This is a genomic window from Pseudotabrizicola algicola, from assembly GCF_010915705.1.
Taxonomy (GTDB): domain Bacteria; phylum Pseudomonadota; class Alphaproteobacteria; order Rhodobacterales; family Rhodobacteraceae; genus Pseudotabrizicola; species Pseudotabrizicola algicola.
In genome coordinates this window covers 556,577-613,052 of sequence record NZ_JAAIKE010000003.1, presented here as the reverse complement: position 1 = coordinate 613,052, position 56,476 = coordinate 556,577, and the positions used below count along the sequence as shown (strand labels likewise).

Sequence of the window (56,476 nt, the reverse complement as noted above, 5' to 3'; positions counted from 1 at the left end):
GCGGAAAAGCCGCGCGAGTTCGAAGAAACCGTGCGGGTGTTCCTGAGCGCCTGACCCTGTCGGGCAACCGGTGCCGTCAGGCGAGTTGCCGCGCCACGAGCCAGCTGACCGGGATGGCGGCGACAAAACCGGTCGCCGCGCCGATCACGATGGGTTGCACGGTATCATGGCCCGTGGTCAGGGCCACGATGACGCCGACCCCCATCAGCGAGGTGGAGATGATCGAAAAGAGAACTGCCATCAGCCGGGACATCGCTCGCTCCTGTCATGTGGTTCAACCAGAGCCTAGCCGCCCGCGCGGCTTTGCGAGTTGACACGGATCAAGCCAAAGTTGCTTTTGCAGGCAGATTGTTCGGAACCGCGGCAAGGGCGGCGGGTTGTCTGGCGGGTGCCGCCCCGCGCACCTGACACTTGCCGACCGGATGCTTGAGCGGCGGGGGCAGGCGTGGTCTGATCCTCGCATCCCAAGGACTTTGCTGCCATGAAGCTGTTTCGGTGCCAATGTTGCGGCCAAACCCTGTATTTTGAAAACACGGTCTGCCTGAACTGTGGCAGCACGCTGGGATATCTGCCCGAAGCGGACAGGATGCTGGCCGTGGCCCCCGATGGACCGGTGTGGCGCGCCCTGCCGGATGCCGGAGCGCAGACGCAAGATGCGGACCCCGGCCCCTTGCGGTTTTGCCGCAACTGGGAGCGCAGCGCCTGCAACTGGATGCTGCCCTGCCCCGAGGGGGATGCGGCGGGCGAAGCGGGCTATTGTCTGGCCTGCCAGCACAACCGGACGGTTCCCGATCTGTCGACGCCCGAGCATGTGGCGCTGTGGATCAAGATCGAGGCGGCCAAGCGGCGGCTGGTCTATTCGCTGCTGCGCCTGAACCTGCCGCGCCCCCTGCCCGAGAGCGGCCACCCGCAGCCTTTGTCTTTCGCCTTTCTGGCCGATGATCCGGGCAGCGCCGAGCCAGTGATGACCGGCCATGCGGACGGGGTGATCACCATTGCCCTGATCGAGGCGGATGATGCCGCACGCGAGGAGCGGCGCAGCCAGATGGGCGAGGCCTATCGCACCCTGCTCGGCCATTTCCGCCACGAGGTCGGCCATTATTACTGGGATATTCTGGTGCGCGACGACCCCGCCGCGCTGGAGGCCTGCCGCGCGCTGTTCGGTGACGAGCGGGCCGATTACGCCGCAGCCTTGCAGCGGCATTACGAGACGGGGGCGCCGGATGGCTGGGAAAACCGCTTTGTCTCGGCCTATGCCACCATGCACCCTTGGGAAGACTGGGCCGAGACTTGGGCGCATTACCTGCATATGGTCGATACGCTGGAAACGGCGGCGGCGCTTGGCTTGCGGGTGGACGCCGGAGCCGATCTGACGGCGCAGGTGCACATTGACCCCTATCAAAGCCGCGATGCCGCCACCCTGATCGACACCTGGGTGCCGCTGACGCTCGCGTTGAACAGCCTGAACCGCTCGATGGGGCAGCAAGACCTCTATCCGTTCTCGCTGCCGCCTGACGTGCAGGCCAAACTGCGGTTCGTGCATGATATCGTGCATCAGACGTCGCGCGGACGGGAACCAAGCGCGCGCCAGCCCGTTTGACCGGGCGGCATGGTGCCGACAGGAGTGTTGGTCCCATGCGTGAACCCATTTGTGTGCTGGCCAATGACGGCGCAGGACGAAAGGCGGCGCGGCAGATCAGGGACCTGACCGCGCCCTTGCGCGATGCGGGCCTGCGCCATGAGGTGCGGCTGATCCGGCATGGGGCCCTGATCGCTGCCGAGGCGCAGAAGGCGCGGGCCGAAGGCTTTGCCACGGTGATTGCGGCGGGGGGCGATGGAACGCTCTGCGCGGTCGCCACGGAACTGGCCGGATCGGGGATCGCGATCGGGATTTTACCCTTGGGCACCTTCAACTTTTTCGCCCGCAGTCTGGGGCTGGACACCGACCCCGAGGCGGCGATGGCGCAGCTTTTGACAGGGCGCGAGCGGCAGGTTGCGGCGGGCGAGGTGAATGGCAAGCTGTTTCTCAACAATGCCAGTCTGGGGCTTTATCCGGCCTTGCTGGAGCGGCGCGAGGCGGCCTATGCCAAATGGGGGCGCTCGCGCCTGACGGCCTATTGGTCGGGGCTGCGGGTGCTGGCGACCTATAACCGCCCCAGCCGGATGACTCTGGTGGTGGACGGGGTCGAAGAGGTGCGCCATTCGCCGATGGTGTTCATCGCCCAGAATGCCTATCAACTGGAAGAATACGGGATGCAGGAGGGGGTGGATCTGATCCGCTCGGGCAAGCTGGCGGTGTATATTGCCCCGCCGTTGCGGCGCTGGCAACTACTGGGATTTGCCTTGCGGATGGCGGCGCGGATGGCGCGGCCCTACCGCGATTTCGCGCTGCTGGGCGCGAGCCGCGTGGAGATCGAGACGCGGGCGCGCCGCCGCACGATTGCCCGCGACGGCGAGCGCGAGAAGATGGCCTCTCCATTCTGCTTTCGCTATCTGCCCGATGCGCTGACCGTCATCGTGCCAGAGGCGGGATAGCATGACACGGCTGCTGCACCTGTCGGACCTGCATTTCGGCACCGAGCGCGCGGGGCTGGTGGCGCCGCTGATCGCGCTGGCGCAGCGGTTGCGGCCCGATGTGGTGGTGATCTCGGGCGATCTGACGCAAAGGGCGCGGCCGCGCGAATGGGCGGCGGCGGCCGATCTGGTCGCGGCGTTGCCGGGGGCGGTGCTGTGCGTGCCGGGCAACCATGATGTGCCTCTGTATAACCCGCTGGCGCGGCTGCTGTGGCCGTGGCGCGGCTTTCGCGCGGCGGTGGGGCCTGCACTGGAGCCGGTGGTGGAGGCGGGCGACATGCTGGTGGCGGGGGTGAACACCGCCGACCCTTTCGCATGGCAGCGCGGGGTGCTGCGGCCCCGCGCGCTGGCGCAGGTGGCGCAGGTGTTTCGCGGGGCGCGGGCGGGGCAGTTGCGGGTGGTTGCGCTGCACCATCCGCTGACGACGCCCGCCGCCACCGGCAAGACCCCGATGCGCGGGGCCGGAGCGGGGGCCGAAGCCTTGGCGCGGGCGGGGGCGGATGTGGTGCTGAGCGGGCACCTGCACCTGTGGGCCGCCGCACCCTTCGCGCTGCGCAAGGGGGCGCGGTCGATGCTTTGCGTGCAGGCGGGCACCACGCTGTCGTCACGCCTGAGGGGCGAGGACAATGACCTGAACGTGGTCGACTTCGATCAGGGGCTTGTCACGGTGACGCGCTGGCGCACACAGGGCGAGGCCTTGGCCTTTGCGCAGGGCAGTGTGACGCGCTACCGGCAGGCAGACGACGCCGCGGGCTGGCAGGGGATGGATTAGCGCGCGGGGTCAGCCTGCCCTGCCCTTCGCATGGCTTTGGACGAAGGCCACGATCTCTGCCGCCGGTCTTGCCCCTGCCAGCCGCGCAATCTCGCGCCCCCGGTGATAGAGGATCAGCGCGGGGATGCCCCGGATGCCCGCGCGCTGCGAGACGGCGGGGTGGTCTTCGGTGTTGATCTTGGCAAGGCGGGCCTGCGGCGTCAGGGCCTTGGCGGCCTTGGCGAATTCGGGGGCCATCATCCGGCAGGGGCCGCACCACGGCGCCCAGTAGTCGACCAGAAGCGGCAGGTCGTCGGTGCGGGTGGCCTTGTCATGCGCGGCGGCATCCAGCTCGGCCACCTTGTCCGACACCAGAACCTCGCCGCAACTGCCGCATTTGGGGCGGTCGCCTGCGCGGGTGGCGGGGATGCGGTTGATCTGGCCGCAGGTGGTGCAGGTCAGCTTCAGGCTGGCTTGGGTGGTGGTGGTCATCGGGGGCCTCATATTCAATGCGGTGAATATATTTGGACGCAGGGGCGGATCTGCAAGGGGCTAGAGCAGGTCTTCTTCCTCGCCGGTCACGTCGATCCCCATCGCCTCCAGCCCGGCCTCGAGGTTCTCGGCCAGATGCGGCATGCCGATCAGGTAATCGGCGGTGGGGGTGGTGGCCTGGGTATGGGCGGTGACGAGGGCTTCGGCGAAATCCTCGGGCTCGAACGCGCCGCGCCCGACCCATGCAAGGGCGGTCAGATGCGCCTTTTCATCGACATTCAGGCCGTCGATGAACGCGTGCAACTCGGCCGCGGCAATCGGGCCTTCGCGGTGCTGGAAGATGATCTGGACGACTTTGGACGGGCTGATTTCCAGCATGGCTTCCCCCTTTTTCTGGGCCCCATGCTGCGCCCTCGGGCGGGCGGGCGCAAGGTCAAGCCGGCAGGGTCAGCCAGAAAGCGAAGCCATAGGCCGCCGCCCCCGACAGCGTCGCCGCCACCACCGAGCGCCGCCAGAAGAACACCGCCAGCACCGCAAGGGTGCCCGCGATCAGCGGCAAGGCGTTCTGCCCGCCGGACCGCAGCACCGGCAGGACAGAGGCGACAAACAGGGTCGCAATCGCAGCGGGGCCGGTGGCAGCGAGAAAGCGCGCACGCAGCGACTGCGGCGGCAGGTCGTGCAGCGAGAGCTTGGTGGGGCCGAAGCGGAAGCCATAGGTAAAGGCCCCGACCACGAGTGCCATCAGGAGCAGATCGAGGCTCATGCGCGCACCCGGCCGACCAGCCCCGTCAGCGCCCCTGCCAGCATCCCCAGAAGGATGCCTGCGGTCGAGGACCACCAGAGCGACGCCGCGACACAGACCGCGGCGGCCACCGCGATCGGGGGCAGTTGCGCGCGGGTGAGGATGGACAGGAGAAGCGACAGGAACAGCGCGGGCAGCATGAAGCCGAGCCCCGCATCCAGCGCGGGCCAGTCCTGAAGCGCGCCGCCCCCCGCCAAGGCCCCCAGTGCGGTGCCCAGCACCCATGACCCATAGGCCCCGAAACCAAGGCCCAGCATGAAGGGTTCGGAAAACCGCCTGCCGCGCGCGATGGCCCCCAGGGATGCGCCGAAAACCTCGTCGGTCAGGGCAAAGGCCCAGGCCCAGGCGCGGCGGGTGCTGGCCGCCTGCCCCGCCGCCTTGAGCAGCGCAGGGCCGTAGAGCAGATGGCGCAGGTTCATCGCGACGAGCGTGAAGGCCGACAGGATCAGCGGCGCGCCCGAGGTGATCAGCGCCAGCGCCAGAAACTGCGCCGCCCCTGCGAAGATCACCACAGACAGCATCACAGCCTCGGCCTCGGTCAGGCCCGCGCGGGTGGCGGCGATGCCGAAGGAAAAGGCAATCGGCAGATAGCCCATCGCAATCGGCAAGGCCGAGATCAGACCAGAGCGGAAGGTGGCGGGGGGCTGCGTCATGCCGTTTGGCTAGGACCTTGCCCCGCGCCTGTCAATTCGCGGCGCGGGGCAAGGTTGTGATTATTTACGGGCGTGCCCTTGGCCCCCGATCATTCCGCCGCTTCGGCGTAGCTTTCCACCGGCGGGCAGGTGCAGATCAGGTTGCGGTCGCCATAGACGTTGTCGACGCGGCCCACGGGTGGCCAGTATTTGTCGACCCGGAAGGCACCGGGGGGGAAGCAGCCTGCCTCGCGCGAGTATTTGCGGTCCCACTCGGCGACAAGGTCGTTGACCGTGTGGGGCGCGTGGCGCAGGGGGCTGTCTTCGGCGCTGATTTCGCCCGCCTCGACCGCGCGGATTTCCTCGCGGATCGCCAGAAGCGCGGTGATGAAGCGGTCGATCTCGGCCTTGGTTTCGCTTTCCGTGGGTTCCACCATCAGCGTGCCGGACACCGGCCAGGACATGGTCGGCGCATGGAAGCCGTTGTCGATCAGACGCTTGGCGATGTCATCCACCGTCACCCCCGCTTCGGCGAAGGGGCGGGTATCGAGGATGCATTCATGCGCGACGCGGCCCTTGTTGCCCATGAACAGGATCGGGTAGCTGCCCGCCAGCCGCGCCGCGATGTAATTGGCATTCAGGATGGCGACGCGGGTGGCCTGCGTCAGCCCCTCGCCGCCCATCATCAGGCAATAGGCCCATGAGATCAGCAGGATGGAGGCAGAGCCGTAAGGGGCCGCACTGACCGCCCCGCCTTCGGTTTCGCGCGGATCGCCGGGCAGATAGGGCGCCAGATGCGCGCCCACCCCGATCGGCCCCATGCCCGGGCCGCCGCCGCCATGCGGGATGGCAAAGGTCTTGTGCAGGTTGAGGTGGCTGACATCGCCGCCGATCTTGCCCGGTTTCACCAGCCCGACCAGCGCGTTCATGTTGGCGCCGTCGATATAGACCTGCCCGCCGTGGTCATGGGTGATCTGGCAGACCTCGCGCACGGTTTCCTCAAACACGCCATGCGTGCTGGGATAGGTGATCATGCAGGCGGCCAGACGGTCGCCCGCCGCGGCGGCCTTGGCGCGGAAATCTTCCACGTCGATGTCGCCATTCGGTGCGGTTTTGACCACCACCACCTGCATGCCGACCATCTGGGCGCTGGCGGGGTTGGTGCCATGCGCCGATGTGGGGATCAGGCAGATGGTGCGCTGGGTGTCGCCCCGCGCCTTGTGATAGGCCTGAATGGTCAGAAGCCCCGCATATTCGCCCTGCGCGCCCGAGTTGGGCTGCATCGACATCGCGTCATAGCCGGTGATCTCGCAGAGTTTCGCGGCCAGATCGTCGATGGCCTCCTTATACCCCAGCGCCTGATCAGCGGGGGCAAAGGGGTGCAGGCTGCCGAATTCGGGCCATGTGATCGGCATCATCTCGGCCGCCGCGTTCAGCTTCATCGTGCAGGAGCCGAGCGGGATCATGGCGCGGTCGAGTGCCAGATCGCGGTCGGACAGGCGACGCATATAGCGCATCATTTCCGATTCCGCCCGGTTCATGTGGAAAACGGGGTGCGTGAGGTAGTCGGAGGTGCGCACCATCGTTTCGGGGAAGCCCAGTTGTGCGCGGTGGGGCGGCACGCCTTCGATGCCGAAGGCACGCAGGATGCGGGTCAGCACCTGTTCATCCGTGGTTTCATCCAGAGAGATGCCCACGCGGTCGTTGCCGATCTTGCGGAAGTTCAGCCCTTCCTGCCGCGCGGCGGCGAGGATGCCGGCCTGCCCCACGCCCACCTCGACCGTGATGGTATCGAAGAAGGCCGCGGGAGAGACCTTGGCCCCGGCGGCTTTCAGCGCGCGGGCAAGGCGGTTGGTCCCGAAATGCACCCGCTCGGCAATGGCGCGCAGGCCCTGTGGGCCGTGGAACACCGCATACATCGACGCCATCACCGCCAGCAGCGCCTGCGCGGTGCAGACGTTGGAGGTGGCTTTCTCGCGGCGGATGTGCTGCTCGCGCGTTTGCAGCGACAGGCGATAGGCCTTGTTGCCGCGGGAATCGATGGACACGCCCACGATGCGCCCCGGCATTGCGCGCTTCAGGTCATCGCGGCAGGACATGAAGGCGGCATGGGGGCCACCGTAGCCCATCGGAACGCCAAAGCGCTGCGCCGAGCCGATGGCGATATCGGCCCCCATCGCACCGGGTTCCTTGAGCATGCACAGGGCCAGAAGGTCTGTTGCCACGATGGCAAGGGCCTTGGCGTCGTGCAGTGCGGCGATCTGGTCGGTGAAGTCGCGCACATGGCCATAGCTGCCCGGATACTGGAAGATCGCGCCGAAGACCTTGGTGGCGTCAAGGTTTTCGATCTTGTCCTCGATGATCTCGATCCCCAGAGGCTCGGCGCGGGTGCGGATGACGGCGATTGTCTGCGGATGGCAGAAGCGGTCGACGAAGAAGGCTCTGGCCTTGGATTTGGCGCTGCGCTCGGCCATCGTCATGGCTTCCGCCGCAGCCGTCGCCTCGTCCAGCAGGGAGGCATTGGCGACGGGAAGGCCGGTCAGGTCGGCGACCATCGTCTGGTAGTTCAGCAGCGCCTCGAGCCGGCCTTGGGCGATTTCGGGCTGATAGGGGGTGTAGGCGGTATACCACGCGGGGTTTTCGAGAATGTTGCGCTGGATCGCGGGCGGGGTGACGGTGCCGTAATACCCCTGCCCGATGAGGCTGGTCATCACCTTGTTCTTGCTGCCGACCTCGCGCATCTTGGCCAGCAGTTCATGCTCGGCCAAGGGCGCCCATGACAGGGGCGTGTTCTGGCGGATCGACTTCGGCACGGTTTCGTCGATCAGCGCGTCGAGCGACGGCACGCCCACGGCCTTGAGCATCGCCTCCATCTCGGCGGGCGAGGGGCCGATGTGGCGGCGATTGGCAAAATCGTAGGGATTATAGGCGACAGGGGTATAGGTCATGGCATGCCTGCGAATATCAGCGTGCGGGCGGGCGCGGGATAGCGCCCACCGTCTGTCCTCAAATCGGGAAGCGGATCAGCCGATGAAGTCGGCGTATTCGTCTTCGTCCATGTAGTCGTCCAGCGCGGCCAGATCGTCGATCTTCATCTTGAAGAACCACGCATCGCCCATCGGGTCCTCGTTCACAAGCGCGGGCTTGTCGACCAGCTTGGTGTTCACCTCGACAATCTCGCCATCCAGCGGGGCCAGAATATCCGATGCGGCCTTGACGCTTTCGATCACGCAGACCTCGTCGCCCTCGGCCACCATCGTTTCGGTCTCGGGCAGTTCCACAAACACCACATCGCCGAGTTGCGTGGCCGCATGTTCGGTGATGCCGACGACGACCAGATCGCCCTCGACGCGCAACCATTCGTGTTCCTTGGTGTATTTCATCGCTTTGCCTCAGCGTTTGTAGGTGGTGGGTTGGAAAGGTAGGGGCGTGACGGTGACGGGCAGGCGTTTGCCGCGCACCTCGCCTTCAAGCGCGGTGCCGGGGGCGGCGTGGCTGGCCGCGACATAGCCCATCGCGACGGGGGCCTGCACCGAGGGGCCGAAGCCGCCCGAGGTGACCTCTCCGAGCGGGGTGCCATCGGGGGCAAAGAGGGGCGTGCCTTCGCGCATGGGGGCGCGGGTTTGCGGCAAGAGGCCCACGCGCAGCCGTTCCGGCCCCTCGGCCAGTTCGTGCAGTATCCGCTCGGCCCCCGGAAAGCCGCCCGCGCGCACCCCGCCCGCACGGCGCGATTTCTGGATCGCCCATGTCAGACCGGCCTCGACCGGGGTGGTTCCGGTGTCGATGTCATGGCCGTAAAGGCACAGCCCCGCCTCGAGCCGCAGGGAATCGCGCGCGCCAAGCCCGATGGGCATGACGCCGGGGCTGCCCAGAAGCGTGCGGGCAAAATCGGCGGCCCCCGCCTCGGGGACCGAGATTTCGAACCCGTCCTCGCCGGTATAGCCCGAGCGGCTGACCCACATCGGCCCGAACAGGGTGTCGAACACCCGCACATCCATGAAGCGCATTTCGGCCACGCCCGGCACCCATGCGGCCAGCGCCTCTTCGGCCCCCGGCCCTTGCAGCGCCAGCAGCGCGCGGTCGGTGATGTGCCGCACCTCGGCCACCGCCGACAGGTGCTTTTGCATATGGGCGACATCCGCCTCTTTGCAGGCGGCGTTGACCACCACGAAGAGATGGTCGCCGCGATTGGCGAACATCAGGTCATCGAGAATGCCGCCGGTTTCGTTGGTGAACAGGCCATAGCGCTGCCGCCCTTCGGCCAGCCCTGCCACGTCGACCGGCATCAGCGATTCAAAGGCTGCCACCAGTGCCGCCATGTCGCCCTTGGGCCGCAGGATCACCTGCCCCATGTGCGAGACATCGAACAGGCCGGCGGCGCGGCGGGTGTGCTGATGTTCGGCCATCACGCCCGCCGGATATTGCACCGGCATTTCATAGCCCGCGAATGGCACCATCTTGCCGCCGAGCGCGACATGCAGATCGTGCAGGGCCAGTTTCTTCAGGCCAACAGTGTTCTGGTCGGTCATTCCGCCCCCTCATCTTCCGCCGGACAGCAGATTCCGGCACCGTTCGGACAGACTGATCCCTGCCCTGCGATGCCCCCTCTGTCCTTGCCCCTGCCTTGCGGCAGCGGGGCGCCTGAGATCGTTATCCCTTCGGCGGGCCGCACCCGAACGGGGGTGGCCACTCTCCAGAGTTCCGGTGTCAAGAACGGTCCCTTGTGCCTGAGAGTTTACCGGGGCGGTTGCTCCTTCGGCACCGGTGCGGCGCGAGCGCCGATCCGGATTCTCCCGAACCTGACAAGACGGGTCTAGCCCGCCCCCGTATCCGCTGGCAAGGGGGAAAAGCGAAAGCGACCCATCGCCATGCAAAAGCGACGATATCTGCCCGCAAAACCCGCAGACGCCCTGCCCCGCGACAGAAGGATTGACAGGTGGCGCGACTTATGACACCGATGTCATGACACCGATGTCATAGCCGGAATCGGCAGGGATGGCGGGCCTGGAGGGGGAAAGATGTCGACGATCTATGATGTCGCGCGGCGTGCGGGGGTTTCGCCGAAAACCGTCAGCCGGGTACTGAACGGCGACGGCCCTGTCGGGGACAAGACCAAGGAAGCCGTCGAGAAGGCGATGCGCGAACTGGGATATGTGCGGTCCAACGCCGCGCGGATGATGCGGGCGCAGAAATCGGGAATCATCGGGCTGATCACCGGAGCGATCTCGACCAAGAACCAGCCCAGCACCCAGCAGGGCCTGCCCGATCTGTTCATCGTGCAGGGCATCCAGCGGGCGCTGGAGCCTTCGGGCATGACGGTGATGATCGCCGACACCACGGGGCGCAAGGACCGCGTGCCGCATCTGATCGATACCTTCCTGTCGCACCGCGTCGAGGGGTTGATCTATGTGGCCGAATACCATCAGGAGGTGAACCTTCCCGCCCTGCCCGACGACACGCCCCTCGTTCTGGCCAACTGTTTCGATGCGCACGGAACGGCGGCGGTGCTGCCCGATGATCGTCGCCTTCAGGCCGATCTGGTGCGCCGCCTGATCGCGGCGGGGCATCGGCGGATTGCCTTCCTGTCCCTGCGCCCCGACATGCCCGCAGGCCAGTTGCGCCCCTTGGGCTATCGGGATGCGCTGGCCGAGGCGGGGCTGCCGTTTGACCCCGATCTGCTGGACCATGTCGATTTCGACCAGCCCGGCATCGGGCCGGAACTCTTGTGGGATACGATCGACCGCATGTTGCGCCTTGCCGCGCCGCCCACGGTGCTGTGCTGCGGCAATGACCAGATGGCGATGGCGGTCTACGGCATCCTGCGTTCGATGGGCCGCAAGGTGCCGGACGAATTGGGGGTGGCGGGGTTCGACAATTACCGTGCCATTGCCGAGACGCTCTACCCGCCGCTGACGACGGTGGACCTGCCCTATAACGCGCTCGGCGCGCGGGCGGGGCAGCGACTGCTGGACCTGATTTCCGGCAAGGGACGCAGCGAGCCGAACCCTGTGCTTGTGGCGGGGCCTGTGCACTGGCGCGGGTCGGTCAACGAGGTGCAGCCGGAAAATGTCTTTACTTTCAGAAACCTGAGGGAGGAAAAGGAATGAAGGTATTCACGTTCGCGGCCTCTGCCGCCATACTGGCCTGGGCTTCGGCCGCACAGGCGCAGACCACCCTGACGATGTGGTATCACGGCGCGGGGAATGAGGTCGAAAGCAAGATCATCAACCAGATCATCGCCGATTTCAACGCAAGCCAGAGCGAATGGAAGGTCGAATTGCAGAGCTTTCCGCAGGCAGCCTACAACGACTCGGTCGTGGCGGGCGCGCTGGCGGGCAACCTGCCCGACATTCTGGACGTCGACGGCCCTGTGATGCCGAACTGGGCCTGGGCGGGTTACATGCAGCCCCTGACCATCGACGAATCGAAGATTGCCGATTTCCTGCCCGGCACCAAGGGCGTGTGGAACGGTCAGCTTTACTCCATCGGGCTGTGGGATGCGGCGGTCGCGCTGGTGACGCGCCAGTCTTATCTGGACGAGCTGGGCCTGCGCACCCCCACGCTGGAGCAGCCGTGGACGAAGGATGAGTTCATGGCGGCGCTCGATGCGGCCAAGGCCTCGGGCAAGTTCGAATATGCCTTCGATCCGGGCATGGCCTGGACGGGGGAATGGTATCCCTATGCCTTCTCGCCCTTCCTGCAATCCTTCGGCGGCGATATCGTGGACCGCTCCACCTACAAGACCGCCGAAGGCGCGCTGAACGGCGATGCCGCGATGGCGTTCGGGGAATGGTGGCAGGGTCTATTCACCAATGGCTACGCACCCGCGACGCAAGACCCGGCCGATCGTGATGGCGGCTTTGCGGCTGGCAAATACGCGTTTTCGTGGAACGGCAACTGGGCGGCGCTGAACACGCTGCAACAGTTCCCCGACACCGTGTTCCTGCCTGCGCCCGATTTCGGCAATGGCCCCAAGATCGGTGCCGCCTCGTGGCAGTTCGGGGTTTCGGCGCGGTCCCAGCACCCCGAAGGCGCAGCGGCCTTTATCGAATTCGCGTTGCAGGATCAGTATCTGGCCGACTTCTCGAACGGGATCGGCCTGATCCCGCCGACCCCGACCGCCGCGGCGATGACCGAGCATTACAAGCCGGGCGGTGCGATGGCGGGCTTCTTCGAGTTGTCGGCGCAGCAGGCGCTCGTGCGGCCTGTGACGCCGGGCTATGTGGTGCAGGCGAAGGTCTTTGAAAAGGCGCTGGCCGATATCGCCAACGGGGCCGATGTGGCCGACACGCTTGACGCCGCGGCGGACGAGATCACCGCCGATATCGAAAAGAACGGCGGCTACGGCCACTGACGACGGCTTCGGCCCCTGCGGGGGCCGGTGGTTCCTCCCGGAACCCGGGCGGGCGGGTCCTGACCCGCCCGTGCCTTCCCGAACAGCGCCCAAGGCGAGGCTTTCATGGCATCGAAGTTCACTGTCTCCAATCGGACGGGCTGGCTGATGGCAGGCCCCGCAATCCTGCTGATCGCGGGTTTCGTGATCCTGCCGTTCTTTCTGGCCATCGGATTGTCATTTTCAAACCAGCGGCTTGTCTCGCCCAACCCGACCGAGTTCGTCGGGCTGAGCAATTACCGGCAACTTCTGGATCTGGCGACGCTGCGGCTGGAGCCGTTGCGGGACGAGGCGGGGCAAGTGGTGATGGCCGATGGCGGGCCGCAATATCCAGCGGTGCGCAGTCTGACCCGCAACAACCCCGACCGCCCCGACCTTGCGGGGATGCGCGAATGGTTCAGTTTCTCGACCGGCGGCGAGAGCAGGACGGTGGTTCTGGCGCGGGACGTGGTGTTCATGAAGGCCATCGTGAACACTTTCATCTTCGTGATCGTGGTCGCCCCCGTGCAGGCCGGACTGGCGCTGTGCCTTGCGCTGCTCATCAACCAGCGCCTGCGCGGCATCAACATCTTTCGCGCCATCTATTTCATGCCGGTCGTGGTTTCGATCGTGGTCGTCTCGCTGCTGTGGCGGCTGATCTATGACGGGCAGTCGGGGCTTTTGAACAACCTTCTGGATGCGATCAGCTTTGGCATGATCCCCCCCGTCAACTGGCTGGGCAACCCCTCGACTGCGCTGGGCGCGATCATGGCGATGTCGATCTGGCAGGCGGTGGGCTTTCACATGGTGATCTGGCTGTCGGGCCTGCAGACCATCAGCCCCACGCTTTACGAGGCCGCTGCCATCGAGGGCGCGTCCAAATGGCAGGTCTTTCGCTATGTCACATGGCCGGGGCTGCGCAACACCGCCGTTCTGGTCCTGATCGTCATCACCATGCAGGCTTTCGGGCTGTTCGCGCAGATCGACGTGATGACGAATGGCGGCCCCCTGGACAGCACCCAGACCATCGTCTTTCAGGCCATCGAACGCGGCTATGGCAAGCAGGACATTTCCGGCGGCTCGGCGATTTCGGTGATCCTCTTCGTGATCGTGCTGTCGATTTCACTCACCCAACGCTGGCTTACACGGGAGAAACCCTGATGGCCGTCATTTCATCCGACAATCGCGGGCTGCGGCTGGCCGTGCGCTATGCCGTGCTGATCCTGATCGCGCTGATCTTTGTCTTTCCGCTGGTGTTCATGGTGATGTCCAGCCTGAAGCCGAGCCAGCAACTGCTGCAGGACAGCGCCAACCTGCGCGCCTTCCTGCCGGTCGGGGATATCTCGCTGAACAATTACTTCGCCGCCTTCCAGCGCGCACCGGTGGCGACCTTCGTGTTCAACTCGGTGCTGGTGACAGGGGTCACGGTGCTGTTTTCGCTGCTGGTCTGTTCCGCCGCCGGCTTCGCCTTTGTGTTCGTGAAGTGGAAGGGGCGCGAGACGCTGCTGGCCATCCTGCTGGCCACGCTGATCCTGCCCTTCGAGACCATCGCCATCCCGATGCTGCTGATGGTCGCGCATCTGCCGTGGCTGGGGGTCGACGGGCTGACATGGGGCTGGCTGAACAGCTACCGCGTGCAGATCATCCCCTTCATCGCGGACGGGCTGACGGTGTTCCTGTTCGTGCAGTATTTCAAGGACCTGCCCGGCGAGTTGATCGAGGCGGCGCGGGTGGAAGGCGCAAGCTGGGGCCAGATCTACCGCAAGATCGTGATGCCGCTCTCCGGCCCGATCCTTGCGACGGCGGCGATCCTGAAGTTCCTTGTGATGTATAACCAATATCTCTGGCCGCTCATGGTCACGCAGGAAGAAGGCTACCGCCCTGTCATGGTGGGCCTGCAATACTTCTTCCAGCTCAACGTCGCATGGGGCGAAGTGATGGCCTACCTGAGCCTGATCACCGTGCCCGTGCTTGCCTTTTACCTTTACCTGCAAAGAGCCTTCATCGCGTCGATCGCCTCGACCGGTGTCAAGGGCTAGAGGAGACAGACATGCCCTTCAAACATTCCGAACTCTGGTTCTGGGACAGCTGGTATGCCAAGGACGGCGACACATGGCACGGCTATTTCCTGCAAGCGCCGAAATCGCTGGTCGACCCTGACGCGCGCCACCTGAACGCAACGCAGCGGCATGCGGTGTCGAAAGATCTGGTGAACTGGACCGACCTTGGCACCACCTTCGAGCCGCAGCGGAACGGCGCGGCATGGGATGACAGCACCACATGGACAGGCTCGGTCGTGCAGGATGATGCGGGGCTGTGGCACCTGTTCTACACCGGCACCCAAAAATCCGAAGCCTCGCTCTATCAGCGCATCGGCCATGCGACATCGACCGACCTGCACAACTGGACGCGGGTGGGCAATGGCCTTGCGCTGGACCTGACCGGGCCGAATGCGGACTGCTATGAAAAGGACCATGCCATCGGCCACTGGCATGACCGCGCGATGCGCGACCCTTGGGTCATGCGCGACCCGGGTGGCGCGGGCTGGCTGATGTACTTCACCGCCCGCGTGCCGGGGGTGCAGGAACCGAATGCCGGTGGCGCGGTCGGCTTTGCCACCTCGCCCGACCTGATGACATGGACGCTGCAACCGCCCGTGTTCCACGGCGGCTTCGGCCAGCTCGAGGTGCCGCAGGTGTTTCAGGCGGGCAGGCACTGGTATTGCCTGTTCTGCACCTCGTCCTTCCACTGGTCCGAGCAATACCGCCGCGACAACCCCGAGCCGCCCGTGACCGGCTCGCATTACCTGATCGCCGACCATCCGCGCGGGCCGTGGCGCATTGCGCCGGGCGGCTTCCTTGATGGCGCGGAACCCTGCCGCCGCTATGCGGCCCGCATCGTCGACGGGCCGCAGGGTCTTGTGATCCTCGGCTTTTCCGATGGCGGCAAGGAGGTGTTCGGCGGCTATGTGATGGACCCCGAGCCGGTGACGGTGGGGGCAGACGGGCTGCTGCAGGTGGCACCGATGGCGCAGGCGGCGGAGTAGGTCATGGCGCGGATATCGCTCAAGGATGTCAGGAAAAGCTACGGCACCGCGCATGTCATCAAGGGTGTCGACATCGAGATCGAGGATGGCGAATTCTGCGTCTTCGTCGGCCCGTCGGGCTGCGGAAAATCCACCCTGCTGCGCATGATCGCGGGGCTGGAGGATATCACCGCGGGCAGCCTGTCCATCGGCGGGCGCGAGGTCAACGACCTGCCCCCCGCCGAGCGGGGCGTGGCGATGGTCTTCCAGTCCTACGCCATCTTCCCGCATATGACGGTGCGCGAGAATGTGGCCTTCGGGCTGACCATCGCGGGCGCGTCCAAGGCCGAAAAGGAGGCCAAGGTGGCCGAGGCCGCGCGCATCCTGCAGATGGAGCATCTGCTGGACCGCCGCCCGAGCCAGCTTTCCGGCGGGCAGCGCCAGCGCGTCGCCATCGGCCGCGCCATCGTGCGCAAGCCCAAGGTGTTCCTGTTCGACGAGCCGCTGTCGAACCTTGATGCCGCGCTGCGCATGGACATGCGGATGGAGATCGGCAAGCTGCACCAGCAGCTAGGCGCCACGATGATCTATGTCACCCATGATCAGGTCGAGGCCATGACGCTCGCCGACAAGATCGTGGTGCTCAAGGACGGGCAGGTGATGCAGATCGGCTCGCCGATGGACCTCTATCACAATCCGGCCAACCTCTTCGTCGCGGGCTTTCTCGGTGCGCCGTCGATGAACTTCCTGAAGGTGACGGTGCAGGGGGTGAATGGCCCCACGGCACTCGTGGCCAACACCGCGCTGGACAGGGTGGAGGTGCCGACCGGCGGCAGGCACTTTGCGGTCGGCGATACGGCGCTTCTGGGGCTGCGCCCGCAATACCTCGGGGTGTCAGAGGGGCCGGGCCGGTTGCACGGTCAGGTCGCGCTCACCGAGCGGCTGGGGGCCGAGACGGTGGTGGAGGTCACGCTCAAAGACGCAAGCCCGCTGATCGCCGCCCTCTCCTATGATGCGGTGCTGCCGCTCGGCGCGCCGGTCGCCCTCGATTTCGACCCGACCCGCGCGCATCTGTTCCCCGCGCCCTGACCGGACCGGCGCGGCGGGTGCCGAGGCTTATCCCCTGCGGGCCGGCAGGGGCGCCGCCGCCTGCCGGTCCACCACGCGGAAGACCAGCCACAGCGACACGATCCCGAAGATCACCCCGCCGACGCCCTGCCCGATCAGCACGCCCTCGGCCCCCCAGATGCCGGAAAACCACAGCGCGAAAGGCACCGTGCCAAGCGTATGCCGCCCCCAGTTGAGCAGGGTCGACAGGAAGGGCCGGCCAAGGTTGTTGCAGGCCGCGTTGGAAATGAACAGCAGCCCGTTGAAGAAGAAGAGCAGGCACAGCGGCCCGCAGAACAGGAACACCAGATCGCGGGTCAGCCCTTCGGCATGGAACAGATCGGCAATCGGCCCGCGCAAGACGAACAGCACCAGCGTCACAAGGCTGATCACCACGGCGGTGAAGATCACCGCATCCCAGATCGCGCGGCGCACCCGGTCCAGTCGCCCCGCCCCGGCGTTCTGCCCGACGATGGGGCCGATGGCCCCGGCCAGTGCAAAGATCACCCCCAGCGCCACCGGCGTCAGCCGCCCGGTGATCGCCATGCCCGCCACCGCCGCCTCGCCATAGGGCGCGATCAGCCGCGTGACGAAGGCCTGCCCGACCGGAGTTGCCACCTGCGTCAGCACCGCAGGCCCCGCGATGCCCGCCATCGCGCGCCCGTCAATGGCAAGTTCGGCCCCGGTCACACGGGCAAAGCCGCCGCAATGCCGCCACAGGGGCCAGATCGCCATCGCCGCCACCACAAGGCGCGACAGGTTGGCCGCCCAGGCTGCCCCGCTCAGCCCCCAGCCAAGCCCGAAGATCAGGATCGGATCGGCAATCGCCAGCGCCACCGCCCCCCAGACCGTCACCATCATCGACCGCCGCGCATCGCCGTGGCTGCGCAGCACGCCCGCGCCGGTGATGCCCAGCATCAGCAGGGGCTGGCCCAGCATCGACAGGCTCAGGTAATGCACCGTCGCCTCTGCCGTGGCCCCCCGCGCGCCCAGCAGATCGACGATCGGCCCCAGCACCGCCCAGACCGCGGCGGTGAACACGATCCCCAGCGCCAGCGCCAGCAGCAGCCCGTTGGTCGCCCGCCGCCGCGCCAGCGCCGCCTCGCGCTGCCCCAGCGCCCGCGCCACCACGGCCGAGACCGCGATCGACAGACCGATCCCGAAACTGGTGGTGAAGAACAGGACCGCCCCGGCATAGCCCACCGCCGCCGTGGCCACGGGGTCCTGCAGCCATGAAATGTAGAGAATGTTGATCAGATCGACACTGAAGATCGCCATCAGCCCGACCGAGGATGTCAGCGACATCACCACGACATGGCGCATCAGGCTGCCGGTCACAAAGCGCGGGGCCGGTCCACGCACCGCCTCTGCCGGTGCTTCTGTCGCGCTGCTCATGCTTCCGACACCCGCCGCTTTCATCTGTTCACAAATATCCTCGGGGGGTCCGGGGGGCAGACAGCCCCCCGGCGGGTTCAGCGGGCGGACCGGCGGACCATCGCCCCCCCGGCATCAGCCGATCACAGGCTGGGGCGCTTTTCCAGCAGGGGCAGCACATCGGCCATTTCCGGCCCATGCTCTTGCCCGGTCAGCGCCTTGCGCAGCGGCATGAACAGGCCCTTGCCCTTGCGGCCCGTCGCCTCTTTCACCGCCGCCGTCCACTGGCCCCAGGTCTCGCGGGTCCAGGGCTGCGGCGGCAGCAGGTCCAGCGCCTGTGCCACGAAATCGCGGTCCTCGTCGGCCACCAGCGGCGTCGCGCCGTCGCGGAACAGCGTCCACCAGCCTTCCAGATCGGCGAGCACGGTGATGTTGCCGCGCGCGACCGACCAGAAGCCTTCGGCCTTTTCCGCCGGCACGCCCAGCGCGGCGATGCGGTCCTGCACCGCGGCAAAGGGCAGGCCCTGCACATAATGGCGGGTCAGCGGGAACAGGTCTTCGGCGTCGAATTTGGTCGGGGCCGAGCCGAAGCTGCCGACATCGAAGCCCTCGATCAGCTCGTCCATCGAACCGACCAGTTCCACCGGCTTCGACGCCCCCAGCCGCGCCATCAGGCTCAGCAGCGCCAGCGGCTCCACGCCGCGCGCGCGCAGATCGCGCAAGGACAGGGTGCCGAGGCGCTTGGACAGTTCCTCGCCCTTCGCACCCGTCAGCAGCGAATGGTGGGCAAAGCTGGGCGGGGTGCCGCCCATCGCTTCCATGATCTGGATCTGCGTCGCGGTGTTGGTCACATGGTCGGCCCCGCGCACGATGAAGCTGACGCCCATGTCGATGTCATCGACCGAGGAGGCGAAGGTATAGAGCACCTGCCCGTCGGCGCGGATCAGCACCGGATCGGACACCGAGGCCGCATCGATCGACACCGGGCCGAGGATGCCATCGGTCCATTCGATGCGGTTCTGGTTGAGCAAAAAGCGCCAGTAGCCGTCGCGCCCCTCGGCCCGCAGCCTCGCCTTTTCCTCGTCGGAGAGGGTCAGCCCCGCGCGGTCATAGACCGGCGGCTTGCCCATGTTCAGCTGTTTCTTGCGCTTGAGGTCGAGTTCGACCGGCGACTCGAACACCTCGTAGAACCGGCCCTTGGCCTTGAGGTCTTCGGCGGCCTCGCGGTAGCGGTCCATCCGCAGCGACTGCTTTTCCACCCGGTCCCAGTGCAGGCCCAGCCATTCCAGATCGGCCATGATGGCATCGGCATATTCCTGCTTGGACCGTTCCTGATCGGTGTCATCCAGCCGCAAGATGAACTGGCCGCCGGACTTGCGGGCGATCATGTAGTTCATCAGCGCGGTGCGCAGATTGCCGACATGGATATAGCCGGTCGGCGACGGGGCAAAGCGGGTAATGGTGGGGCGGGTCATCGGGCATCTCCTGCAACCGCTTCTCCCTGTCACAGCGCCCGTGGATTGTCCAGTTTGCGCAAGGTGGCCCCTGCGCCGCGCGGCTTTGCACGGCGGTGTCGGCGGGGCTCTTTTTCCAGCCTGCGCCGCCCCCTATATTGCGGCAATGACCCAGACCCCGCCCGGCGCCATCGCCCCCGACCTTGCCCTGATCGAGCAGCTTGCGCAGGACGCCATCGCGGGCCTGCCTGGCCCCTATCGCGCAGCCGCCACGCAGGTGCGCCTGCGGGTCGAGGATTTTGCCCCGGACGAGATCCTGCAATCGCTCGACATCGACGATCCGTTCGAACTGACGGGGCTTTACGAAGGGATTCCGCTCACCGAGAAATCCTTCAGCGACCAGCCGGTGCAACCCGATGTCATCTGGCTGTTCCGCCGCCCCATGCTGGATGAATGGCTGGACCGGGGGGATGTGTCCTTGCAGGACATGGTGACCCATGTTCTGGTGCATGAACTGGCGCATCATTTCGGCTGGAGCGATGAGGACATCGCCCGCGTCGATCCGTGGTGGGAATAGCGGGCGACGGTTTGCGCACAGATCTTTGCGCGCGAATGCACAGCAGATGACGGGTCCGTGACTGGAGGCGGCAGGCGACGGGGCTACCCTTGCGTCATTCAACCACAGGAGGACACCGATGACGATGCCCGCACTGACCCGCCGTTCGGCGCTGTTTGCCGCCGCCGCCCTGCCCCTTGCGCCTGCACTCATGCCGCGCATGGCCCATGCCAGCGCCGAGATGATGGGTGCCGCGACCCCCGGCTTCAACCGCTTCAAGCTGGGCGGGTTCGAGGTGACGACCCTGCTCGGGGGCAGCCGCGCGATGGACAATCCGCAGGAAACCTTCGGCATGAACGCCAGCCCCGAAGAATTTGCCGCGCTGTCCGAGGCCAATTTCATCCCTGCCGACCGCAGCCAGAACTTCTTCACCCCGACCGTGGTGAACACCGGCTCCGAACTCGTGCTGTTTGACACGGGGCTGGCCGCCGAGGGCATCGTCGCCGCGCTGGCCGCTGCGGGCTACACGCCCGATCAGGTGGATGTGGTGGTGCTGACGCATATGCATGGCGACCATATCGGCGGTATCGCGGGCGATGCCGGGGTGACCTTCCCCAATGCGCGCTATGTGACGGGCGCGGTCGAGCACAATCACTGGATGACAGCCGGCAACGAAGGATTTGATACCAAGGTGGCCCCGCTGGCAGAGCAGACCACGATGCTGGACGATGGCGGCGCGGTGGTGTCCGGCATCACCGCGATGGCCGCCTTCGGCCACAGCCCCGGCCATATGGCCTATATGCTGGAAAGCGAGGGCCAGCGGCTGGCAATCACGGCGGACGCTGCCAACCATTACGTCTGGTCGCTGCAAAAGCCCGATTGGGAGGTGCGCTTTGACATGGACAAGGCCGCCGCCGCCGCAACCCGCCGCGCGCTGTTCGGCATGCTGGCCGCTGACCGCGTGCCCTTTGTCGGCTATCACATGCCCTTCCCCGGCGTCGGCTATGTCGAGGCGATGGATGACGGTTTCCGCTATGTGCCGACGAGCTATCAGATGATGCTGAACGGCTGAGCCTGCGTAGGGTGCGTGACCCTTGGTCACGCACCCTACAACGCGGCACCGGACGGATTCGGGTGCCAGAGCGGGGCGCGTGCAGTCGGGGGCGGGATCACCCGCCCCTTTTGCACATCAGCCCTTGAGCTTGGCGGCGATTTCCACCGTGCGGCGGGCCTGATGGCCGATCGAGGCCTTCGCCTTGTCGTCGAACTCTGCCCCTTGGGTATGGCTGTAGCCATAGGGGTTGCCGCCCGTCGCGAACAGCGCCTGATCGGTGTAGCCGGGGGCAACGATGACCGAGCCCCAATGCATGAAGGTGGTGTAGAGGCCCAGAATCGTCGCCTCTTGCCCGCCATGCGCGTTCTGCGCCGAGGTCATCGCGCTGACGGCCTTGTTGGCGAGCTTGCCCGTGAACCACTGGCCGCCCAGCGTGTCGATGAAGGCGCGCAGCTGGCTTGGCGCGCCGCCGAAGCGGGTGGGGGCCGAGAAGATATAGGCATCGGCCCATTCCATGTCTTCCGGGGTGGCGGCGGGAATGGCGGCGGCCTTTTCGACCTGCGCTTTCCACGCATCCTGGCCGTTCACCACCTCGGCGGGGGCGGTTTCGGCGATGCGCAGCAGCTTGACCTCGGCGCCGGCAGCGCGGGCGGCCTCGGCGGCGATTTCGGCCATCTGATGGTTGGTGCCATAGGTGGAGTAGAACAGGATCGCGACTTTGACAGACATGGAAACCCTCCGGGGTGTGAATGACATGATGGAAGCTAGAGCTGCGCATAGCTTGGGGAAATTCCAAGATAATGCGCAGGTTTCGTGCGAAAACGCACCGATGCCCCTGCGCCGCCGCAGGGTGACGCGGGCGCTTTGCCTGCGGGAGTTTGGGCGCTAACATGGGGGTCGACAGCCAGAGGACCCCGCCATGCAAGCCCCCATCCTGACCCTGACGCTGAACCCCGCGCTGGATATGGCAACCGCCGTGCCCGATATCCTGCCCGGACACAAGCTGCGCTGCACCGATCCGCATCTGGACCCCGGCGGCGGCGGGCTGAATGTCAGCCGTGCGATCAAGGCGCTGGGCGGCGATTCGCTCGCGCTGGTGGCGCTGGGCGGGCTGACCGGCGACCGTCTGGCGGGGCTGATCCGGGCGGAAGGTGTCACCTTCCTGTCCATCCTTGGCCCCGGCGAGACGCGGCAGAGCCTGACGGTGACGGAAGAGTCCTCGGGCAAGCAATTCCGCTTCATGCTGCCCGGCCCGGTCTGGGGCGCGGCAGAGCGCGCGCGGGTGTTCACGCTGTTGTCGGCCACCGCGCGGCCCGGCGGCTACAGTGTGATATCGGGCAGCCAGCCGCCGGGTGTGCCCGCCGATTTTCCCGCGCAGCTGGCGGCGAGCATGGAGGGCTCGCTCGTGGTGCTCGATACCTCGGGGGCGGCCCTGTTCGAGGCGGTGAAGACCCCGATTCCCGGCCTGCAGGTGCTGCGGATGGATGGCGAGGAAGGCGAGGAGCTTGCAGGGCGCAAGCTGGAGACAGTTGCGCAGACGGCTGATTTCGCCGCCGGACTGGTGGCGCGCGGCGTCGCGCAGCGGGTGATCGTGGCGCGGGGGGCCGAAGGCAATGTGCTGGCCGAGGCGGGCCGGCGGCTGTTTTCACCCGCGCCCAAGGTCAAGGTGAAATCGACCGTGGGCGCAGGCGACAGTTTTGTTGCGGCCTTTGTGCTGGGCCTTGCCCGCGGGCAGGACAGCGCGCAGGCGCTGGCGATGGCATCAGCCGCAGCGGCGGCGGCGGTGATGACAGATGCCACCATGCTGTGCCGCGCCGAGGATGTGATGCGCCTGATGCCCGAAGCCAGCGCGCGGGAGGTCTGACGCTAGCGGCTCTGGTCGCGGAAGCGGTTGGCTATGGGATAGCGGCGGTCCAGCCAGAACGCCTTTTGCGTCAGCCGCGTGCCGGGGGCCGACTGGAAGCGTTTGTATTCCGCGATGTAAAGCAGGTGTTCGACCTTTTTCACCGTGTCGCGGTCGAAGCCTTCGCCCACCAGTTCCGCCACCGAAGCCTCGCGCTCCACCAGCCCTTCGAGGATGGCATCGAGCACCTCATAGGGCGGCAGGCTGTCCTGATCGGTCTGGTTGGCGCGCAATTCGGCTGACGGGGGTTTGGTGATGATCCGCTCGGGGATCACCTCTCCCGCCGGGCCCTTCATCCAGGGGCGGTGATTCTCGTTGCGCCAGCGGGCGGTCAGGAACATGCGGGTTTTGTACATGTCCTTCACGGGGTTATAGCCGCCGTTCATGTCGCCGTAGATGGTGCAATAGCCCACCGCCATTTCCGACTTGTTGCCGGTGGTCAGCAGCATCTCGCCAAACTTGTTGGAAATCGCCATCAACATCACGCCGCGCAGGCGCGACTGGATGTTTTCCTCGGTGATGCCTTCCTCGGTTCCGGCAAACAGCGGCGCGAGGGTATCCAGCACCGCGCCCTGCGCCGCGCTGATCGGCACCGTATCCAGACGGCAGCCCAGCGCGCGGGCGCATTTCTCGGCATCCTCGAGCGAATGGGCCGAGGTGAATTCCGAGGGCAGCATCACGCAGCGCACATTCTGCGGCCCCAGCGCATCGGCGGCGATCGCCGCCACAATGGCCGAATCGATGCCCCCCGACAGGCCCAGAACGGCCTTCTTGAAACCGGTCTTGGCGAAGTAATCGGCCACCGACAGCACGCAGGCGCGGTAATCCGCCTCGCCGATCGGCGGGATCGGCGCGATCTCGCCCGCATCGGCGCGCCAGCCCTCGGGCGTGCGGCGAAAGGTGATCTGCGTCACATGCTCGTCAAACTGCGGCAGTTGCGCCGCCAGATGCCCGCCGGGGTTCAAGACCATGCTGGAGCCGTCAAACACCTGATCGTCCTGCCCGCCCACCATGTTCAGATACACCAGCGGCAGGCCGCTTTCGACCACGCGCGAGATCATCAGGTTCAGCCGCAGGTTGGGCTTGCCGCGGTGATAGGGGCTGCCGTTCGGCACCAGCAGTATCTCGGCCCCGGTTTCGGCCAGCGTCTCGACCACATCGGGGTGCCATGCATCTTCGCAGATGGGCGAGCCGATGCGCACGCCATTGATGGTATAGGGGCCATGCACATCGGCGGGGGTGAACAGGCGCTTTTCGTCAAACAGGCTGTCATTGGGCAGATGGTGCTTGAGCACGGTCGCCGTGATCCGTCCGCCCTGCAGGATGTAATAGGCGTTGAACAGCCGCCCTTCCTGCAGCGCTGGCCCCCCGATGGCCAGCGCGGGGCCATCGGCGCAGGCGGTGGCAAGGTCATGGATCGCGGCGATGGCCGCGTCTTGGAACGCGGGCTTGAGGATCAGGTCCTGCGTCTGATAGCCGGTGATGAACATCTCGGTCAGCGCCACAAGGTCCGCCCCCGCCGCGCGACCCGCCTCCCATGCGGTGCGCGCCTTGGCGGCATTGCCCGCCAGATCGCCGACCGTCGGGTTCAACTGGGCAAGAGTGAGACGGAACAGATCGGCCATGGCGGCACCTTTCGCGAGCAGGGTGATGTGGTTCTAGCAGGTTGTCCGCCAAGGGAAAGTGATTGCGGCCTTCCGGCGGCGATGCTTGTCAGTCGGGAACCGCCCCGCTAGGCTCTGGCAGCGATTGCGGCAGGGGGACCGAGATGCGGCACGGGATGAAGGTGATGCTGGGGGTGGTGGTTCTGGGCCTTGCCCTGCCCTTGGGCGTGCGTGCGCAGCAAGGAGAGATCGTCACCAAGCAATATGACGACGGCTCTTTCTATGAAGGCACCTTCCTGAACGGGCGCCAGCACGGCACCGGCACCTACACCCTGCCCAATGGCTACAGCTATACGGGCGACTGGGTGCAGGGCGAAATCCTTGGCCAGGGCGTGGCGCGCTATCCCAACGGCTCGGTCTACGAAGGCCAGTTCGCCGCCGGAAAGCCCGAGGGGCGTGGCAAGATCTCCTATGCCAATGGCGGCAGCTATGAGGGCGACTGGACCGATGGCAAGATGACCGGGATGGGCGTCGCGCGCTATCCTGACGGCTCGGTCTATACCGGCGCCTTTGTCGATGGCAAACATCACGGGCAAGGCGTGCAGGAAGGCCCCGGCGGCTACCGCTACGAAGGCGGCTGGGCCGAGGGGCTGAAGGAAGGCAACGGCAAGATCACCTATGCCGATGGCGCGATCTATGAAGGCGGGCTTGTCGCGGGCGAGCGTCAGGGCAAGGGCACGCTGACCATGCCCGACGGTCTGACCTATGTGGGTGACTGGATGAACGGGCAGATCACCGGCACCGGCAAATTGACCCAGCCCAATGGCGATACCTATGAGGGCGGTTTTGCCGAGGGCCAGCGACAGGGCCAGGGCAAGACCACCTATCCCGGCGGCGATGTCTTCGAGGGCCAGTTTATGGCCGACAAGCGCAACGGCAAAGGCACCTTTCGCGCCAAGGACGGCACCGTGCTCGACGGTGACTGGGTGGATGGCCGCCTGACCGGCACCGGGTCCATCCGCTTTCCCGATGGCGCGCTCTATGAAGGCGAGGTGCGCGACGACCAGGCGCATGGCACGGGCAAGATCACCTATGCCGACGGGTCCAGCTATGAGGGGACATGGGCCGCAGGCGTGATCGAAGGCAGCGGCACCGCCACCTATGCCAATGGTGCGGTCTATACCGGCGGCTTCCGCGCCGCACAGCCCGATGGCGAGGGCAAACTGGTGCTCGCGGACGGCTACAGCTACGAGGGCAGCTTTGCCAGCGGCCAGCGGCAGGGAAAGGGCGTGGCGACCTATCCCGACGGGTCGGTCTATACGGGCGATTTCCTCGCCGGCCTGCGCCACGGCAAGGGCGAGATCGTGGGGCCGGACGGCTTTCGCTACACCGGCGACTGGGCTGGCGGAGAGATCGAAGGCAACGGCATCGCGACCTATCCCAATGGCGATGTCTATGAGGGCGCCTTCGTGAAGGGACGCCGCGCGGGCCTGGGCACGCTGCGCTATGCCAGCGGGCAGTTCGCCGAGGGGATCTGGGAGAACGGCATCCTGATGGGCCCTGCCCCCGCTCCGGAGCCAGAGCCGGCAGATGATGGCGAGGATGATACGCCTGCCAGCCCGGCACCCGCGACGCCCTGAGCGAAACAAGCGGAGCGCGCTGCGCGCGCACGCCTTTCAGGTCGCCTGCGTCGGCGTGCCGCCGCCTTGGCTCCGCAGAGGGCGCTTCGGAACCGGACACGACACGCCCGTGACCGCGCAAGCAAACACGCCCCTGACCGCGCAAGCAAGAGAGTATCCGGAAAAGGCGCGCCCCCCCTTATCGCGGTGCGCTGTGACCGGCGCATGACGGCGGCCGAAGGGACTTTCCCGACGCCTGCCCCGTCAGGCCGCCGGCCAGAACCTTCCGTGGCAACGCCGCTGCAGGGGGCTCGATGCCCGCTGCAGCGGCCCCCCGCTCCGGGTCAGACCCTTTCTCCGGCATCGAGGCGCCGGAGAAAGACGGCGGCCTCGGACAACGTGTCGGCCTTGCGCGCCTCATCCATCTTGTCCCAGGTGCGATACATCTGGGCCATGCGCGGATTACCGGCAAAGCGCGCACGGTGGCGCAGCAGGAAATCCCAGTAGAGCAGATTGAACGGGCAGGCCCCCGGCCCGGTTTTCTGCGCGACCTTGTAACGGCATCCCCCGCAATAATCGGATTGCCTGTCGATATAGGCCCCCGAGGCGGCATAGGGCTTCGACCCCAGCACGCCGCCATCGGCAAACTGGCTCATCCCGATGGTGTTCGGGGCCTCGACCCATTCGAAGGCATCGACATAGACCGACAGATACCATTCGTGCAAAGCCTGCGGGCTGATCCCCGCCAAAAGCGCGAAATTGCCTGTCACCATCAGCCGCTGGATATGATGGGCATAGGCCAGATCGCGGGTCTGCCCGACCGCATGGGCGAGGCATGCCATATCGGTCTTTTCCCCCCAGTAGAGCGGCGGCAAGGCGCGGCTGGCCCCCAGCGCATTCTGCCCCGCGTAATCCGGCCCGTGCAGCATGTAGATGCCCCTGACAAACTCGCGCCAGCCGATGATCTGCCGGATGAACCCTTCCACCGCATTCAGAGGCGCCTTGCCCGCCGCATAGGCCGCCTCGGCTGCGGTGCAGACCTCCAGCGGCGACAACAGCCCGATGTTGAGATAGGGCGACAGCAGGGAATGGCTCAGCGTCGGGTCATCGGCCAGCATCGCATCCTGCTCGTCGCCAAAGCGCGGCAGGGCAGAGTCGATAAACCATTCCAGCGCGCGCAGGGCATCCGCCCGCGTCACCGCCCAGCCGAACGGGTGCAGTCGGCCAAAATGGCCGGAGAAGCGCGCCTCGACCAGGGCCAGCACCTCCTCCGTGATGGCATCGGGGGCAAAGCGCGGCGGGCGCGGGCGGAACAGATCCGGCTTTGCCGGTTTGCGGTTGTCGTGGTCATAGTTCCACTGCCCGCCGGCAGGCTGCCCGTCCTCCATCAAAAGACCGGTCTTGCGCCGCATCTCGCGGTAGAACCATTCCATCCGCAGCTGCTTGCGCCCCTCGGCCCAGGCGGCGAACTCCGCCTCTGCGCAGAGAAACCGGTCATCCGGCAACAGGGTGACCGGCAGGGGCAGATCTTCCAGCGCAGTGATCAGGCGCCACTCTCCCGGGCGGGTCGCCAGCACCTGCGCCGCGCCGAGGGCTTCGGCCCGGCGCAAAAGCTCTCCGGTGATGCTCTGGCTGTTGTCCGCATCGTCCAGCCGGCTGTAGGCCACCGTCCAGCCCGCCGCGCGCAACGCTTCGGCAAAGTGGCGCATGGCAGAAAGGATCAGCGCGATCTTTTGCGGATGGTGCGGCACATAGCGCCCCTCGGCCTCGACTTCGGCCATCACCACCACATCGCGCGCGGGATCGGCGGCACGCAAGGCGCTCAGCCCCGCGCTCAACTGGTCGCCAAGGATCAGGACAAGCCGCCTCACCACGGTATCTCCTTACCCTGCCAATCGAAAAAGCCCCCCGTCTGCTCGGGCCGCAGGACCTCCATCACCGCCAGAAGGTTGCCCGCCGCCTGATCGGGGCTGACCACCGGATGCCCGCCCGCATAGGCGCGGGTCAAGGGCGTATCCACCGTGCCGGGATGCAGGCAAACGACCACCGCCTGCCTGTGGCTGCGCGCCACCTCGATCGCGCCGGTGTGGATGAACTGGTTCAGCGCCGCCTTCGCCGCACGATAGCTGTGCCAGCCGCCCAGACGGTTGTCGCCGATGCTGCCGACCCGCGCCGACAGCGCCGCAAACACCGACGGGCGGTCACGCGGCAGCAACCGCACGGCATGCTTGAGCACAAGCGCCGGCCCCGTCGCGTTCAGCGCGAACTGCGCCGCCATCGCAGCCGGATCAAGGCTGCGCAGCGCCTTTTCGGGCGCAACCCCGTTCAGCTCCAGCGCCCCCGTGGCAACCACAATGCGCTCGAAGCTGCCCTCGAGCCCGCCAAGAACACGCAGAAGGCTGGCCTCATCGGTCAGGTCGAGCCCGTCGGCACGGCGCGACAGACGGGTGACCTGCGCGCCCTGCGCCTCCAGCCGCGCTGCCAGCGCCTGCCCGATCCCGCCGGACGCGCCCACCACCAAAGCCCGCATCGCCACCCCCCTGCCTGCTTGACTGCCCATCTGTCCCGCCGCGGGCCAGCTAGGGCGACCCCGAACGCAATCAACCCCGGCCGCCGTCCGCCACCCGCGCCCGCGCGCTGCACAATCAACCGCTTGCCACAAGGCGCAGGCCGCCGCCCGGCCTTCCAGGCCGCCACGCAGCCCTTGCTGCTTTGCCAAATACTCCCGCCGGAGGCATCCGCCCCTTGCCTCCGGCGCTGCGCCCGCAAGACCCCGCGCGCCGGGCGGGGCATGCCGTGGCAACGCCGTCGCGGGTGGCTCGATGCCGCCCGCGACGGCCCCCCGCCTCCGGCACGGCCAGCCTGTCCTTGCCTGCAGCCGGGGCGAGATTTCCCCCTTTACATTCGTCCCGCCGTGGATAATCGTCGCGCGCATGACACGGGACACACATATCGCATGTTGCAACGGGGCCGCCGCCGCCCTGTCGTCCTCCCGTGGTCTGCTTCTCCTTAGCTGCCTCTGAGCGTGCCCTTGGGCGCGACCGCTCGGAGGTGAACAGCGCCCGCCAAGGACAAGCACAGAACATCAAGGATACAGACCCATGACCGCTGCCACCCCATCGCAGGACCGCGTTTTCATCTTCGACACCACCTTGCGCGATGGCGAACAAAGCCCCGGCGCCACCATGACCCATGAGGAAAAGCTGGAGATCGCCAGCCTCCTGGACGAGATGGGGGTGGATATCATCGAGGCGGGCTTTCCCATCGCCTCCGAAGGCGACTTCGCCGCCGTGACCGAAATCGCGAAGCGCTCGAAAAACTCCACCATCTGCGGATTGGCCCGCGCCAATTACAAGGATATCGACCGCTGCTGGGAGGCGGTGAAGCATGCGGCCAGCCCCCGCATCCACACCTTCATCGGCACTTCCCCGCTGCACCGCGCCATTCCGAACCTCGACATGGACCAGATGGCCGAGCGCATCCACGATACGGTGACCCATGCGCGCAACCTGTGCGACAACGTGCAATGGTCGCCGATGGATGCGACGCGGACCGAACATGATTACCTCTGCCGCGTGGTGGAGATCGCCATCAAGGCGGGCGCGACCACCATCAACATTCCCGACACCGTGGGCTATACCGCGCCGCGCGAAAGTGCCGATCTGATCCGCATGCTGCTCGAGCGGGTGCCGGGGGCAGACAGCATCATCTTTGCCACCCATTGCCACAATGACCTGGGCATGGCGACGGCGAACTCCCTCGCGGCGGTCGAGGCGGGCGCGCGGCAGATCGAATGCACGATCAACGGTCTGGGCGAGCGCGCGGGCAACACCGCGCTCGAAGAAGTCGTGATGGCGATGAAGGTCCGCAATGACATCATGCCCTTCCGCACCGGCATCGACACCACCAAGATCATGAACCTGTCGCGCCGCGTCGCCAGCGTTTCCGGCTTTCAGGTGCAGTTCAACAAGGCCATCGTGGGCAAGAACGCCTTCCTGCACGAAAGCGGCATCCATCAGGATGGCGTGCTGAAGAATGTCGAGACCTTCGAGATCATGCGCCCCGAGGATATCGGGCTGGTGCAGAAGAACATCGCGATGGGCAAGCATTCGGGCCGCGCGGCCCTGCGCGCCAAGCTGAAAGAGCTGGGCGTGGAGCTGGCCGACAACCAGTTGAACGACGTCTTCGTGCGGTTCAAGGCGCTCGCCGACCGCAAGAAGGAGGTCTATGACGACGACCTGATCGCATTGGTCGCGGACGAGCAGACCAATGACGCGCATGAATACCTGCAATTGAAGAAGCTGCGGGTGATCTGCGGCACCGAAGGCCCGCAAGAGGCCGATATGGTGCTGTCGATCGACGGGGTGGAGCACCATATCGACGCCACCGGCGACGGTCCGGTGGATGCCGCCTTCAACTGCGTGAAGATGCTGTTCCCGCACAAGGCGCGGCTCGAGGTCTATCAGGTGCATGCCGTGACCGAAGGCACCGATGCACAGGCCACGGTTTCGGTGCGCCTGCAAGAGGAGGGCCGGATCGTCACCGGCGCCTCGGCCGATACCGATACCATCGTAGCCTCGACGCGCGCCTATATCAACGCGCTGAACAAGCTGATCGTGCGGCGGCAGAAGACCGCGCCGGGCACCGACACCAAGACGGTGAGCTATCACGGCAAGTGAGACGCAGCGGCTGGCCCCCGAGTGTCGGCCCTGTATGCCTGCGGGGCCGGCGCGCGCAGCGGGCGGCGCAAAGAGGAGTGTTTGAACAAGGTGCAGGCCATAGGGATGACCAAGGCTCGCCACCGTCTCGCCCTTGTTGCGTGATCAGTCTGCCCTTCGGACGACGGGAACGAGCAGAGCATGATTCGGATCACATTGATGCTGGTGGCGCTGGCGGCGCTGTTTGGCTGCGGCGAACCTGTCGCGCAGGGCAGCGCGGCGCGCATCCTGCTGCTGGGCGATTCGATGTTCGCGACCAATCGCGCCAGCAACCGGGCGGTGGCCGATGTGCTGGAGGCCGAGCTTGGGCAGGAGGTGCTGGACAGGTCTGTGTTCGGCGCGCGCTATTTCCACCCCTTGCCCCTGACGGGCGCTGCCGGGATGCGGCTTGAATCGCAATACCGCGAGGGCGACTGGGACTGGGTGGTGATGAACGGGGGCGGCAATGACCTGCTTCTGGGCTGCGGCTGCAGCCTGTGTCAGGGCGTGCTCAACCGGCTGGTTTCGGCGGACGGGCGGTCCGGCACCATTCCGGCGCATGTGGCGCGCATCCGCGCGAGCGGGGCGCGGGTGGTCTATGCGGGCTATCTGCGCAATCCGGGCATGGGAACGCCGATCAAGCATTGCGGTCCGGCAGGGAACGAACTTGACCGCCGTCTGGCGCTGATGGCGGGGTTCGACGCCGGAGTAACCTTCGTGCCGATGGCCGATCTGGTGCCCTATCGTGACACTAGCTATCACGGACCGGACCGGATTCACCCCTCGGTGAAGGGCAGTCAGGGCATCGGTGCGCGGCTGGCGGCGGTGATGAAATCGAAGGACCGACCGGAGACCAAGCGCCGGTCGCGCCGCTGATTCGTCGCCTTGGCGCATCGGCGGGCCGCATGCGCCCTGCGCAACCGCGTGATGTCGTCACGGCAGCCGGCCCGCCCGCGTTGCAAAGTTGCAATCCGCCGCGGTGCTGCGCGCGGCCTAGGCAACGCGGTGATTGCAAAATGACAAGCGCCTGCGGGTCACAGCGGATTGACGCCCGCGCGAGCCTTTGCCCTTTCGTCCATTGACCCTGAGCCTTATATGGACGCGCCCCCCCTTGCTTTGCGAGTCGCGGGGCTTGTGACGTTGCAAAAGGACACCAAAGGCATGTCGATACTCTCGGGTCTGTTTTCCTCGGATATGGCGATCGACCTCGGCACGGCGAATACGCTGGTCTATATCCGTGGCAAAGGGATCGTGCTGAACGAGCCTTCGGTGGTGGCCTATCACAGCAAGGACGGCAAGAAGCAGGTGCTGGCGGTGGGCGAGGATGCCAAGCTGATGCTGGGCCGCACGCCGGGCAGCATCGAGGCGATCCGCCCGATGCGCGACGGGGTGATTGCCGACTTCGAGGCAGCGGAAGAGATGATCAAGCATTTCATCCGCAAGGTTCACAAGCGCACGACATTCTCGAAGCCCAAGATCATCGTCTGCGTGCCGCATGGCGCGACGCCGGTTGAAAAGCGCGCGATCCGGCAGTCGGTGCTGTCGGCAGGGGCGCGGCGGGCGGGGCTGATTGCGGAACCGATTGCGGCAGCCATCGGTGCGGGCATGCCGATCACCGACCCCACCGGCAACATGGTGGTCGATATCGGCGGCGGCACCACCGAAGTTGCCGTGCTGTCGCTGGGCGATATCGTTTACGCCCGCTCGGTGCGGGTGGGCGGTGACCGGATGGATGAGGCGATCATCAACTACCTGCGCCGCCATCAGAACCTGCTGATCGGGGAATCCACGGCCGAGCGGATCAAGACCAGCATCGGCACCGCGCGCATGCCCGATGACGGGCGCGGGGCGAGCATGACCATCCGCGGGCGCGACCTGCTGAACGGGGTGCCGAAGGAGACCGAGATCAATCAGGCACAGGTGGCCGAAGCCCTCGCCGAACCCGTGCAGCAGATCTGCGATGCGGTGATGCAGGCGCTGGAAGCCACCCCGCCCGATCTGGCCGCCGATATCGTCGACCGTGGCGTGATGCTGACAGGCGGGGGCGCGCTGCTCGGCGATCTGGACCTGAGCTTGCGCGAGCAGACCGGGCTGTCGATTTCGGTGGCCAACGAGTCACTCAATTGTGTGGCGCTCGGCACCGGCAAGGCGCTGGAATACGAAAAGCAGCTGCGGCATGTGATTGATTACGACAGCTGATCCGGCTCTGGTGACCGGACGGGTGGACGCGGCCCAGCGGGGCCGGGCGTATGAATTGGGCATAGCAGACCGGCATGGCAAAGACGCGGACAGACCCTGAAGAGTTTTCCCGCCCGCTGCGGCGGGTGCTGGTGGGAATTCTGGTGCTGGCGCTGCTCGGGCTGTTCCTGCTCTGGCGCATCGACAGCCCGAGGGTGGAGCGGTTCCGCGCCGCGCTGATCGACCGCGTGGTGCCCTCGTTCGAATGGGCGATGGCCCCTGTCACCTCTGCCGCCGGCATGATCGAGCAGTTCCAGAGCTATGCCAGCCTGCATGCGCAAAATCAGGACCTGCGCCGCGAATTGCAGCAGATGAAGGCGTGGCGCGAGGCGGCCCTGCAGCTCGAACAGCAGAACGCGCGGCTTCTCGACCTCAATCAGGTGCGGCTGGACCCGAAGCTGACCCATGTGACGGGGCAGGTGCTGGCCGACAGCGGCAGCCCGTTCCGGCAATCGGTGCTGATCAACGTGGGGGCGCGTGATGGCATTCTCGATGGCTGGGCCACGATGGACGGGATCGGTCTGGTGGGGCGCATCTCCGGCGTGGGCGAGCGCACCGCGCGGGTGATCCTGCTGACCGACACCAACAGCCGGATTCCGGTCACGGTGCAGCCTTCGGGGCAGAAGGGCCTGCTGTCGGGCGACAACACCGCCCTGCCCCCGCTGGAGTTTCTGGAAAAGACCGACGAGGTGCGCCCCGGTGACCGCGTGGTCAGTTCCGGCGATGGCGGCATGTTTCCGGCGGGGCTGCTGGTGGGGCAGGTCGTGATGGGCAATGACCGCCGCCTGCGAGTCAGCCTGAGCGCCGATTACCAGCGGCTGGAATTCCTGCGCGTGCTGCGCAGCCATCAGCTTGCCCCCATCACCGACGCGGGGGCCTTGGTCGCGCCGCCCTTGCTGCCCGACGGGCCCGACACCAGTGGCGCGCTGAACACCGAAGCGATGCCCGCACGCGGCACCCAGCCCGAGGCAGAACCCGCCGCCGATGCAAGCACCGAAACGGATGGCAATGGTGGGTGATGCGCTTCGCTCCAGCGTCTGGTTCTATCGCGGGCTGTTCGTGGCGATCGCGCTTCTGCTTTTGTATCTGCGGCTCTTGCCGCTGGGGTCAGAGGCGGGGGATTGGCCCGGCCCCGACCTCTTGCTGTGCCTGATTTTCGCATGGGCAACGCGGCGGCCCGATTACCTGCCGGTCTGGCTGCTGGCGGGCGTGCTGCTGCTGGAGGACATGATCCTGCTGCGCCCGCCCGGACTGTGGACGGCGCTGGTGGTGGTCGCGGTGGAATTCGTGCGCAACCGGGTGGCGCTGACGCGGGAACTGACGCTGGTGGCGGAATGGTTCATGGTGGCGGGGCTGATGATCGCCTGTCTTCTGGCGTACCGGCTGGCGTTCACGCTATCGTTCCTGCCGCAACCGGCATTCGGCTTTGCCATGATGCAGGTTTTGTGGTCGATCCTGTGTTACCCTGTGGTGGTGGGGGCCAGCCGTCTGGCCTTTGATCTGCGCAAGCCCGCCACGGGCGAAGTCGACAATTACGGACGTAGGTTGTGAGGGGCAGGACGTGAGACGCAGCCCGAAGGAAACCGAAGAAAGCGCCAGTGTCACCCATCGGCGCGCGTTGCTGATGGGCGGCGCGATGACGGCGATGTTTGCCGTGCTGGGCGCGCGCATGCGCTATCTGTCGGTCGATCAGGCCGACCAGTTCAAGCTGCTGGCCGAGGAAAACCGCATCTCGATCCGGCTGATCCCGCCCGCGCGCGGGCTGATCCTTGACCGCAACGGCAAGGTTCTGGCGGGCAACGAACAGAATTACCGTGTGGTGATCACGCGCGAGGATGCGGGCAATGTCGACGAGGTGCTGGCCAAGCTGGCGCATATCATCCCGCTGACCGCCGATGATCTGGACCGCACCACCAAGGAAATGCGCCGCACCAGTTCCTTCGCGCCGATCACCGTGGCGGACCGGCTGACATGGGAAGACCTGTCCAAGATCGCGCTGAACGCCCCTGCCCTGCCCGGCGTCTCGCCCGAGGTGGGCTTGAGCCGCCAATATCCGCGCGACACGGATTTCGCGCATGTGCTGGGCTATGTCGGCCCGGTGTCGGAACGCGATCTGGCAGAGCTGGAAAGCCCCGATCCGTTGCTGCGTATCCCCAAGTTCCAGATCGGCAAGATCGGGGTGGAACGCTGGATGGAGGATGTCTTGCGCGGCCGCGCCGGCACCCGCCGGATCGAGGTGAACGCCGTGGGCCGCGTCATGCGCGAACTGGAGCGGGTCGAGGGGGATCCGGGCTCCGACGTGCGGCTGACCATCGACGCCGACGTCCAGAACTTCATTCAGGCGCGTCTGGGCGACGAATCTGCCGCTGCCGTGGTGATGGATGTGAACAACGGCGATCTGATCGCCATTGTCTCGTCGCCCTCGTTCGACCCGAACCTGTTCGTGCGCGGGATCAGCCACACCGATTACAACACCCTGATGGAGAATGACCACCGCCCGCTGGCCAACAAGACCGTGCAGGGCGTCTATCCTCCGGGGTCCACCTTCAAAATGATCACCGCCCTTGCGGCGCTCGAGGCGGGGCTGATCAACGTCAACACCACCGTGCGCTGCCCGGGCCATCTGGAGTTTGGCGGCCGGCGCTTCCACTGCTGGAAGCGGGCGGGCCACGGGGCGGTGAACCTTGAAAAGTCGCTCGCCGAAAGCTGCGACGTCTATTACTACGACATCGCCCAACGGGTCGGCATCGAAAAGATCGCCGAGATGGGCCGGCGCTTTGGCCTTGGCATCCGCCATGATCTGCCGATGTCGGCGATTGCCGATGGCATCATGCCAAACCGAGCGTGGAAACAGGAACGCCACAAGCAGGACTGGCGCATCGGCGACACCATCAACGCCAGCATCGGCCAGGGCTACGTGCTGACCTCTCCCTTGCAGCTTGCGGTGATGACCGCGCGCATCGCCACGGGCCGCGCGGTGGTGCCGCGCCTTGTGCGCTCGATCGACGGCAAGGAAGTGCCGGTGGAACCCGCGCCCGAGATCGGGATCTCGGAAGAGATCATGCGCAAGATCAGGTCCGGCATGTATGCGGTGATGAACGGCGAGCGCGGCACCGCCACCTCCTCGCGCATCGTGGACGAGGCACTGGTCTGGGCAGGCAAGACCGGCACCAGCCAGGTGCGCAACATCACTGCCGCCGAACGGGCGCGCGGGGTGATTTCCAACGACCAGCTGCCGTGGAACCGGCGCGACCATGCGCTGTTTGTCGGCTATGCGCCCTATACCAACCCGCGCTACGCGGTCTCGGTGGTGGTGGAACACGGCGGCGGCGGCTCCACCGCGGCAGCCCCCATCGCGCGCGACGCCATCCTGCGCGCGCTGAGCGACGGGCTGCCGCCGCTGTCCGCCTATCCGTCCAGCCAGCGCAACCGCATCGCCTCGATGCTGGAAAAGCTGCCCCTGCGCGATGCCGAGGGCCGCGCCCCCGACACCTCGCGCGCATAGGGGCCGCACATGAGCTTTCTGGAATACCGCGTCAAATTCGTGCCCACGGGCCTGCGCAAGGTGCTGCACCTGAACTGGCCGCTGATCGTGCTGGTCACCGCGGTGTCTGCGGTGGGGTGGCTTGCGCTCTACTCCATCGCGGGCGGGCGATTCGAGCCTTGGGCGGGGCGGCAGATGCAGGTCTTCGCGCTCGGCATGGTGGTGATGTTCTTCATCGCCTTCGTGCCGATCTGGTTCTGGCGCAACATGTCGCTTCTGGCCTACGGTGTCTCGGTCGTGCTGCTGCTGGTGGTGGAATTCTTCGGCTCGGTCGGGATGGGCGCACAGCGCTGGATCGAGGTGGGCGGCATGCGCCTGCAACCCTCCGAGCTGATGAAGGTCACGCTGGTGATGATGCTGGCTGCCTATTACGACTGGCTCGATGTGAAAAAGACCTCGCGCCTGTTCTGGGTGCTGATCCCGGTGGTGCTGACCGCGATTCCCACCGTTCTGGTGCTGATGCAGCCCAACCTCGGCACGGCGCTGATCCTGTTGATGATCGGCGGCGCGGTCATGCTGCTGGCAGGGGTCAGCTGGTGGTATTTCGCGGTGGTCGCCACCGGCCTCGTCAGCGTGATCTGGGCGGTGATGGCCAGCCGGGGCACCGACTGGCAATTGCTGCACGACTACCAGTTCCGCCGCATCGACACCTTCCTGGACCCGACATCGGACCCGCTGGGCGCAGGCTACAACATCATCCAGGCGCAGATCGCGCTGGGGTCGGGCGGCTGGAACGGCAAGGGATTTATGCAAGGCACCCAGAGCCGGCTGAACTTCCTGCCCGAAAAGCACACCGACTTCATCTTCACCACGCTGGGCGAGGAATTCGGCTTTGTCGGTGTGTTCAGCCTCTTGGTGCTCTACGCGCTGATCCTTGTGTTCTGCTATGTCTCGGCCATGCAGAACAAGGACCGCTTCTCGTTGCTGCTGATCCTCGGGATCGCCGCCAACTTCTTCTTTTATCTGGCGATCAATCTGGCCATGGTGATGGGGCTGGCCCCCGTCGTCGGCATCCCGCTGCCCTTCCTGTCCTATGGCGGCTCGGCGATGCTGGTGCTTCTGGTGGCCTTCGGCCTGATCCAGAGCGCGCATGTCCACAGACCGAGGTAACGCATGATCATTGTCCTCTTCGCCGCCCCTGACCTCTGGGGCGAATACCGTGACGTGCTGCCCGAGGCGATTGCCCGCGCGGGCGTGACGGCACAGGTGGTGCTCGAGGCTGCACCCGAGACGGTGGATTACATCGTCTACGCCCCCGGCGCGCCGCTGCAGGACTTCACCCCCTTCACCCGCACCAAGGCGGTGCTGTCGCTCTGGGCCGGGGTGGAACGGATCGTCGGCAATCCCACGCTGACCCAACCCCTCTGCCGGATGGTGGACCCGTCGCTGACCGAAAGCATGGTGGAATGGGTGGTGGGCCACACCCTGCGCCACCATCTGGGGATGGACGCCCATATCGTGAACCCCGACCGGCGCTGGAACCCGGTGCCACCGCCGCTGGCCCGCAACCGCCCCGTCACCGTGCTGGGACTCGGCGCACTCGGCACAGCCTGCGCACAGGCGCTGGCGGCGCTGAACTTCCCCGTCACGGGGTGGAGCCGCAGGCCCAAATCCCTGCCCGGCCTGCGCTGCCTTTCGGGGGCCGACGGCCTGCGCGCGGCGCTGACCGGCGCAGAGATCGTGGTGACCCTGCTGCCCCGCACGCCCGAGACGGATAATACGCTCAACGCCGAAACCCTTGCTCTGCCGGCGCGCGGCGCGGTGATCCTGAACCCCGGCCGCGGCCCGCTCATCGACGATGCCGCCCTGCTCGCCGCGCTGGACGAGGGCCAGATCGGCCATGCCACGCTCGATGTCTTCCGGGTGGAACCGCTGCCGCGCGACCATGCCTTCTGGGCCCATCCAAGGATCACGGTCACCCCGCACATCGCCGCCGACACCCGCGCGCCCTCCGCTGCCACCGTCATCGCCGAAAACATCCGCCGCGCCGAAGCCGCAGAACCGCTGCTCCACCGCGTCGACCGTGCCTCGGGCTATTGAGCCAACGGCAACCGGCTGAATCCAATAGAGCGGCTGCGCCGCATTGTTTTTGTCTCGGCTCTGGCCTGCGGCCAACCGCCTCGGAAGATGCGCTCCGCGCGGGAGTATTTGGAAAAGCAGCAAGCCCGCCCTGATTTGCTGCTTTCCAAATACTCTGGGGTGAGCCGCCCCCTTCGGGCGGCGAGGGGCAAAGCCCCTTTGCCCGAGGCGGTTGGCCGCAGGCCAGAGCCGAGACAGGGACAGCGCGGCGCAGCCGCTCCGCTAGAGTTGGCCCGGCACCACCTGATCGGGCGGGCGGTGGCCGTCGGCGAAGGTCTTGATGTTGATGATCACCTTCTCGCCCATCTCGATGCGGCCTTCCAGCGTGGCGCTGCCCATATGCGGCAGCAGCACCACATTGGGCAATTCACGCAGGCGCGGGTTCACCTCGTGGCCATGCTCGAACACATCAAGGCCCGCACCCGCCAGTTCGCCCGCGCGCAGGCCGCGGGTCAGGGCGTTCTCGTCGATCACCTCCCCGCGCGAGGTGTTCACGATCACGGCGGTCGGCTTCATCAGCTTCAGCCGCCGCGCGTTCATCAGGTGGTAGGTCGAGGGCGTATGCGGGCAGTTGATCGACAGGATGTCCATGCGGCTGACCATCTGGTCGAGGCTTTCCCACCAAGTCGCGTCAAGTTCGGCCTCGACGTCAGGACGCAGGCGTTTGCGGTTGTTGTAATGCACCTGCATGCCAAAGGCCCGCGCCCGCCGCGCCACCGCCTGACCGATGCGGCCCATGCCGAGGATACCCAGCCGCTTTCCCCCCAGCCGCGCGCCCATATAGGCGGTAGGCGCCCAGCCCTGCCAGTCGCCTGATTGCATCACGGCCAGTCCTTCGGGGATGCGGCGGGTGACGGCCATGATCAGCGCAAGCGCCATGTCGGCGGTGTCTTCCGTCACCACCCCGGGCGTGTTCGACACCAGGATGCCGCGCTGGCGGGCGGTGGCGACGTCGATATGGTCGACCCCCGCGCCGTAATTCGCGATCAGTTTCAGCTTGTCGCCCGCCTGCCCGATCAGGGCGGCGTCGATCTGGTCGGTGATACAGGGCACCAGCACATCGGCGCGCCGCATGGCCTGGGCCAGTTCCTCGCGCGACATGCGGGTGTCAGGGTCGCGCAATTCGACGTCGAACAGTTCTTTCATCCGCGTCTCGACCGGTTCGGGCAACCGTCGCGTGACTACAACACTCAGCCTTTGTGCGGGCATCATGGGCCTCCCTGGACTTGATCTTGGCGCCTGCCTGAGGGCAAAGTGACGGGAACCGGTGCGGGGCACAAGACCCTATGCAAACAACTCCGGACCGTTGAGCGTTTGCAGCCCCCGGCGGGCTGTGCGATGGCAGAACCAAGAGACCGGGACGCACCCGGCCACAGGCGGATGGTGAACAGCATGCTGAAGGCGATGGTTCTGGGCGTGGCCCTGATCGGGCTGGCCTCCGGGGCATGGGCGCAGACAGTGCGGCCAAAGCCGCGTCCGGTGCCGGTCGCGGCGACGCTGGCGCCGGTGCCTTCGGAAAGAGCAGAGACCGCCGAGACGGAAGAAACCCCGGAGGCCACTGATCTGCCGCTGACCGCGACCGAGGCAACCGGAGCGCCGCCAGCCTCTTTGCCGGCGGGTCCGCCAGCGCCACGCACGGCTGCCGCCGCGCCTCCGCCGCGCGATCCCAACAAGGGGGCCGTGACGAACCTTCCCTTGCCGCGTTTTGTCTCGCTCAAATCGGGCGAGGGCAATGCGCGCCGCGGCCCCGGCCTGTCGCACCGGATCGACTGGGTGTTCACGCGGGTGGGCATGCCGCTCAAGATCACTGCCGAGCATGGCCATTGGCGCCGCGTCGAGGATGCCGAGGGTCTGGGCGGCTGGGTGCATTATGCGCTGCTGTCCGGCGTGCGGTCGGTGATGGTGGCCGATGACATGGCAACCTTCTACAGCCGGCCCGACACCGCGTCGCTCGCGGCCTTTCAGGCCGAGCGCGGCGTGGTCGCGCGCATCATCAGTTGCAAGGACGGCTGGTGCCGCGTTTCGGTCGACAACCAGCGCGGCTGGGCGCCGGTCAGCAGCCTCTGGGGTGTGGGCGCCGACGAGGTGATCGACTGACCGCGCCCGCGCATGGCCGGCGCCCCGTGGCGCGGGGCTCTTGCGCTTGACCTGCGTCTCGGGGTAGCGCATGCCGCCTTTGGCACAGCATGGGGGCGCAGATGGCAACCGAACAGACACGGCTGAACCTGTCGGCGGGACTGGCCTCGGTCACGGTGGCCTCGGTGCTGGTCGCGCTCAAGCTCTGGGCTTTGGGGCAGACAGGGGCCTTGTCTGTGGCCGCCTCTCTGGCCGACAGCGCCATGGACCTGATGGTCAGCCTGATGGCGATGGCCGCGATCTTCTATGCGGCAAAGCCAGCCGACGAGGATCACGCCTTTGGCCACACCTCGGCCGAGGATCTGGCCTCGCTCGGCCAGTCGATCTTCATTCTGGTTTCTGCGGGGGTGATCGCGGTGGCCGCGGTGCAGCGCCTGCTGGCGCCGGTGCCGGACACCCTCTCGCGCGAAGCTGTGGGGATGGGAGTGATGGCGGTGTCCATCTTGCTGACGCTCGGTCTGGTGCTGTGGCAGGGTCGCGTGGCGCGGCGCACGGGCAACAAGGTGGTGGCGGCCGACCGCCTGCACTATCTGGGCGACCTGTTGCCCAATATCGGGGCGATTGTCTCGCTCTGGGCCTCGCGCGCCTTCGGGCTGACGGCGATTGACTCCGTGGTGGCCCTTGCGGCGGCGGGGATGCTCGCGCTCGGGGCGGCGCGCATCGGGCGCGATGCCTTCCATGCGCTGATGGATCGCCGCGCCGATCCGGTCGTTATCGCCGGGATCGAGGCCATCGCCCGCGACTGGCCCGGTGTGCAGGGCTATCACGACATCAAGACCCGCATGGCAGGCAGCCGCATCTTCGTGCAGATTCACATCGAACTTGATGGCGATCTGCCGCTGCGCCGCGCGCATGATATCGGCGCGGGGCTGCGGCGCGCCATTCTGCAGGCCTATCCGCAGGCCGATGTGATCGTCCACAAGGATGTGACCCAGCCTTCACCGCAGGCACATGACCAGACCTGAACCGGCGCGCGCGGATCGGCGCAAAGGTGCCCGTTCAACACCGATGGGGTTTCATGAAATACGCTGCTGTTCTCGATGATCTGGCCGGTTTGGGCGGCGCGAAATGGCGCGTGCACCTGCGCGCCCGCGCGCTCAAGGCCGAGGGGCGGCAGGTGCTGGAGCTGACCATCGGCGAGCCGGACACGCCGCCCCCCGCCGATCTGATGAGGGTGGCACAGGCCGCCCTTGCGGCGGGGCGCACCGGCTATTCCAACGGGCGGGGCGAGCCGGGGCTGCTGGACGCCCTTGCAACCCGCTACAGCACAAGGTGCGGGCGTCCTTTTGGCACCGATCAGTTCCTCTGCCTGCCCGGCACGCAGACCGTTCTCTATCTGGTGCTGCGCGCCCTGGCGGCCAGTGGCGACGAGGTGCTGGTGGGAGATCCGATGTATGCCACCTATGAAGGCGTGATCCGCGCCAGCGGTGCCAGCATGGTGCCGGTGCCGTTGCGGGCCGAACACGGCTTCCGCATGCAGGCGGCGGATGTGGCGGCGCGCATCACGCCCCGCAGCCGCGTCCTGTTCCTGAACACACCGCACAATCCGACGGGCGCGGTGCTGCGCCCCGAAGACATCGCCGCCCTCGGCGAAGTGGCACGCGCGCATGATCTGTGGGTGCTGTCGGACGAGGTTTACGAAGAACTGGTCTTCGACGGCACCACATTCCACTCGCCGCTGTCAGACCCCGATCTGGCCGGGCGGGTGATCGCGGCCTCGTCGATCTCGAAGTCCCATGCTGCGCCGGGCTTCCGCTCGGGCTGGTGCGCGGGGCCTGCCGAGTTCATCGCCCGCGCGCTGCCACTGGCGGAAACCATGCTGTTCGGAAACCAGCCCTTTCTGGCCGATGCCACGGCTGATGCCATCGTCTCGCCCTCCCCCGTCGCACGCGGAATGGCCGCGCGCTATGCGGCACGGGCCGCGCGGCTGGCCGGGGCGCTCGACGGGGTGGCGGGCCTGCGGGTGCACCGGCCCGATGCAGGCATGTTCGCCCTGCTCGATGTGCGCGCCAGCGGGCTGTCAGGCGAGGCTTTCGCACTGGCGCTGCTGGAGGCAGAGGGCGTCGCCTGCATGCCGGGAGAGAGTTTCGGCAACGGTCTGGCGGGCTGGCTGCGGATCAGCCTGACACAGCCCGATGCGGTGCTGGAGGAGGCAGCCGCACGCATCGCCCGATTCGCGCAAGCGGCGGGATAGACGGCGGCGCCTGCACCCGCCGCACCGCCCTGCGCCCGGCATTTGGCCTGCCAGACCCCCGCGGAACCACGGCCCTGCCCCCGCCGCAAGTCAGGCCATCTGCGGGCAAAGCAAGACAGCAGCCCCGCCAAGCCACTGAAAACATTGATGCTATCCCATAACATCGCCGCGTTTTTGCCTAACGCGGGGGGAAGGCGCATCTGTTGTCCCATCACAGCGGCGCTCTGCTCAGCCCCGCGATCTCTGGGAAAGGAAACCCGATGTTCAGAACTGCAAAGACCACGGCGATTGGTGCTGTCACCGCCCTGTCGATCGCGCTGACCGCAGCCGCGCCTGCGCATGCGCTTGGCAAGAACGAGCGCAACTTCATCAAGGGCGTGGCCGCTGCCGTCATCGTCGGCGCGCTGATCAACGAGGCGCAGGCCCGCGCCCCGCAGCCGCAGCCCGTCTATCGCCCCGCGCCGCAGCCGCAGCCGGTCTATCGACCCGCACCGCAGCAGCCGCCGGTCTACACCCGCCCGCACAATAACCACTACCAAAGCACCAGTGGCCGTGTGATCGGCTCCAACACCTCGGTCCATGCGACGGTGGCGGCACAATCCTTCAACAGCTATTCCGCCGCCGAGCGCCGCGCGATCCAGAGCCGCCTGCGTGCCTTTGGCTATTACACCGGCGCGGTTGACGCGGCCTTTGGCCCCGCCACCTATCGGGCGGTCGTGGCCTATGCCCGCGACACCGGCGGCGAGCGGCAGCTGGAAAGCCGCGCCGGCGCCTTCGGGGTCTATGACAGCCTGATCTACTGATCGGGACAACCGCCATAGCGTCCGGTCACTCTGTCCCCCGTGACCGGACGCTTCCCGCGCCCCGGCCCGTCCCCGGCCGGGGCGCACATCCCCTGCACCAGATCGGGGTTCTGACCTGACCGCTGCCTGAGCCCCCAGCCTTGCAAGCAGCGGCAGGCAGGCACGGCGCTCCGGTCTCTCTCGGACCGGAGCGCCGGTTTTCCAGACCAGAGCAGATGCGTAGGACGGAGTTTTTCCAGTTGCCCGATTTTTTGCCCGACCTGCTGCCAAGGATTGCCCCCCGGCCTGCGTCTGACCTATCGTGATGCTGATGGAAACGCTGGATGAAACCCTTGCTCTGGCCGCCGCTGGCGGGGACCGTGCCGCCTTTGCGGCCTTGGTGACACGCCATTATGACCGCATCTTCGCCTTGGCATGGCGACTGACCGGCAGCCGCGCCGAAGCCGAGGATCTGGCCCAAGAGATTTGCGCCGCCCTGCCGCACCGCCTGCGCGGCTGGCGGGCCGAGGCGCGCTTTACCACATGGCTCTACCGCGTGGTCGTGAACGCGGCCCATGACGCCCGCCGCCGCGCCGCCGCGCGCAGCCGTGCCGCCGATGGCTGGGGCAACTGGGAACTCGCGCGGCAAGACGCAATCGCCGAGGACCGCGCCGCGCAGGACTGGCTGGCCGAGGCCATGAGCCGCCTTCCGGCGGAATTGCGCGACACGGTCGCCCTCGTCCTTGGCGAAGAGATGACACAGGCCGAGGCCGGGGCGGTGCTTGGCCTGTCCGAAGGCACCATCGCATGGCGGATGTCCGAGGTGAAGAAACGGCTGCGCAGCATGGCCGCCGAGGAGGCAAAGGCATGACCCGCGACCCCGAGCTTGACCGTCTGAAGGCCGCGCTTGCCGCCGCCCCTGCAAGCGATCCCGAGGCCAAGGCCGCCGCGCTGGCGCGTGCGCTGGAGTCATTCGAAAATTCGGCCCTTGCGCGCCAAGGATCAGCCCCGCCTCTGCGTTCCAACCCCGGCCGCCCCGCGCGGGCGGGGCTTGCAAATGGAGTGCGCAAGATGCTGGATGCCCTGAAGCTGAAACCTGTTCTGGCTGCGACCACATCGGTTGCGGCGGTGGCGGTCGGATTGATCGTGGTCTTGCCGCAGACAGATGGCTTGCCCCCCACGCAAAATCCCGCGCCCGTCACCGCCGCTGCGCCAGAGGCAGAGCCGGCGGCAAATCGTGCGGCAGACGCCGCAGCAGCACCCGTCACCGAACCCGTGGCCGAAGCCGCACCCGCCTCTGCCGCGCCAATGGCCCGCAAGGCCGCGCCCGACTCCGCCGTGGCCGAGCTTGCCCCTCCCACCCCGATGCTCGCCGCGCCGATGGCAGAGGGCGCCGTTTCCGAGACCATCGGCCAAAGCGGGGACAACACCGAGGCTTTCGCCAATGCCCCGCCAAATCCGGTGCAGGTGGTGCGCGAAGCCCCCGTTTCGACCTTCTCGGTCGATGTCGACACCGCCTCTTATGCGGTGGTGCGAAACAGCCTTCTGGCCGGAGCCTTGCCCGACCCCGAGGCGGTGCGGGTCGAGGAGATGGTGAACTACTTCCCCTATGCCTATCCCGCCCCGGAAGTCGGAGAGCCGCCCTTTCTGCCCACGGTGACGGTGGTGCCGACCCCTTGGAACGCAGGCACGCGGCTGGTGCATATCGCCTTGCAGGGACGCTTGCCCGATGTGGCGGCACGGCCTGCGCTGAACCTTGTGTTCCTGATCGACACCTCCGGCTCGATGGATGATCCGGCCAAACTGCCCCTGCTGCGCCAGTCGCTCGCGCTGACGCTGGCCGAGTTGCGCCCCGAAGATCAGGTGGCCATCGTTGCCTATGCCGGATCGGCGGGCGAGGTGCTGCCCCCCACCCCCGCCAGCGAACGCGGCGCGATCCTCGATGCGCTGAACCGTCTGCAGGCAGGCGGCGCGACTGCCGGAGCCGAGGGGCTGGCGCTCGCCTATCGTCTGGCCGAAAGCATGACCGCAGCGGGCGAGGTCAGCCGCGTTCTCTTGGCTACCGACGGCGACTTCAACGTCGGCGTCGATGATCCCGAAGGGCTGGCCGCCTATGTCGCCCGCAAGCGCGGCAGCGGTGTGTACCTGTCGGTTCTGGGCTTTGGCCGCGGCAATCTGGATGATGCCACGATGCAGGCCCTTGCACAGGCCGGAAACGGCACGGCAGCCTATATCGACACGCTGCAAGAGGCGCGCAAGGTGCTGGTGGACCAGCTTACGGGGGCGCTGTTCCCGATTGCCGATGACGTGAAGATCCAGATCGAATGGAACCCCGCCGAGGTCGCGGAATATCGGCTGATCGGCTATGAAACGCGCGCCCTGCGGCGCGAGGATTTCAACAATGACGCGGTGGATGCGGGCGACATCGGCGCAGGCCATGCGGTGACCGCGCTCTATGAAGTGACCGCACCGGGAAGCCCCGCGCTGCTGCATGATCCCTTGCGCTACGGCACCGCCGTCGCCGATGCGATGGCCGAAGGCACCGAAGCAGCCCCGTCCGAGGCTGGCGCGGCCGAACTGGGCGTCTTGCGCCTGCGCTACAAGGCCCCGCGCGAAACCGTCAGCGCATTGGTCGAGCGCCCGATCCTCGCCGGAGAGATCGACGAGGCCCTCCTGCCCGAGGTGCGCTTTGCCGCCGCCATCGCAGGCTTTGGCCAGTTGCTGCGCGGGTCGGTCTATCTGGGCGACTGGGGCTGGGAACAGGCGATCGCCCTCGCCGAGGCGAACCGTGGCGAAGACCGCTTTGGCTACCGGGTCGAGGCGGTCAACCTCATGCGGCTGGCGCAATCGCTGGCGCGCTGACAACGGGGAGGGTGGCACGGTGATCACAGAGCCCGCGGCCTTTTTCACCGACGGATGCGGGCGCTGCAACCGCTTTGGCACAGACGCATGTTCGGCCCGCCTGTGGCGTGACGGACTGGCGGCCCTGCGCCGCATCTGCCGCGCGGCGGGACTTGAGGAAGCGGTGCGCTGGGGCCACCCCTGCTATCGCCATGCGGGGCGCAACATAGCGATCATCGGCGCATTCCGGGATGATTTCCGGCTGTCCTTCTTTGACGCCGCCCTTCTGCGCGATCCCCAAGGCGTGCTGGAAAAGCAGGGGCCGATGACACAGCACGCCGACATGATCCGCTTTGCCGATGCAGGGCGCGTTGCCGCTCTGGAAGGGGTGATCCTCGCCTATCTGCGCGAAGCGATGGATCATGCCGAGGCGGGCCGCCGCCCCGAAAAGACAGAGAAGCCGCTCGACCTGCCGCCCGAGCTTGTCAGCGCGCTGGACAGCGACGCGGAACTGGCCGAGGCCTTTCACCGCCTGACCCCGGGGCGCCAGCGCAGCTATGTGATCAACCTGTCGGGCGCCAAGGCCACCGCCACCCGGCAGGCGCGGATCGCACGGTTCCGCAGCCATATCCTTGCCGGAAAGGGCGCGACCGAACGCTGACCGGCCTATGCAAAGGCCCGCCGGACATAATCCGGCGGGCCAGTTTCAACGGAAGTGGCGCGGTATCAGACCGTGGTGGCTTCCAGCGCCTTGGCCTGCAGATCGGCAGGACGGGCGATCTCGATGCGGCGGGGCTTCAGCGCCTCGGGCGTCTCGCGGATCAGGTCGATGTGCAGCATCCCGTGTTCATGGGTCGCTCCGGTGACGCGCACATGATCGGCAAGTGCAAAGCGGCGCTCGAAGGCGCGGGTGGCAATGCCGCGATGCAGGTAGGTCTTGCCCTCGGCCTCGGGGGCCTTGCGGGCGGTCACATGCAGCGCGCCGTCCTTCACTTCGACAGACAATTCGTCGGGCGTGAAGCCTGCCACGGCAACCGAGATGCGGTAGGCATCTTCAGCCGTTTTTTCGATGTTATAGGGGGGATAGGTGGGCTGGGCCACATCCGCGGAAAGCGCGCGGTCCATCAGGTCGGCAATGCGGTCAAAGCCAACGGTGGCGCGATACAGCGGGGCAAGGTCAAAGCTACGCATGGGTCATCCTTTTCAAAAGCGATGCGTGATGATGGCCCCCGGTGAGGGCGGGCCGATGGGTCATCCGGGCCCGTTGTGGCACCCGGACACAGCAAAGTTAGGAAGGCCAAAACCGCGTTTCAAGAGGGGCCGGAGGCCAATCCCGACGCCCGCAAGAGGGTCAGTTTCCCGGCGGGCGCAGGAAGCGCGCGCCGCCCGCACTGCGCACGGATGCGGCCGGACCGATGCGACGGGCGGCGGGCGGCGCGGCTGCCACGCCGATGACCGCACGTCCGGCCCGCAACTGCGCCTTGAGATCGGCCACCAGCGCGGGCAGTTCCATGCCATAGGCCACGGTTCCCTGCCCGTCCCGCACACCGCCCGAGATGATCGAGACAATGCGCGCCCGCCCCCGGCTGCGGTCAAACACAGGCGCGCCGGACGAGCCGACAGACACATCGCAATCCACCGCGATCAACCCCTCTTGCCGCCCCAGCACGCGGCAGGCGCGCTGCCAAGACAAAGCCTCTGTGCGGCCCTCGGCATAGGAAACCACGCTCACCTCGGCCCCTGCACCGGGACTGTCGACGGCAAAGGGCGGCGCAAGCGCGGTGGGAATCGCATCGGACAGTTCCAGCAGGGCCACGTCATGGCGCACCTGCGCGGCATCGGCGCGGCCATCGGCTCCGGGCCGATAGCGGGCATGGGCAGTGGCCCGCGCCACCCGCGCCTCGGCCACCGACAGCCCGTCAGCCAGCCCCGCGCGAAAGGTGATCTGCCCTATGGCGACGGGTGCCCCATCGGGACCAAACAGGCAATGCGCCGCCGTCAGCACCAGATCGGCGGCAATCAGCGTGCCGGTGCAACTGTGCGCCCCCGCGACATCGACCCGCCCCACCGCCTTCCAGCTTGCAATCTGCTCGGCCCGCGTCAGCCGCTCCAGCCCGCTGTTCTGCGCCTGCGCCGCGCCCGCGCCCGGTGCTGCGAACAGCGCCAGCACAAGACACAGACAGAGCGCGCGGCTCATGGCTGCACGAACTTGCCGCCCGATCCGCCGGACAGCACGCGCACATTCCCCGGTCGCAGCGACGAACCCGAAGCCGCCAGCTTGCCGCGCAGAAACTCCACATGATCGGCGAGGGGCGTGCCCAGCGACACCTTCTCGCCATCCACCTCGGCCTTGGCCGAAATCACCGAGACGATGCGCAACGTCCCGTCCCGAAAAGAAAACACAGGCGCGCCGGACGATCCGAAATCCACATCGCAAGACAGCACCAGCGTGTCAAACAGCGTCCCCCCCGGCTTGACGACCACGCCGGCCCGCAGGACCGACTGCCGCCCCAGCACGCGGCAAACCTGTTGCAGCGACGGGGCCTCGGCCCTGTCCTGCGCGTAAGAGACCACGCCCACCTCATCCCCGGTCTGGGGCCGTGCATCGGTGGCATAGGGGCGCACCGAAGTCAGGCGGATCGGTTGGTCAAGCTGCAAAAGCGCCAGATCGAAGGGCACACGATCCGCACTTTCGCGCCCGCCATAGACATATTCCGGATGCGCCAGCGCCTGCCGCACCCCGCGATAGGCCACCGCCCGCCCGTTGCGCCAGCCCGCCAGAAACTGCATGTCGCTTGCGTTGATGCTGACCCCGCTCGTCTTGTCAAACAGGCAATGCGCCGCCGTCAGCACCAGATCTTCGGCAATCAGCGCTCCCGTGCAAAAGCCCCGGTCCCCCAGATTGATCCGCCCCACCGCCTCCCACCCGCGCGAGTCATCGCCGGTCTGCAGGCTGCGCAGGCCCATATCCTGTGCCTCGGCAGCCCCCGTCAGCACCAGCCCGAACAGAGCGAAGGCCAAAGCGCGAATGATCTGCATATCCCCTCCGTAACCGATGCAAGAGCGGTGACAGCCCAGTTTGGCGGATTTGTGGCCAAGTGTGGGCCGAATGACCAGTGCCGTTTTACAACCCGCAGCCGAGCTTGCCCAAGCGCGGCATGGAAGCTACGGTTCCTGCGCGGCGTAACAATTTTCAGTCAGGAAATGCTTATGCGAAGATCACTCCTCACAGCCCTTCCGCTTGCGCTCGCCCTTGCGGCACCGGTCGCGGCTGATCCCGCCGTTGGGCTAGGTGTAACCTTCACTTGGGGCGGCGGCCAGCGGGGCGACACCGGTATCGGCCTGCGGGTGTTCTCCAATGACGAACGCGGCAAGTTCGCGGGGGCGATCGGCGCCGATTACCTGCTGCGCTCGCAGCGCCTCCGCCCGAATCTGGGCGTCGCCTATCTGGCATCGAAAAGCTACGTCGGGATGGACATCGGCTTTGGGTTCGGCGGCGAAGGTGTGGATGTCGGCGTCGGGCTCGGGCTGGCCAACACCCGCAAGAAAGCCGCCCCCGCCGCCGCGCCAGTCACCCCGCCGCCCTCCTTCGTCGAGCCAGTCACCGAGCCTTCGCCGGTTGTCACCGCCGCCCCTGCCGCGGAGTAACCGGCGCCTCCGCTCAGCCCTGAGCCTGCAGCGCGCGGGGCTTCGGCCCGCCGGTGGCCCAGTCCAGCAGTTCCACCGTGTGCACCACCGGCACTCCGGTGCCCGACCCGATCTGCATCATGCAGCCGATGTTTCCGGCGGCAATCACATCGGGCGAGCGTGCCTCCAGCGTCTGCACCTTGCGCGCCTTCAGTTGCTGGCTGATCTCGGGCTGGAGCAGGTTGTAGGTCCCCGCCGAGCCGCAGCACAGATGGCTGTCCGCCGGTTCCACCACTGTGAACCCCGCCCGCTTGAGCAGATCCTTGGGCAGCGTCTTGATCTGCTGGCCGTGCTGCAGGCTGCAAGCCGCATGATAGGCCACCTTGATCCCCTTGGGCGCGCCTTCGGGCAGGCCCAGCTTGGTCAGCACCTGCGAGACATCCATCGCCAGCCCCGCAATGGTGGCGGCATCCCCGGCCAGCGGGTCATCGCGGAACATATGCCCGTAATCCTTCACCGTGGTGCCGCAGCCCGAGGTGTTGATGACAATGGCATCAAGGCCGCCCGCCGCCTTTTCCGCCATCCACGCCCGGATATTGGCCGCCGCCGAGGCATGCGACTGGTCGGCCTTGCCCATGTGATGCGTCAGCGCCCCGCAGCAGCCCGCGCCTTTGGCCACCACAACCTCGGCCCCCAGCCGCCGCAGCAGGCGGATGGTGGCATCGTTGATATCGGTGTTCAGCGCCCGCTGCGCACAGCCCGTCAGCAAGGCCACCCGCATCCGTTTCGGCGCTACGGCGGCAAACACCTGCGGGTCGTCATTGCGGCTGACCGGCGGGATCTTCGCTCCCGCCATGTCCAGCATCGCCCGCAGCCGCGCATCCGGCACCAGCCGCCGGAAGGGCCGCGCCACCTTGGCCCCCAGCATCGCCACGCGGAACCGCATCGGATGCGGGATGATCCAAGCCAGCACCGCGCGCAACATCCGGTCCATCATCGGGCGCTTGTAGGTCGTCTCGATATACTCGCGCGCGTGGTCCACCAGATGCATGTAATGCACGCCGCTCGGGCAGGTGGTCATGCAGGCCAGACAGGACAGGCAGCGGTCGATATGCTTGACCGTCTGCGCATCGGCGGGGCGACCCTGCTCCAGCATGTCCTTGATCAGGTAGATCCGCCCGCGCGGGCTGTCGAGTTCATCGCCCAGAACCTGATAGGTCGGGCAGGTCGCCGTGCAGAACCCGCAATGCACGCAGGTGCGCAACACCTCGTTGGCGCGGGCGATGCCGGGGTCGCGCAATTGCTCGGGGGTAAAGGTTGTCTGCATGTCAGGCGTCCATCAAGCCAGGGTTCAAAAGGCCGCGCGGGTCAAACTTGGCCCGCAGGCCGTGCGTCAGCGCCGCCACGCCGGGTGCCTCGGGGTGGAACGCGCCCGGCCCCGCGCCGCGCACCCGCGTCGCATGGCCCTGAAAGGCCCCCAGCCGCGCGCGCAGGTCGTCGCCTTCAACGCACAGCGCCCAGATCAGGCCGCCGCCCCAGTCATACAGCACCGCCTCCACCTCCATCCGCGCCACGATCTCCGGCGCATCCGACGGCTTGACCGACAGCCGCCAGACATCGCCCGCGCGGCCCTGAAACGGCGCCACATCGCGGATCGCGGCCCAGCGGTCGGTGCCATCCTCCACCTCCACCGCGCCGAACGCCGCCAGATGCCGCCGCAACGCCTCCGCCCGATAGGCGACCGAGGCGGCAAAACCCTCGATCCGCAGATACGTCCCCTGCCCCGGCCAATGCGCCGCCCCGTTCACCTCGAAGGGGGAGCCGAGCGCCGCCGCCATCGCCTGCACCGCCTGCCGGTCGCTCAAGCCCGGCAAGATCAGCGTCGCCCCCGCCTCCGGCACCGGCAGCAGCTTGAAGCTCACCTCGCTCAGCACGCCCAGCGTGCCCCATGATCCGGCCAGCAGCTTGACCAGATCATAGCCGGTGACATTCTTCATCACCCGCCCGCCGTTCTTGATGATGGTGCCGGCCCCATCCACAAAACGCACCCCGATCAGGCTGTCCCGGCAGGCCCCCACCTGCACCCGTCGCGGCCCGCTGGCATTGGCGGCCACCACCCCGCCCAGCGTGCTCTCGCCCGTCCGCCCCAGCAGGCCGCGCAGGTCCGGCACCTCGAACGGCAACCGCTGCCCCTCTGCCGCCAGCAGCGCCTCGACCTCTGCCACCGGCGTCCCCGCGCCTGCGACCAGCGTCAGCGCGCCGGGTTCGTACAGCACCACCCCGGAAAGCCCCGAGGTTTCCAGCACCTCCCCCGCACAGGTGCCAAGGCTGCGGGTGCCACCGCCCTTCACACAAAGCGGCCCCTTGGCCGCGCGGATGATCTCGGCCAGTTCGGCCTCAGAGCTGGGCTGCATGGATTGCTGCTTTCAAAATACTCTCGGGGGGTCCGGGGGGCAGACAGCCCCCCGGCGGTTCAGGCAAAACCACGGTCGGTCAGGCCGCGCGGCGGCTGGCGGTGGCGTCCAGCGGGAACACCTTGGCGGGGTTTAGCAGCCATCTGGGGTCAAACACATCCTTGACCTTCAACTGCGCCTCCAGATCGTCGGGCGCGAACTGCACCGACATCAGATCGCGCTTTTCGATCCCCACGCCATGCTCGCCGGTCAGGCAACCGCCCACCTCGACGCAGAGCCGCAGGATATCGGCCCCCAGCGCCTCGCAGCGCTCCAGATCGCCGGGCTTGTTGGCATCGAACAGGATCAACGGGTGCATGTTGCCGTCGCCGGCATGGAACACATTCGCCACATCCAGCCCGATCTCTTTCGACATCTCGCCGATCCGGCGCAGCACGTAAGGCAGGCTCGATACCGGAATCGTGCCATCAAGGCACATGTAATCATTGATCTGCCCCATCGCGCCAAAGGCCGATTTGCGGCCCAGCCAGATGCGCTTGGCCTGGTCCTCGTCTGCCGCCTCGCGGAACTCCACCGGATTGTGGCGCAGCGCGATGGTCTTGATCAGCGCCAGTTGTTCGTCAATCTCGGCGGGGCTGCCCTCGACCTCGATGATCAGCAGCGCCTCGCACATCGGATAGCCCGCCTTGGCAAAGGCCTCGGTGGCCTCGATGCAGGGGCGGTCCATGAATTCGATGGCCACCGGCAGCACGCCCGCCTTGATGATGTCGGAAACGCATTCCCCCGCCACCTCGTTGCTGTCAAAGCCCACCAGCACGGGCCGCGCGCCTTCGGGCTTGGGCAGGATGCGCAAGGTCGCCTCTGTCACCACGCCAAGCTGCCCCTCCGACCCGCAGATCACGCCCAGCAGGTCCAGCCCGCCCGCATCCATATATGGCCCGCCGATCTCCACCACGGTGCCATCCATCTGCACCAGCGTCACCCCCAGCAGGTTGTTGGTCGTCACCCCGTATTTCAGGCAATGCGCCCCGCCCGAGTTCATCGCGATATTGCCCGCAATCGCGCAGGCAAGCTGGCTTGACGGGTCTGGCGCGTAGAAAAACCCGTCGGCTTCCACCGCGCCGGTCACCGACAGGTTGGTGCGCCCCGTCTGCACCCGCACGAAACGGTTGTCGTAATCGGTCTCCAGCACCGCGTTCATCCTCGCGACGCCCAGCACCACGCAATCGGCGGTCGGCAAGGCCCCGCCCGCCAGCGACGTGCCCGACCCGCGCGGCACCACCGGAACCCCTTCGGCATGGCACAGCCGCAGCACCGACGCCACCTCGGCGGTCGTGCGCGGCAGAACCACCGCCAGCGGCGGGCAGCGATAGGCGGTCAGCGCATCACATTCATAGGCCCGCGTCTCGGCCTCGTCCGAGATCACGGCATCGGCAGGCAAGAGACCGTGCAGCGCGGCCACAATCCGCGCCTTCGCCGACAGCACCATCGTATCGGGGGGGGGCATTTCCATGAGCGTTCCCTGATCTTGCATTCCTCCCGCGCACTCTAGCGCATAAATTGGTAAAGTGAAATAACCAATTTTCAGCCCGCCCCGATCCCAGGCAAAAGCACAAATTGTCATGGGAAAGCACGCGGCGGCGGGGTAAGCTTGGCGCATGACACCGATGCTTTCCAGCCTTTCGCTTGACCGTCCCGATGCTATCGCGCTCGCCGCGCTCATCCTGACATGGCTCCTCACCGGCTGGCTGGTCGAGCATCCGCCCAATTCCCGCCCTTCGGTTTCGGCGCTGATGGCGGGTTACCGGCGCGACTGGATGCGCCAGTTCGTCACCCGCACCCCGCGCATCTTCGATGCCAACATCATCGACTCGCTGCGGCAAAGCACCGCCTTCTTTGCCTCGGCCTCGATGATCGCCATCGGCGGCGGCGTCGCGCTGATCGGCAATGTGACCAAGCTCGAAGGTCTGGCGCATGACCTGACGATCGAGGCCGCAGGCGTGCGGGTCGAACTCAAGATCATCCTCGTGCTGCTGTTTCTGGCCAACGCGCTGCTCAAGTTCGTCTGGGCGCACCGGCTCTTCGGCTATTGCGCCATCCTGATGGCGGCGGTGCCCAATGACAGCGATGATCCGCTGGCCTATGCGCGGGCCGGACAGGCGGCGGAAATCAACATCACCGCCGCCAAAAGCTTCAACCGCGGCCTGCAATCCATCTACTTCGCACTGGCCGCGATCACATGGCTGCTGGGGCCCGTGGCCTTGCTGGCCGCCACCGCCATCACCTCCTTCGTGCTCCTGCGCCGCGAATTCGCGTCGCTGTCGCGGATGGTGATGCTCTCGCGCTGACTACGCCAGCTTGCGCGCGCCCCGCCGCCCCTCGATCAGCCAAGCGGCAATCGCCGCCACCGCCACCAGCAGCAGCCAGACCCAACCCGGCAGCAGCGCCGCCACCCGCACATCCTGTGTCACATAGGCCCCGCGCGGGGTGATCCCGATCCAGCCGCGCCCCGAGGCCGGACGCCCCTCGCGCACGGTCCGCACGTCCGGCAGCCCGTCCGACAGCCGCAGCACCCCGCCATTCGTCGCCCCCACCGCCTCTGCCAGCACCTCGCCCGAGGCAATGGTCTGCACGAATTCACGCGGCGAGGATGGCCCGATCGCCACCACCCGGCTCAGATCGCCCTGCTCCATCCGGTATAGCCCGACCGTGGGCGCCTCGAACACGCCCTCGTGCCGACCGGGAGAAACCTCGGTCAGCGCCAGCGCCGTTTCCGTGCCGTCCGGTCCGGTGATGGTCACATCTCCGGGCGGGGTTTCCTCAATGCTGCGCCGCGTCACCGTCAGGCTCTGGCCCGACACGGTGGCCGACAGGGTTTCTTCCTCCAGCTCCGGCTCTTTCAGCATCCAATGCGCCAGCCGCCGCAACAGCTCCAGCTGCGGCCCGCCGCCTTCATACCCGCGCCCCCACAGCCAGGCATGATCCGAGGCAAGAATCGCCACCCGCCCCGCATCCACGCGGTCAAGGATCAGCAAGGGCCGCCCTTCAGGCCCTTCCATCACCACCTGCCCTGCGCGCGGCACCACATCGACCATGCGGAACCAGCGGCCCCAGCCGCCCTCGGGGGCCAGCGCCTCCAGCCCCTCGGTCACCGGATGGCGGCGGCCAAGGTCGGTCAGCGCAGGCTGGAAGCCGCCTTCGATCACCCGCGCCGTCGGATCGGCGGGCAAGATCTGCGCCAGCGGCGACCGCCACAGGCTGTCGACCGCGCCATATTCCGGCCCCGCCGCCACCAGCACCGTGCCGCCACCGCGCACATAGTTCACGATGTTTTCCATGTAGGACATCGGCAGGATGCCCCGCATGGAATAGCGGTCGAAGACGATCAGATCGAATTCCTCGATCTTCTCGACAAACAATTCCCGCGTGGGAAAGGCGATCAGGGACAGTTCGGAAACCGGAATGCCATCCTGCTTTTCCGGCGGGCGCAGGATGGTGAAATGCACGAGGTCCACACTCGCATCCGATTTCAGCAGGTTGCGCCAGACGCGTTCACCCGCATGCGGCTCGCCGCTCACCAGCAGCACCCGCAAACGGTCGCGCAC

53 protein-coding genes and 1 riboswitch (2 of these 54 cut by a window edge) are annotated in these 56,476 nt (G+C 66.8%); of the genes, 31 read left to right on the top strand and 22 right to left on the bottom strand.

The annotated features are described in order from the left end of the window. Window positions 1-54 carry the end of an alpha/beta fold hydrolase gene (locus tag G3572_RS12635; RefSeq protein WP_164612337.1) on the top strand. The gene continues 720 nt to the left of window position 1, outside the view, so only the last 54 of its 774 coding nucleotides appear in the window; its start codon lies beyond the left edge, outside the window; its stop codon occupies window positions 52-54. A 22-nt stretch (window positions 55-76) separates the two neighbouring features. Here G3572_RS12635 and G3572_RS12630 read toward each other — a convergent pair whose 3' ends face one another. Further along, window positions 77-253, bottom strand: coding sequence for a CTP synthetase (locus tag G3572_RS12630; RefSeq protein WP_164612335.1), 177 nt, complete (start codon window positions 251-253; stop codon window positions 77-79). Between the two features lie 228 nt (window positions 254-481). Between G3572_RS12630 and G3572_RS12625 the strand changes: the two genes are divergently transcribed. Genes G3572_RS12625 through G3572_RS12615 form a run of 3 tightly spaced genes read left to right on the top strand, consistent with a single transcriptional unit; the run spans window position 482 to window position 3,346 of the window. Then, the gene (locus G3572_RS12625) at window positions 482-1,600 is read left to right on the top strand and encodes a zinc-binding metallopeptidase family protein (RefSeq protein WP_164612333.1); all 1,119 of its coding nucleotides are present in this window, start codon (window positions 482-484) and stop codon (window positions 1,598-1,600) included. 35 nt (window positions 1,601-1,635) lie between these two features. Beyond that, on the top strand, window positions 1,636-2,535 hold the full coding sequence (locus tag G3572_RS12620) for a diacylglycerol/lipid kinase family protein (protein ID WP_164612331.1): 900 nt from the start codon (window positions 1,636-1,638) through the stop codon (window positions 2,533-2,535). A gap of 1 nt (window position 2,536) precedes the next feature. Beyond that, the gene (locus tag G3572_RS12615) at window positions 2,537-3,346 is read left to right on the top strand and encodes a metallophosphoesterase family protein (protein WP_164612329.1); all 810 of its coding nucleotides are present in this window, start codon (window positions 2,537-2,539) and stop codon (window positions 3,344-3,346) included. 9 nt (window positions 3,347-3,355) lie between these two features. On the opposite strand, the gene trxC is transcribed toward G3572_RS12615, so the two are convergent. From trxC to gcvT, 7 genes are all read right to left on the bottom strand, one after another. Beyond that, window positions 3,356-3,817: a thioredoxin TrxC gene (gene trxC, locus G3572_RS12610; protein ID WP_164612313.1), complete on the bottom strand. Its 462-nt coding sequence runs from the start codon at window positions 3,815-3,817 to the stop codon at window positions 3,356-3,358. 60 nt (window positions 3,818-3,877) lie between these two features. Further along, complete coding sequence (locus G3572_RS12605) at window positions 3,878-4,195, bottom strand: DUF3775 domain-containing protein (protein WP_164612311.1); 318 nt, start codon at window positions 4,193-4,195, stop codon at window positions 3,878-3,880. A gap of 55 nt (window positions 4,196-4,250) precedes the next feature. After that, window positions 4,251-4,580 (bottom strand): AzlD domain-containing protein, encoded by a 330-nt coding sequence (locus G3572_RS12600; RefSeq protein ID WP_164612309.1) that lies wholly within the window; start codon window positions 4,578-4,580, stop codon window positions 4,251-4,253. Then, entirely contained in the window at window positions 4,577-5,272 is a 696-nt protein-coding gene (locus tag G3572_RS12595) for an AzlC family ABC transporter permease (protein WP_164612307.1), read from the bottom strand. The genes G3572_RS12600 and G3572_RS12595 overlap by 4 nt, the downstream gene beginning before the upstream one ends. A gap of 89 nt (window positions 5,273-5,361) precedes the next feature. Continuing rightward, a complete protein-coding gene (gene gcvP, locus G3572_RS12590) occupies window positions 5,362-8,199 on the bottom strand; it encodes an aminomethyl-transferring glycine dehydrogenase (RefSeq protein WP_164612305.1) in 2,838 nt (945 codons plus the stop codon). Between the two features lie 75 nt (window positions 8,200-8,274). Next, window positions 8,275-8,634, bottom strand: a complete 360-nt coding sequence (gene gcvH / locus G3572_RS12585) for a glycine cleavage system protein GcvH (RefSeq protein ID WP_164612303.1) — start codon at window positions 8,632-8,634, stop codon at window positions 8,275-8,277. Between the two features lie 9 nt (window positions 8,635-8,643). Beyond that, entirely contained in the window at window positions 8,644-9,780 is a 1,137-nt protein-coding gene (gcvT, locus tag G3572_RS12580; protein WP_164612301.1) for a glycine cleavage system aminomethyltransferase GcvT, read from the bottom strand. A 175-nt stretch (window positions 9,781-9,955) separates the two neighbouring features. Continuing rightward, window positions 9,956-10,057, bottom strand: a riboswitch (glycine riboswitch). A gap of 212 nt (window positions 10,058-10,269) precedes the next feature. Here gcvT and G3572_RS12575 point away from each other — a divergent pair. The 6 genes from G3572_RS12575 (at window position 10,270) to G3572_RS12550 (ending at window position 16,737) form a co-directional block, all read left to right on the top strand. After that, window positions 10,270-11,358 carry a LacI family DNA-binding transcriptional regulator gene (locus G3572_RS12575; protein WP_164612299.1) on the top strand — a complete coding sequence of 363 codons (1,089 nt, stop codon included), beginning with the start codon at window positions 10,270-10,272 and terminating at the stop codon, window positions 11,356-11,358. Beyond that, the gene (locus G3572_RS12570) at window positions 11,355-12,605 is read left to right on the top strand and encodes an extracellular solute-binding protein (RefSeq protein ID WP_164612297.1); all 1,251 of its coding nucleotides are present in this window, start codon (window positions 11,355-11,357) and stop codon (window positions 12,603-12,605) included. Before G3572_RS12575 ends, G3572_RS12570 begins: the two co-directional genes overlap by 4 nt. 105 nt (window positions 12,606-12,710) lie before the next feature. After that, entirely contained in the window at window positions 12,711-13,784 is a 1,074-nt protein-coding gene (locus G3572_RS12565; protein WP_164612295.1) for a carbohydrate ABC transporter permease, read from the top strand. Then, complete coding sequence (locus tag G3572_RS12560) at window positions 13,784-14,662, top strand: carbohydrate ABC transporter permease (protein ID WP_164612293.1); 879 nt, start codon at window positions 13,784-13,786, stop codon at window positions 14,660-14,662. Before G3572_RS12565 ends, G3572_RS12560 begins: the two co-directional genes overlap by 1 nt. 11 nt (window positions 14,663-14,673) lie before the next feature. Beyond that, window positions 14,674-15,669, top strand: coding sequence for a glycoside hydrolase family protein (locus G3572_RS12555; RefSeq protein ID WP_164612291.1), 996 nt, complete (start codon window positions 14,674-14,676; stop codon window positions 15,667-15,669). 3 nt (window positions 15,670-15,672) lie between these two features. After that, window positions 15,673-16,737 carry an ABC transporter ATP-binding protein gene (locus G3572_RS12550; RefSeq protein ID WP_164612288.1) on the top strand — a complete coding sequence of 355 codons (1,065 nt, stop codon included), beginning with the start codon at window positions 15,673-15,675 and terminating at the stop codon, window positions 16,735-16,737. A 27-nt stretch (window positions 16,738-16,764) separates the two neighbouring features. On the opposite strand, the gene G3572_RS12545 is transcribed toward G3572_RS12550, so the two are convergent. Continuing rightward, entirely contained in the window at window positions 16,765-18,150 is a 1,386-nt protein-coding gene (locus G3572_RS12545; protein ID WP_164612286.1) for an MATE family efflux transporter, read from the bottom strand. Window positions 18,151-18,272: 122 nt separating this feature from the next. Then, entirely contained in the window at window positions 18,273-19,604 is a 1,332-nt protein-coding gene (gene gltX / locus G3572_RS12540) for a glutamate--tRNA ligase (RefSeq protein WP_164612284.1), read from the bottom strand. A gap of 145 nt (window positions 19,605-19,749) precedes the next feature. Between gltX and G3572_RS12535 the strand changes: the two genes are divergently transcribed. Next, a complete protein-coding gene (locus G3572_RS12535) occupies window positions 19,750-20,160 on the top strand; it encodes a metallopeptidase family protein (protein ID WP_164612282.1) in 411 nt (136 codons plus the stop codon). Window positions 20,161-20,278: 118 nt separating this feature from the next. Then, window positions 20,279-21,211: an MBL fold metallo-hydrolase gene (locus G3572_RS12530; protein ID WP_164612280.1), complete on the top strand. Its 933-nt coding sequence runs from the start codon at window positions 20,279-20,281 to the stop codon at window positions 21,209-21,211. A gap of 117 nt (window positions 21,212-21,328) precedes the next feature. Here G3572_RS12530 and wrbA read toward each other — a convergent pair whose 3' ends face one another. Continuing rightward, a complete protein-coding gene (wrbA, locus tag G3572_RS12525; RefSeq protein WP_164612279.1) occupies window positions 21,329-21,922 on the bottom strand; it encodes an NAD(P)H:quinone oxidoreductase in 594 nt (197 codons plus the stop codon). Between the two features lie 190 nt (window positions 21,923-22,112). Between wrbA and G3572_RS12520 the strand changes: the two genes are divergently transcribed. Next, window positions 22,113-23,057, top strand: coding sequence for a 1-phosphofructokinase family hexose kinase (locus G3572_RS12520; RefSeq protein WP_164612277.1), 945 nt, complete (start codon window positions 22,113-22,115; stop codon window positions 23,055-23,057). A gap of 2 nt (window positions 23,058-23,059) precedes the next feature. On the opposite strand, the gene G3572_RS12515 is transcribed toward G3572_RS12520, so the two are convergent. Next, window positions 23,060-24,721 carry an NAD+ synthase gene (locus G3572_RS12515; RefSeq protein ID WP_164612274.1) on the bottom strand — a complete coding sequence of 554 codons (1,662 nt, stop codon included), beginning with the start codon at window positions 24,719-24,721 and terminating at the stop codon, window positions 23,060-23,062. Window positions 24,722-24,864: 143 nt separating this feature from the next. Between G3572_RS12515 and G3572_RS12510 the strand changes: the two genes are divergently transcribed. Continuing rightward, on the top strand, window positions 24,865-26,340 hold the full coding sequence (locus G3572_RS12510; RefSeq protein WP_435530976.1) for an MORN repeat-containing protein: 1,476 nt from the start codon (window positions 24,865-24,867) through the stop codon (window positions 26,338-26,340). Between the two features lie 323 nt (window positions 26,341-26,663). Here the strand turns inward: G3572_RS12510 and G3572_RS12505 are convergent, their stop codons facing one another. Together G3572_RS12505 and G3572_RS12500 are read right to left on the bottom strand one after the other, a co-directional pair. Next, complete coding sequence (locus G3572_RS12505) at window positions 26,664-28,190, bottom strand: cryptochrome/photolyase family protein (protein ID WP_164612272.1); 1,527 nt, start codon at window positions 28,188-28,190, stop codon at window positions 26,664-26,666. After that, window positions 28,187-28,849, bottom strand: a complete 663-nt coding sequence (locus G3572_RS12500; protein ID WP_164612561.1) for an SDR family NAD(P)-dependent oxidoreductase — start codon at window positions 28,847-28,849, stop codon at window positions 28,187-28,189. The genes G3572_RS12505 and G3572_RS12500 overlap by 4 nt, the downstream gene beginning before the upstream one ends. A 571-nt stretch (window positions 28,850-29,420) precedes the next feature. Here G3572_RS12500 and G3572_RS12495 point away from each other — a divergent pair. The 8 genes from G3572_RS12495 (at window position 29,421) to G3572_RS12460 (ending at window position 38,838) form a co-directional block, all read left to right on the top strand. Continuing rightward, entirely contained in the window at window positions 29,421-30,998 is a 1,578-nt protein-coding gene (locus tag G3572_RS12495) for a 2-isopropylmalate synthase (RefSeq protein ID WP_164612269.1), read from the top strand. 180 nt (window positions 30,999-31,178) lie between these two features. Continuing rightward, a complete protein-coding gene (locus tag G3572_RS12490) occupies window positions 31,179-31,892 on the top strand; it encodes an SGNH/GDSL hydrolase family protein (RefSeq protein WP_164612267.1) in 714 nt (237 codons plus the stop codon). 285 nt (window positions 31,893-32,177) lie between these two features. Continuing rightward, window positions 32,178-33,215: a rod shape-determining protein gene (locus G3572_RS12485; protein WP_164612266.1), complete on the top strand. Its 1,038-nt coding sequence runs from the start codon at window positions 32,178-32,180 to the stop codon at window positions 33,213-33,215. A 74-nt stretch (window positions 33,216-33,289) separates the two neighbouring features. Continuing rightward, window positions 33,290-34,273, top strand: a complete 984-nt coding sequence (mreC, locus tag G3572_RS12480; RefSeq protein WP_164612264.1) for a rod shape-determining protein MreC — start codon at window positions 33,290-33,292, stop codon at window positions 34,271-34,273. After that, entirely contained in the window at window positions 34,266-34,805 is a 540-nt protein-coding gene (locus G3572_RS12475; protein ID WP_164612262.1) for a rod shape-determining protein MreD, read from the top strand. The genes mreC and G3572_RS12475 overlap by 8 nt, the downstream gene beginning before the upstream one ends. Window positions 34,806-34,815: 10 nt before the next feature. Beyond that, window positions 34,816-36,759: a penicillin-binding protein 2 gene (gene mrdA / locus G3572_RS12470; RefSeq protein WP_164612261.1), complete on the top strand. Its 1,944-nt coding sequence runs from the start codon at window positions 34,816-34,818 to the stop codon at window positions 36,757-36,759. 9 nt (window positions 36,760-36,768) lie between these two features. Further along, a complete protein-coding gene (gene rodA / locus G3572_RS12465) occupies window positions 36,769-37,908 on the top strand; it encodes a rod shape-determining protein RodA (protein WP_164612259.1) in 1,140 nt (379 codons plus the stop codon). A gap of 3 nt (window positions 37,909-37,911) precedes the next feature. Continuing rightward, window positions 37,912-38,838 carry a 2-hydroxyacid dehydrogenase gene (locus tag G3572_RS12460; protein ID WP_164612257.1) on the top strand — a complete coding sequence of 309 codons (927 nt, stop codon included), beginning with the start codon at window positions 37,912-37,914 and terminating at the stop codon, window positions 38,836-38,838. A 261-nt stretch (window positions 38,839-39,099) separates the two neighbouring features. On the opposite strand, the gene G3572_RS12455 is transcribed toward G3572_RS12460, so the two are convergent. Next, window positions 39,100-40,086, bottom strand: coding sequence for a 2-hydroxyacid dehydrogenase (locus tag G3572_RS12455; protein ID WP_164612255.1), 987 nt, complete (start codon window positions 40,084-40,086; stop codon window positions 39,100-39,102). 129 nt (window positions 40,087-40,215) lie between these two features. Here G3572_RS12455 and G3572_RS12450 point away from each other — a divergent pair, with 129 nt between their 5' ends. The 7 genes from G3572_RS12450 (at window position 40,216) to G3572_RS12420 (ending at window position 47,491) form a co-directional block, all read left to right on the top strand. Continuing rightward, on the top strand, window positions 40,216-40,974 hold the full coding sequence (locus G3572_RS12450; RefSeq protein ID WP_240335516.1) for an SH3 domain-containing protein: 759 nt from the start codon (window positions 40,216-40,218) through the stop codon (window positions 40,972-40,974). A gap of 101 nt (window positions 40,975-41,075) precedes the next feature. Beyond that, window positions 41,076-41,978: a cation diffusion facilitator family transporter gene (locus G3572_RS12445; RefSeq protein ID WP_240335515.1), complete on the top strand. Its 903-nt coding sequence runs from the start codon at window positions 41,076-41,078 to the stop codon at window positions 41,976-41,978. Between the two features lie 53 nt (window positions 41,979-42,031). Further along, entirely contained in the window at window positions 42,032-43,207 is a 1,176-nt protein-coding gene (locus G3572_RS12440) for a pyridoxal phosphate-dependent aminotransferase (RefSeq protein WP_164612251.1), read from the top strand. A gap of 260 nt (window positions 43,208-43,467) precedes the next feature. Further along, a complete protein-coding gene (locus G3572_RS12435) occupies window positions 43,468-44,010 on the top strand; it encodes a peptidoglycan-binding domain-containing protein (protein ID WP_164612249.1) in 543 nt (180 codons plus the stop codon). A 310-nt stretch (window positions 44,011-44,320) separates the two neighbouring features. Then, window positions 44,321-44,860, top strand: a complete 540-nt coding sequence (locus tag G3572_RS12430) for an RNA polymerase sigma factor (RefSeq protein ID WP_164612248.1) — start codon at window positions 44,321-44,323, stop codon at window positions 44,858-44,860. After that, complete coding sequence (locus G3572_RS12425) at window positions 44,857-46,851, top strand: vWA domain-containing protein (RefSeq protein ID WP_164612246.1); 1,995 nt, start codon at window positions 44,857-44,859, stop codon at window positions 46,849-46,851. The genes G3572_RS12430 and G3572_RS12425 overlap by 4 nt, the downstream gene beginning before the upstream one ends. 19 nt (window positions 46,852-46,870) lie before the next feature. After that, on the top strand, window positions 46,871-47,491 hold the full coding sequence (locus G3572_RS12420; RefSeq protein WP_164612244.1) for a YdeI/OmpD-associated family protein: 621 nt from the start codon (window positions 46,871-46,873) through the stop codon (window positions 47,489-47,491). Between the two features lie 65 nt (window positions 47,492-47,556). On the opposite strand, the gene G3572_RS12415 is transcribed toward G3572_RS12420, so the two are convergent. The 3 genes from G3572_RS12415 to G3572_RS12405 form a co-directional block, all read right to left on the bottom strand. Beyond that, complete coding sequence (locus G3572_RS12415) at window positions 47,557-48,021, bottom strand: Hsp20 family protein (RefSeq protein WP_164612243.1); 465 nt, start codon at window positions 48,019-48,021, stop codon at window positions 47,557-47,559. A gap of 160 nt (window positions 48,022-48,181) precedes the next feature. After that, window positions 48,182-49,027, bottom strand: a complete 846-nt coding sequence (locus G3572_RS12410; protein ID WP_164612240.1) for a trypsin-like serine peptidase — start codon at window positions 49,025-49,027, stop codon at window positions 48,182-48,184. Further along, window positions 49,024-49,860, bottom strand: coding sequence for a trypsin-like serine peptidase (locus G3572_RS12405; protein WP_435530980.1), 837 nt, complete (start codon window positions 49,858-49,860; stop codon window positions 49,024-49,026). Before G3572_RS12405 ends, G3572_RS12410 begins: the two co-directional genes overlap by 4 nt. Before the next feature lie 180 nt (window positions 49,861-50,040). On the opposite strand from G3572_RS12405, the gene G3572_RS12400 reads away from it, so the two are divergent. Next, window positions 50,041-50,478 carry a hypothetical protein gene (locus G3572_RS12400; protein ID WP_164612236.1) on the top strand — a complete coding sequence of 146 codons (438 nt, stop codon included), beginning with the start codon at window positions 50,041-50,043 and terminating at the stop codon, window positions 50,476-50,478. A gap of 13 nt (window positions 50,479-50,491) precedes the next feature. On the opposite strand, the gene glcF is transcribed toward G3572_RS12400, so the two are convergent. The 3 genes from glcF to G3572_RS12385 all read right to left on the bottom strand — a co-directional run bounded on the left by glcF (window position 50,492) and on the right by G3572_RS12385 (window position 54,384). Next, window positions 50,492-51,784: a glycolate oxidase subunit GlcF gene (gene glcF / locus G3572_RS12395; protein WP_164612234.1), complete on the bottom strand. Its 1,293-nt coding sequence runs from the start codon at window positions 51,782-51,784 to the stop codon at window positions 50,492-50,494. A gap of 1 nt (window position 51,785) precedes the next feature. After that, complete coding sequence (locus G3572_RS12390) at window positions 51,786-52,871, bottom strand: FAD-binding protein (RefSeq protein ID WP_164612231.1); 1,086 nt, start codon at window positions 52,869-52,871, stop codon at window positions 51,786-51,788. Between the two features lie 79 nt (window positions 52,872-52,950). After that, on the bottom strand, window positions 52,951-54,384 hold the full coding sequence (locus G3572_RS12385; protein ID WP_164612229.1) for an FAD-linked oxidase C-terminal domain-containing protein: 1,434 nt from the start codon (window positions 54,382-54,384) through the stop codon (window positions 52,951-52,953). Window positions 54,385-54,538: 154 nt separating this feature from the next. Between G3572_RS12385 and G3572_RS12380 the strand changes: the two genes are divergently transcribed. After that, a complete protein-coding gene (locus tag G3572_RS12380) occupies window positions 54,539-55,219 on the top strand; it encodes a DUF599 domain-containing protein (protein ID WP_164612557.1) in 681 nt (226 codons plus the stop codon). Here the strand turns inward: G3572_RS12380 and G3572_RS12375 are convergent, their stop codons facing one another. Beyond that, window positions 55,220-56,476 carry the 3' portion of a hypothetical protein gene (locus G3572_RS12375; RefSeq protein ID WP_164612227.1) on the bottom strand. 819 nt of this gene lie beyond the right edge of the window, so only the last 1,257 of its 2,076 coding nucleotides appear in the window; the start codon falls outside the window, past its right edge — the gene reads right to left on this strand; its stop codon occupies window positions 55,220-55,222. It lies immediately after the preceding gene.

Excerpts from the sequence above, each read along its gene's own strand:
- G3572_RS12410 (WP_164612240.1), bottom strand. The coding sequence starts at position 49,027 with ATGAGCCGCGCGCTCTGTCTGTGTCTTGTGCTGGCGCTGTTCGCAGCA.
- G3572_RS12625 (WP_164612333.1), top strand. The coding sequence starts at position 482 with ATGAAGCTGTTTCGGTGCCAATGTTGCGGCCAAACCCTGTATTTTGAA.
- G3572_RS12425 (WP_164612246.1), top strand. The coding sequence starts at position 44,857 with ATGACCCGCGACCCCGAGCTTGACCGTCTGAAGGCCGCGCTTGCCGCC.
- G3572_RS12450 (WP_240335516.1), top strand. The coding sequence starts at position 40,216 with ATGGCAGAACCAAGAGACCGGGACGCACCCGGCCACAGGCGGATGGTG.
- G3572_RS12455 (WP_164612255.1), bottom strand. The coding sequence starts at position 40,086 with ATGCCCGCACAAAGGCTGAGTGTTGTAGTCACGCGACGGTTGCCCGAA.
- gltX (WP_164612284.1), bottom strand. The coding sequence starts at position 19,604 with ATGACCCGCCCCACCATTACCCGCTTTGCCCCGTCGCCGACCGGCTAT.
- G3572_RS12385 (WP_164612229.1), bottom strand. The coding sequence starts at position 54,384 with ATGGAAATGCCCCCCCCCGATACGATGGTGCTGTCGGCGAAGGCGCGG.
- G3572_RS12530 (WP_164612280.1), top strand. The coding sequence starts at position 20,279 with ATGACGATGCCCGCACTGACCCGCCGTTCGGCGCTGTTTGCCGCCGCC.
- G3572_RS12600 (WP_164612309.1), bottom strand. The coding sequence starts at position 4,580 with ATGAGCCTCGATCTGCTCCTGATGGCACTCGTGGTCGGGGCCTTTACC.
- G3572_RS12560 (WP_164612293.1), top strand. The coding sequence starts at position 13,784 with ATGGCCGTCATTTCATCCGACAATCGCGGGCTGCGGCTGGCCGTGCGC.
- G3572_RS12550 (WP_164612288.1), top strand. The coding sequence starts at position 15,673 with ATGGCGCGGATATCGCTCAAGGATGTCAGGAAAAGCTACGGCACCGCG.
- G3572_RS12430 (WP_164612248.1), top strand. The coding sequence starts at position 44,321 with ATGGAAACGCTGGATGAAACCCTTGCTCTGGCCGCCGCTGGCGGGGAC.
- G3572_RS12620 (WP_164612331.1), top strand. The coding sequence starts at position 1,636 with ATGCGTGAACCCATTTGTGTGCTGGCCAATGACGGCGCAGGACGAAAG.
- G3572_RS12575 (WP_164612299.1), top strand. The coding sequence starts at position 10,270 with ATGTCGACGATCTATGATGTCGCGCGGCGTGCGGGGGTTTCGCCGAAA.
- G3572_RS12440 (WP_164612251.1), top strand. The coding sequence starts at position 42,032 with ATGAAATACGCTGCTGTTCTCGATGATCTGGCCGGTTTGGGCGGCGCG.
- rodA (WP_164612259.1), top strand. The coding sequence starts at position 36,769 with ATGAGCTTTCTGGAATACCGCGTCAAATTCGTGCCCACGGGCCTGCGC.
- G3572_RS12495 (WP_164612269.1), top strand. The coding sequence starts at position 29,421 with ATGACCGCTGCCACCCCATCGCAGGACCGCGTTTTCATCTTCGACACC.
- G3572_RS12445 (WP_240335515.1), top strand. The coding sequence starts at position 41,076 with ATGGCAACCGAACAGACACGGCTGAACCTGTCGGCGGGACTGGCCTCG.
- wrbA (WP_164612279.1), bottom strand. The coding sequence starts at position 21,922 with ATGTCTGTCAAAGTCGCGATCCTGTTCTACTCCACCTATGGCACCAAC.
- G3572_RS12615 (WP_164612329.1), top strand. The coding sequence starts at position 2,537 with ATGACACGGCTGCTGCACCTGTCGGACCTGCATTTCGGCACCGAGCGC.
- G3572_RS12535 (WP_164612282.1), top strand. The coding sequence starts at position 19,750 with ATGACCCAGACCCCGCCCGGCGCCATCGCCCCCGACCTTGCCCTGATC.
- gcvT (WP_164612301.1), bottom strand. The coding sequence starts at position 9,780 with ATGACCGACCAGAACACTGTTGGCCTGAAGAAACTGGCCCTGCACGAT.
- G3572_RS12545 (WP_164612286.1), bottom strand. The coding sequence starts at position 18,150 with ATGAGCAGCGCGACAGAAGCACCGGCAGAGGCGGTGCGTGGACCGGCC.
- G3572_RS12415 (WP_164612243.1), bottom strand. The coding sequence starts at position 48,021 with ATGCGTAGCTTTGACCTTGCCCCGCTGTATCGCGCCACCGTTGGCTTT.
- mreC (WP_164612264.1), top strand. The coding sequence starts at position 33,290 with ATGGCAAAGACGCGGACAGACCCTGAAGAGTTTTCCCGCCCGCTGCGG.
- trxC (WP_164612313.1), bottom strand. The coding sequence starts at position 3,817 with ATGACCACCACCACCCAAGCCAGCCTGAAGCTGACCTGCACCACCTGC.
- G3572_RS12435 (WP_164612249.1), top strand. The coding sequence starts at position 43,468 with ATGTTCAGAACTGCAAAGACCACGGCGATTGGTGCTGTCACCGCCCTG.
- G3572_RS12490 (WP_164612267.1), top strand. The coding sequence starts at position 31,179 with ATGATTCGGATCACATTGATGCTGGTGGCGCTGGCGGCGCTGTTTGGC.
- G3572_RS12460 (WP_164612257.1), top strand. The coding sequence starts at position 37,912 with ATGATCATTGTCCTCTTCGCCGCCCCTGACCTCTGGGGCGAATACCGT.
- G3572_RS12570 (WP_164612297.1), top strand. The coding sequence starts at position 11,355 with ATGAAGGTATTCACGTTCGCGGCCTCTGCCGCCATACTGGCCTGGGCT.
- gcvP (WP_164612305.1), bottom strand. The coding sequence starts at position 8,199 with ATGACCTATACCCCTGTCGCCTATAATCCCTACGATTTTGCCAATCGC.
- G3572_RS12630 (WP_164612335.1), bottom strand. The coding sequence starts at position 253 with ATGTCCCGGCTGATGGCAGTTCTCTTTTCGATCATCTCCACCTCGCTG.
- G3572_RS12520 (WP_164612277.1), top strand. The coding sequence starts at position 22,113 with ATGCAAGCCCCCATCCTGACCCTGACGCTGAACCCCGCGCTGGATATG.
- G3572_RS12400 (WP_164612236.1), top strand. The coding sequence starts at position 50,041 with ATGCGAAGATCACTCCTCACAGCCCTTCCGCTTGCGCTCGCCCTTGCG.
- G3572_RS12380 (WP_164612557.1), top strand. The coding sequence starts at position 54,539 with ATGCTTTCCAGCCTTTCGCTTGACCGTCCCGATGCTATCGCGCTCGCC.
- G3572_RS12565 (WP_164612295.1), top strand. The coding sequence starts at position 12,711 with ATGGCATCGAAGTTCACTGTCTCCAATCGGACGGGCTGGCTGATGGCA.
- gcvH (WP_164612303.1), bottom strand. The coding sequence starts at position 8,634 with ATGAAATACACCAAGGAACACGAATGGTTGCGCGTCGAGGGCGATCTG.
- G3572_RS12500 (WP_164612561.1), bottom strand. The coding sequence starts at position 28,849 with ATGCGGGCTTTGGTGGTGGGCGCGTCCGGCGGGATCGGGCAGGCGCTG.
- glcF (WP_164612234.1), bottom strand. The coding sequence starts at position 51,784 with ATGCAGACAACCTTTACCCCCGAGCAATTGCGCGACCCCGGCATCGCC.
- G3572_RS12510 (WP_435530976.1), top strand. The coding sequence starts at position 24,865 with ATGCGGCACGGGATGAAGGTGATGCTGGGGGTGGTGGTTCTGGGCCTT.
- G3572_RS12595 (WP_164612307.1), bottom strand. The coding sequence starts at position 5,272 with ATGACGCAGCCCCCCGCCACCTTCCGCTCTGGTCTGATCTCGGCCTTG.
- G3572_RS12390 (WP_164612231.1), bottom strand. The coding sequence starts at position 52,871 with ATGCAGCCCAGCTCTGAGGCCGAACTGGCCGAGATCATCCGCGCGGCC.
- G3572_RS12555 (WP_164612291.1), top strand. The coding sequence starts at position 14,674 with ATGCCCTTCAAACATTCCGAACTCTGGTTCTGGGACAGCTGGTATGCC.
- G3572_RS12515 (WP_164612274.1), bottom strand. The coding sequence starts at position 24,721 with ATGGCCGATCTGTTCCGTCTCACTCTTGCCCAGTTGAACCCGACGGTC.
- G3572_RS12605 (WP_164612311.1), bottom strand. The coding sequence starts at position 4,195 with ATGCTGGAAATCAGCCCGTCCAAAGTCGTCCAGATCATCTTCCAGCAC.
- G3572_RS12485 (WP_164612266.1), top strand. The coding sequence starts at position 32,178 with ATGTCGATACTCTCGGGTCTGTTTTCCTCGGATATGGCGATCGACCTC.